Annotated in this window: 46 protein-coding genes (1 of these 46 running past the window's edge); 14 read left to right on the top strand and 32 right to left on the bottom strand. The window is 56.9% G+C overall.

Features of this window, described 5'->3' with window-relative positions; all coding sequences use genetic code 11:
* Nucleotides 1-569, top strand: the 3' portion of a protein-coding gene (locus ACR0NZ_RS15885; protein WP_480520249.1) for a glycosyltransferase family 2 protein. It extends 466 nt beyond the left edge of the window; only the last 569 of its 1035 coding nucleotides appear in the window; its start codon lies off the left edge, out of view; its stop codon occupies nt 567-569.
* A gap of 96 nt (nt 570-665) precedes the next feature.
* Here the strand turns inward: ACR0NZ_RS15885 and ACR0NZ_RS15880 are convergent, their stop codons facing one another.
* The 5 genes from ACR0NZ_RS15880 to ACR0NZ_RS15860 all read right to left on the bottom strand — a co-directional run bounded on the left by ACR0NZ_RS15880 (nt 666) and on the right by ACR0NZ_RS15860 (nt 7157).
* The gene (locus ACR0NZ_RS15880; RefSeq protein WP_480520247.1) at nt 666-2129 is read right to left on the bottom strand and encodes a glycosyltransferase family 39 protein; all 1464 of its coding nucleotides are present in this window, start codon (nt 2127-2129) and stop codon (nt 666-668) included.
* Between the two features lie 416 nt (nt 2130-2545).
* A complete protein-coding gene (locus ACR0NZ_RS15875) occupies nt 2546-2794 on the bottom strand; it encodes an acyl carrier protein (protein ID WP_480520244.1) in 249 nt (82 codons plus the stop codon).
* Nucleotides 2791-4659 carry an HAD-IIIC family phosphatase gene (locus ACR0NZ_RS15870; RefSeq protein WP_480520242.1) on the bottom strand — a complete coding sequence of 623 codons (1869 nt, stop codon included), beginning with the start codon at nt 4657-4659 and terminating at the stop codon, nt 2791-2793. The genes ACR0NZ_RS15875 and ACR0NZ_RS15870 overlap by 4 nt, the downstream gene beginning before the upstream one ends.
* An 86-nt stretch (nt 4660-4745) precedes the next feature.
* Nucleotides 4746-5846 carry a hypothetical protein gene (locus tag ACR0NZ_RS15865; RefSeq protein ID WP_480520240.1) on the bottom strand — a complete coding sequence of 367 codons (1101 nt, stop codon included), beginning with the start codon at nt 5844-5846 and terminating at the stop codon, nt 4746-4748.
* A gap of 108 nt (nt 5847-5954) precedes the next feature.
* Nucleotides 5955-7157 (bottom strand): MBOAT family O-acyltransferase, encoded by a 1203-nt coding sequence (locus tag ACR0NZ_RS15860; RefSeq protein ID WP_480520238.1) that lies wholly within the window; start codon nt 7155-7157, stop codon nt 5955-5957.
* A gap of 401 nt (nt 7158-7558) precedes the next feature.
* On the opposite strand from ACR0NZ_RS15860, the gene ACR0NZ_RS15855 reads away from it, so the two are divergent.
* Nucleotides 7559-8560: a hypothetical protein gene (locus tag ACR0NZ_RS15855; RefSeq protein WP_480520235.1), complete on the top strand. Its 1002-nt coding sequence runs from the start codon at nt 7559-7561 to the stop codon at nt 8558-8560.
* Nucleotides 8561-8646: 86 nt separating this feature from the next.
* Here the strand turns inward: ACR0NZ_RS15855 and ACR0NZ_RS15850 are convergent, their stop codons facing one another.
* From ACR0NZ_RS15850 to ACR0NZ_RS15830, 5 genes are all read right to left on the bottom strand, one after another.
* Nucleotides 8647-9960, bottom strand: a complete 1314-nt coding sequence (locus ACR0NZ_RS15850) for an arylsulfotransferase family protein (RefSeq protein WP_480520234.1) — start codon at nt 9958-9960, stop codon at nt 8647-8649.
* 692 nt (nt 9961-10652) lie between these two features.
* Entirely contained in the window at nt 10653-11708 is a 1056-nt protein-coding gene (locus ACR0NZ_RS15845) for a tyrosine-type recombinase/integrase (RefSeq protein ID WP_480520232.1), read from the bottom strand.
* Nucleotides 11709-11879: 171 nt separating this feature from the next.
* Nucleotides 11880-13373 carry a sulfotransferase gene (locus ACR0NZ_RS15840; RefSeq protein WP_480520230.1) on the bottom strand — a complete coding sequence of 498 codons (1494 nt, stop codon included), beginning with the start codon at nt 13371-13373 and terminating at the stop codon, nt 11880-11882.
* A complete protein-coding gene (locus ACR0NZ_RS15835) occupies nt 13370-13621 on the bottom strand; it encodes a hypothetical protein (protein ID WP_480520228.1) in 252 nt (83 codons plus the stop codon). Before ACR0NZ_RS15835 ends, ACR0NZ_RS15840 begins: the two co-directional genes overlap by 4 nt.
* Before the next feature lie 8 nt (nt 13622-13629).
* On the bottom strand, nt 13630-15171 hold the full coding sequence (locus tag ACR0NZ_RS15830) for an arylsulfotransferase family protein (RefSeq protein WP_480520226.1): 1542 nt from the start codon (nt 15169-15171) through the stop codon (nt 13630-13632).
* Nucleotides 15172-15344: 173 nt separating this feature from the next.
* Here ACR0NZ_RS15830 and ACR0NZ_RS15825 point away from each other — a divergent pair, with 173 nt between their 5' ends.
* The 3 genes from ACR0NZ_RS15825 to ACR0NZ_RS15815 all read left to right on the top strand — a co-directional run bounded on the left by ACR0NZ_RS15825 (nt 15345) and on the right by ACR0NZ_RS15815 (nt 20043).
* Nucleotides 15345-16613, top strand: a complete 1269-nt coding sequence (locus ACR0NZ_RS15825; protein ID WP_480520224.1) for an arylsulfotransferase family protein — start codon at nt 15345-15347, stop codon at nt 16611-16613.
* Between the two features lie 258 nt (nt 16614-16871).
* The gene (locus ACR0NZ_RS15820) at nt 16872-18452 is read left to right on the top strand and encodes a glycosyltransferase family 39 protein (RefSeq protein WP_480520222.1); all 1581 of its coding nucleotides are present in this window, start codon (nt 16872-16874) and stop codon (nt 18450-18452) included.
* A 256-nt stretch (nt 18453-18708) separates the two neighbouring features.
* Nucleotides 18709-20043, top strand: a complete 1335-nt coding sequence (locus ACR0NZ_RS15815; RefSeq protein WP_480520220.1) for a hypothetical protein — start codon at nt 18709-18711, stop codon at nt 20041-20043.
* A 35-nt stretch (nt 20044-20078) separates the two neighbouring features.
* Here ACR0NZ_RS15815 and ACR0NZ_RS15810 read toward each other — a convergent pair whose 3' ends face one another.
* The gene (locus tag ACR0NZ_RS15810) at nt 20079-21092 is read right to left on the bottom strand and encodes a ParB/RepB/Spo0J family partition protein (protein WP_480520218.1); all 1014 of its coding nucleotides are present in this window, start codon (nt 21090-21092) and stop codon (nt 20079-20081) included.
* Between the two features lie 73 nt (nt 21093-21165).
* Complete coding sequence (locus ACR0NZ_RS15805) at nt 21166-22581, bottom strand: AAA family ATPase (RefSeq protein WP_480520216.1); 1416 nt, start codon at nt 22579-22581, stop codon at nt 21166-21168.
* A gap of 401 nt (nt 22582-22982) precedes the next feature.
* Here ACR0NZ_RS15805 and ACR0NZ_RS15800 point away from each other — a divergent pair, with 401 nt between their 5' ends.
* A complete protein-coding gene (locus ACR0NZ_RS15800; RefSeq protein WP_480520214.1) occupies nt 22983-23990 on the top strand; it encodes a replication initiator protein A in 1008 nt (335 codons plus the stop codon).
* 4 nt (nt 23991-23994) lie between these two features.
* Here the strand turns inward: ACR0NZ_RS15800 and ACR0NZ_RS15795 are convergent, their stop codons facing one another.
* From ACR0NZ_RS15795 to ACR0NZ_RS15770, 6 genes are all read right to left on the bottom strand, one after another.
* Complete coding sequence (locus ACR0NZ_RS15795) at nt 23995-24198, bottom strand: hypothetical protein (RefSeq protein WP_480520212.1); 204 nt, start codon at nt 24196-24198, stop codon at nt 23995-23997.
* A gap of 320 nt (nt 24199-24518) precedes the next feature.
* Entirely contained in the window at nt 24519-24875 is a 357-nt protein-coding gene (locus tag ACR0NZ_RS15790; protein ID WP_480520210.1) for a DMT family transporter, read from the bottom strand.
* Between the two features lie 31 nt (nt 24876-24906).
* A complete protein-coding gene (locus tag ACR0NZ_RS15785) occupies nt 24907-26343 on the bottom strand; it encodes a UbiA family prenyltransferase (RefSeq protein ID WP_480520208.1) in 1437 nt (478 codons plus the stop codon).
* Between the two features lie 103 nt (nt 26344-26446).
* Nucleotides 26447-27817: a nucleotide sugar dehydrogenase gene (locus tag ACR0NZ_RS15780; RefSeq protein ID WP_480520206.1), complete on the bottom strand. Its 1371-nt coding sequence runs from the start codon at nt 27815-27817 to the stop codon at nt 26447-26449.
* Between the two features lie 220 nt (nt 27818-28037).
* Nucleotides 28038-29213 carry a glycosyltransferase family 4 protein gene (locus ACR0NZ_RS15775; RefSeq protein ID WP_480520204.1) on the bottom strand — a complete coding sequence of 392 codons (1176 nt, stop codon included), beginning with the start codon at nt 29211-29213 and terminating at the stop codon, nt 28038-28040.
* Between the two features lie 46 nt (nt 29214-29259).
* On the bottom strand, nt 29260-30345 hold the full coding sequence (locus tag ACR0NZ_RS15770; protein WP_480520202.1) for an NAD-dependent epimerase/dehydratase family protein: 1086 nt from the start codon (nt 30343-30345) through the stop codon (nt 29260-29262).
* Nucleotides 30346-30505: 160 nt separating this feature from the next.
* Here ACR0NZ_RS15770 and ACR0NZ_RS15765 point away from each other — a divergent pair, with 160 nt between their 5' ends.
* Nucleotides 30506-31558 (top strand): Gfo/Idh/MocA family protein, encoded by a 1053-nt coding sequence (locus ACR0NZ_RS15765; protein WP_480520200.1) that lies wholly within the window; start codon nt 30506-30508, stop codon nt 31556-31558.
* Nucleotides 31558-32478, top strand: a complete 921-nt coding sequence (locus ACR0NZ_RS15760) for a glycosyltransferase family 2 protein (protein WP_480520198.1) — start codon at nt 31558-31560, stop codon at nt 32476-32478. The genes ACR0NZ_RS15765 and ACR0NZ_RS15760 overlap by 1 nt, the downstream gene beginning before the upstream one ends.
* Nucleotides 32479-32486: 8 nt before the next feature.
* Here the strand turns inward: ACR0NZ_RS15760 and ACR0NZ_RS15755 are convergent, their stop codons facing one another.
* On the bottom strand, nt 32487-33629 hold the full coding sequence (locus tag ACR0NZ_RS15755) for a glycosyltransferase family 4 protein (protein WP_480520196.1): 1143 nt from the start codon (nt 33627-33629) through the stop codon (nt 32487-32489).
* A 218-nt stretch (nt 33630-33847) separates the two neighbouring features.
* On the opposite strand from ACR0NZ_RS15755, the gene ACR0NZ_RS15750 reads away from it, so the two are divergent.
* A complete protein-coding gene (locus tag ACR0NZ_RS15750; RefSeq protein WP_480520194.1) occupies nt 33848-35170 on the top strand; it encodes a glycosyltransferase family 4 protein in 1323 nt (440 codons plus the stop codon).
* 52 nt (nt 35171-35222) lie between these two features.
* Nucleotides 35223-36266 carry a formylglycine-generating enzyme family protein gene (locus ACR0NZ_RS15745; RefSeq protein WP_480520192.1) on the top strand — a complete coding sequence of 348 codons (1044 nt, stop codon included), beginning with the start codon at nt 35223-35225 and terminating at the stop codon, nt 36264-36266.
* Here the strand turns inward: ACR0NZ_RS15745 and ACR0NZ_RS15740 are convergent.
* The 6 genes from ACR0NZ_RS15740 to ACR0NZ_RS15715 are packed head-to-tail and all read right to left on the bottom strand — an operon-like array spanning nt 36263 to nt 42917.
* Nucleotides 36263-37792 (bottom strand): GMC oxidoreductase, encoded by a 1530-nt coding sequence (locus ACR0NZ_RS15740; protein WP_480520190.1) that lies wholly within the window; start codon nt 37790-37792, stop codon nt 36263-36265. The genes ACR0NZ_RS15745 and ACR0NZ_RS15740 overlap by 4 nt on opposite strands.
* A 34-nt stretch (nt 37793-37826) precedes the next feature.
* Complete coding sequence (locus tag ACR0NZ_RS15735; protein ID WP_480520188.1) at nt 37827-38798, bottom strand: NAD-dependent epimerase/dehydratase family protein; 972 nt, start codon at nt 38796-38798, stop codon at nt 37827-37829.
* A gap of 33 nt (nt 38799-38831) precedes the next feature.
* Entirely contained in the window at nt 38832-39575 is a 744-nt protein-coding gene (locus ACR0NZ_RS15730; protein WP_480520186.1) for a polysaccharide deacetylase family protein, read from the bottom strand.
* Nucleotides 39576-39578: 3 nt separating this feature from the next.
* On the bottom strand, nt 39579-41018 hold the full coding sequence (locus ACR0NZ_RS15725; protein ID WP_480520184.1) for a protoporphyrinogen/coproporphyrinogen oxidase: 1440 nt from the start codon (nt 41016-41018) through the stop codon (nt 39579-39581).
* The gene (locus tag ACR0NZ_RS15720; RefSeq protein WP_480520182.1) at nt 41015-41989 is read right to left on the bottom strand and encodes a lysylphosphatidylglycerol synthase transmembrane domain-containing protein; all 975 of its coding nucleotides are present in this window, start codon (nt 41987-41989) and stop codon (nt 41015-41017) included. Before ACR0NZ_RS15720 ends, ACR0NZ_RS15725 begins: the two co-directional genes overlap by 4 nt.
* Before the next feature lies 1 nt (nt 41990).
* The gene (locus ACR0NZ_RS15715; protein ID WP_480520180.1) at nt 41991-42917 is read right to left on the bottom strand and encodes a glycosyltransferase family 2 protein; all 927 of its coding nucleotides are present in this window, start codon (nt 42915-42917) and stop codon (nt 41991-41993) included.
* Nucleotides 42918-43420: 503 nt separating this feature from the next.
* On the opposite strand from ACR0NZ_RS15715, the gene ACR0NZ_RS15710 reads away from it, so the two are divergent.
* Nucleotides 43421-44854 carry a lipopolysaccharide biosynthesis protein gene (locus tag ACR0NZ_RS15710; RefSeq protein WP_480520178.1) on the top strand — a complete coding sequence of 478 codons (1434 nt, stop codon included), beginning with the start codon at nt 43421-43423 and terminating at the stop codon, nt 44852-44854.
* A 2-nt stretch (nt 44855-44856) separates the two neighbouring features.
* Here ACR0NZ_RS15710 and ACR0NZ_RS15705 read toward each other — a convergent pair whose 3' ends face one another.
* Nucleotides 44857-46362, bottom strand: a complete 1506-nt coding sequence (locus ACR0NZ_RS15705; protein ID WP_480520175.1) for a PepSY-associated TM helix domain-containing protein — start codon at nt 46360-46362, stop codon at nt 44857-44859.
* A 256-nt stretch (nt 46363-46618) separates the two neighbouring features.
* On the opposite strand from ACR0NZ_RS15705, the gene ACR0NZ_RS15700 reads away from it, so the two are divergent.
* Both ACR0NZ_RS15700 and ACR0NZ_RS15695 read left to right on the top strand, forming a co-directional pair.
* Entirely contained in the window at nt 46619-47602 is a 984-nt protein-coding gene (locus ACR0NZ_RS15700; RefSeq protein ID WP_480520173.1) for a glycosyltransferase, read from the top strand.
* Nucleotides 47599-49650 (top strand): hypothetical protein, encoded by a 2052-nt coding sequence (locus tag ACR0NZ_RS15695; protein WP_480520171.1) that lies wholly within the window; start codon nt 47599-47601, stop codon nt 49648-49650. The genes ACR0NZ_RS15700 and ACR0NZ_RS15695 overlap by 4 nt, the downstream gene beginning before the upstream one ends.
* Nucleotides 49651-49660: 10 nt before the next feature.
* On the opposite strand, the gene ACR0NZ_RS15690 is transcribed toward ACR0NZ_RS15695, so the two are convergent.
* The 6 genes from ACR0NZ_RS15690 to rfbF form a co-directional block, all read right to left on the bottom strand.
* Nucleotides 49661-51697, bottom strand: coding sequence for a B12-binding domain-containing radical SAM protein (locus tag ACR0NZ_RS15690; protein WP_480520169.1), 2037 nt, complete (start codon nt 51695-51697; stop codon nt 49661-49663).
* A gap of 118 nt (nt 51698-51815) precedes the next feature.
* On the bottom strand, nt 51816-52217 hold the full coding sequence (locus ACR0NZ_RS15685) for a GtrA family protein (protein WP_480520167.1): 402 nt from the start codon (nt 52215-52217) through the stop codon (nt 51816-51818).
* The gene (locus ACR0NZ_RS15680) at nt 52214-53092 is read right to left on the bottom strand and encodes an NAD-dependent epimerase/dehydratase family protein (protein ID WP_480520165.1); all 879 of its coding nucleotides are present in this window, start codon (nt 53090-53092) and stop codon (nt 52214-52216) included. Before ACR0NZ_RS15680 ends, ACR0NZ_RS15685 begins: the two co-directional genes overlap by 4 nt.
* Complete coding sequence (locus tag ACR0NZ_RS15675; RefSeq protein ID WP_480520163.1) at nt 53092-54324, bottom strand: methyltransferase domain-containing protein; 1233 nt, start codon at nt 54322-54324, stop codon at nt 53092-53094. Before ACR0NZ_RS15675 ends, ACR0NZ_RS15680 begins: the two co-directional genes overlap by 1 nt.
* The gene (locus ACR0NZ_RS15670) at nt 54321-55406 is read right to left on the bottom strand and encodes an NAD-dependent epimerase/dehydratase family protein (RefSeq protein ID WP_480520161.1); all 1086 of its coding nucleotides are present in this window, start codon (nt 55404-55406) and stop codon (nt 54321-54323) included. The genes ACR0NZ_RS15675 and ACR0NZ_RS15670 overlap by 4 nt, the downstream gene beginning before the upstream one ends.
* Nucleotides 55388-56161, bottom strand: coding sequence for a glucose-1-phosphate cytidylyltransferase (gene rfbF / locus ACR0NZ_RS15665; RefSeq protein WP_480520159.1), 774 nt, complete (start codon nt 56159-56161; stop codon nt 55388-55390). Before rfbF ends, ACR0NZ_RS15670 begins: the two co-directional genes overlap by 19 nt.
* Before the next feature lie 671 nt (nt 56162-56832).
* Here rfbF and ACR0NZ_RS15660 point away from each other — a divergent pair.
* On the top strand, nt 56833-57671 hold an 839-nt coding region (locus ACR0NZ_RS15660), incomplete at its 3' end, for an NAD(P)-binding protein (RefSeq protein ID WP_480520157.1).

Genomic DNA, 57671 nt, shown 5'->3' with positions numbered 1-57671 from the left:
GTGACACAGATACCGCTTTGAAACGCTGGACAGCGGCTAAATTTTACCAGACAATCAATCGATTATCCGGCGTGAGTATTCCCGCAAACACCGGAGATTTTCGCCTGATGGACAGGCGCGTCGTAGGCGCGGTCGGCCGCTTGCGCGAACGTAACCGTTTCATGAAAGGGCTTTTTTCCTGGGTCGGATTCCGGCATGCCGAAGTCTTTTATGACCGACCCGAACGCATTGCCGGAAAAACCAAGTTCAACTACTGGCGGCTTTGGAACTTCGCACTGGACGGGATCACAGGGTTCAGTACTGTGCCGCTGCGGGTCGCTGGCTATATCGGAATGCTCACTGCAATTGGAGCGATTTTTTACGGCATCTTTCTGATTGTCAGGACAATGATCTATGGCATTGACGTTCCGGGATATGCCTCGCTGATGGTCGCGGTTTTACTGATCGGCGGCCTGCAACTCATCGTATTGGGCGTGATCGGGGAATATCTTGGACGTCTCTACGAGGAGTCGCGAAAACGCCCGCTGTACATCGTAGAAAGCAGCCTGGGTCTGACGCAAGACAAATAGATGTTTTAGGCGGTGTGCGGCAGAAGGGCGGTTTTATTTTAATCGGTTATTTTCGGGCAGATTGTTCACAATCGGAACACTACCAACCCGTCTCGATCATTTGCGCCGATAGACAAGAACCCGCCCGTCCCCAAGGGTTCCGGCGAAAGCGCGTACAAGTTGCAATTGTTCATCAACATCCGCCCCAAGTCTTGGAATGACGCGGAACATCCGGTTTGGAAACAGAACAACCAACGCCACAGGCCCAGGTTGAGCCATCGCCCGGGCGTAAGCATCAGCATCATTGATGGTCGTCCAATCCGCATCGAAATGGCTTTCGAAAACCGGGCCACCGGGATTAACGGCATATACCCGTTCGGACGACCCGCGCATTTCCTCCACAAAAGCGAAGGCCCCGGCCAGGTCCTGTTTCGGGGCTTCATAATTGCGCTGCACCAGCAACACGGACACGATGACCATTGCCAGAACACCTATGGCAAACAGCACCTGCCCGAACTGCGGCCGCCTGAACACTCGCGCCACCAGACCGGCCCCATACCTGCAGCCGACAACGACCAGAACGATGATCGGGCCTATATCGACGAAAAAGAACCTTGGCCAAATCCGCATGTCGAGCGACGTGAGGATGGCCAGCGTCACTGCGATATGCATGGCAATAGCGACAAAAAACAGGGGCTGCGTCGAATGCGCCCCCAATGCGCCAAAGGCAATGGTCATCAGCCCTGCAACGACCACGATCAGCGTCAGTGAACCGGTATTTCCGATTGCGGTTCTCAACCCCTCGACCATGGTCCAGACCGGGTTTTGGTACACCTGCATCTTGTCGACGGCGGATGTCGCTGAAATCTCGCCCATTGTATCCTGAAGGCTGGGCAAAATCGGCAGATAGACCAAAAAGGTCAGAACCAGCGCGATGGCTACGCCAATCAACGGCTGAAGCACCCATTCGCGGCTCAGGGTATCCCGTCCAAACCCAGTCACCAGAGAGACCAGCCACACAAGCCCCAACGCGACAAAGAAAAAGGCGCCGGTCAAATGCGTGAAAACAGCGGCGGCCGCGGTCAATCCAAAGGCGACCCAGGTTCCCATCGCCGGACGACGCACGCCCCGCAGAAAGAGAATGAGGCCAAGCACACTCCAAAAAGCAAGCTCGGTATATCCGCGCGCGTTCTGTGAGAACCAGACCTGGTGGTAGGACAAGGCCACAAGCAGGGCGGAAATATGCGCGATCCTGGTGCTTGTGACCTCTTTGGCCAGCCACCAGATCGCAGCGACCGTGCCAACGCCGAACAATACCGCCGGGAAACGATAGACCCAGGCTTCTTCCCCGAAAATCTGTGAAAACAGCTTGGCCTTCATACTGAAGAAATAATGATGGTTCATCGAATATTCGCGCATCATGTCGCCCCAGGGCAGGCGAACATGCGTGTCGACGGTCCATATCTCATCATACCAAAGCGGTGTGTTCAACCCCGCAGCCCTCAGCACCGCAGCCAGCAGCAGTATGAACAGAAGAATTGCCAGATCATTGCGGCCAATCGTGGAGGATGGCGGAGTCATGTCAGCTTCTCCAATCACACTCGCATCTCCAGGCACCAAATCAATCCTGACCTTTCACGGGCCGGACAGTGCCACCCGTTGAAACTTTTCCAATTATCCCCTGTCCCGGATCACGCGTCGAAACGAATGTGCCGACGCTGGTACATTTTGACGAGAACTGTTTCTTGATTGCAGGCATTTTGAATGGATGATCCGGATTGTTGAAAGGTTGACCTTCTTATTTCAAATAAGCGCATATTCGTGCTTGACGAACTTCTCTGCCAATTGGCGCAACTGTTCCTTTTTGATCCAGTCAGGCTGTCCGGCGACTTCACTCTACCCGCGCTTTGATCACACAGGCGGGCCGGGTACTGCGCATCGACACCGAACGGGATGAAATCCGTTGCAGAATGTATCGCTTCCTCTTTGTGGAAGCGTCAAACTGTAACGCGCTTTGTGATCGCCGACACCAGATCACCCACATCCTGCAGGTTCGCGACCTCTCCAGTACTAAACTCAATCCCGGAAAAAGTTTTCTCAATGGCGATCAGCAACTGGATGTTCGTCAGCGAATCCCAATCCTCGATGTCTTCGGCGGTGGTCTCAGGGCTCAACGTGATCTCGTCATCCTCGAAAACGTCCCGAAAGACCGACGTTAAGCGCTGCCATACCTCATTTTCGGTCACTCAAAATCCTCCACTATATCTATTCTGACAGGAACCGGTTCGAACCCGGCAAGGGGGCGGCTCCATGTTGTCGTGCCATCTTCCGCAACACCGTCCTTTTCAAAATTGAGATCGGCATAGAGGGTTTCGACCAGGCCATTCTTAGCCGTTGGCCGATAGATGCCCCTGACACGCGAGATCCCGCGGCGCGCGGCTTCCTGCATCAGGTAATTCGCCATCGCAAATTCAGCGCCCCGTTTGAACACACGGCAGCTCATCAGCCAAAGATCGATCGTAAGCGTGTCACCTTCCACCGTTCCGGCGGCAACGCTGATAAGACCATTGTCACCAAAGGTATCCTTCAACCTCATATAGGCCGTGAGGGCGGTGTCGCTGGCGGCCAACGCCTCGACCTCGGATCGTGTCATCCTCTGGGTGGTCAGGTTGAACTGGTTGGTCTTGTTGATCAGCTGCGTAATCCGGTCCAGATGCTCGGGCTCAAACGGGCGGATCACGGCTTTCTGGTTCAGCGAACGCAGATAGCTGTCGTAATCCACCGCGCTTTGTGCAAGTTCCGTGCGTGAGCGGTTGGCAGCGTATTGTTCGGATTTCTTGCGGTCCTCGCTGGTAATCTCGATCGTCTCAAGCCAGCCCGACCTGCTGAGAAGGTACGGGTATTCTGAAGGGTCGTCGCCCAGTTCCAGCACGCGCACTTCCGGCAGGCTCTGCCGCACCAAAGCACGTTCCGCCGGGTTGTCATCGACGAAGACAATCGCGTCGAGCCCGATGTTCAGCTCTTTCGCAATGGCGGCGATGCTATCGGGCTTGGGACCCCAGTTCGCCTTGAACGAAACAAAATCGGCGAATTTCAACGCCATATCATCCAGCGTGTCGAACGGCGCGCGCGCGTTGACCTCTTCGTTTTTTGAGGCCACGGCAAGCAGGATGCCCCGCGCCTTGAGCTCCAGCAGGTAATTCTGAAACGCCAGGAACGCCTCGCCTTCCGCATTGCCCTGACCAACTTTTATCCCGTTCACCCCGTCATCCCCAACAACACCGCCCCACAGGGTATTGTCGAGATCAAGCACAATACACTTCGAGGTCTTGCCGTAGATGGCCGCGATGATCCCCGCCATGTCCCGCACAAGCGGGATCATGCAGTCGAACGAGACGGGTTGCTTGGCGTGGTACCAAAAGCGCGGGTCGAACCATTGCTGAACCCCGTGGCGGGCAGAGAGAAGTTCCACGTCCAATATGTGGACAAATTTCGGCGCCTGTTCTGTCAAGAGCTGATTGACCCGGCGCACAAAACTAGTTCGATCCCAAGGCAGGCGACGGCTGAGATGGCCGGTCGAGGATACGGGCGGCAAATGCAGATTGCCGAGAATGATTTCAGCACCGGTTTCCCGGTTGAATGTCGCGCAGATGTTGTTCAACCACAGATCGACAAAGTGATCGGCCAGCATTGCCACGTTTGCTTCTGTGGCACCCACGGCAGGCCATTCCCTAATGTCGGACAGTCCAAGCAGAAGAACTGCGATCTGCGGCGCGAATCCGGCAGTGACGCTGGCAGTATCCAGAAGCTCGGCAACGTGGGTGTTGAAGTCCGGGCGGTGAATACGGGCGCGAAGACCGAGGCTGTCGAGTTCCGCGCGAAGAGGAAGCTCAAGAAAATCTGTCGTCGCGCCACTCAGAAGCGCGACCCGCAATTCCTTGCCCTCATCATCTTCGGTGTTCCGGTCGATTTTGCGCCATCTGCGGCACAAAGAGAGGTATTCTTGGATGGATTCGGTTGCACGCAGCGCGCCCAGAACTTGGGTCCGCGCTGTATCACTGGCAATATCTGCGCTGGGATACTCACGCCCAGCCTTAACGTCTAAAACCACTTACCCCCCCAACAAATCAGGGTAATTGCTCAACCAATATCAGAGATCATATTAGCATCGTCATCACATTCTATTACCTTTATACGTTATGTTAGCAAGGATTGCATCCAAACTATTACGCGGGTCGTCAGACGCCGAGACCCTTCCGGAATGGTGTGCTCGGCGTCGTGAAACTCTTCATCGTGCGAGAAAGTACTCAGATCAAGAAACGGTGCCGTCCCAATACCATCAAGGATCGTGCTCAGATAATCTTCGTAATCGAAAGCAAACCGCGAGCGGGAGTATGACCGTTCCGGCATATTAACGACCGCTAAGCCAATGCCGTGCTCGTCGAGGAAATCCAGAAGCTGGCGCAGACGCAGGGATGCAGCGTCGCCATTCTTATGCACATCCCAGCCGAAGACAGACTCCCACCAGCTGCCGGACATATAGACCGCAAGATCTGTTTCACTCAGACCGGAACTTCTGGAAAATTTGTACGGCGAAATGAGCCTGAGCTGTCTTTCGATTTGCGATTTCCACACACCCAGAAATCCGGCTTTGCGTAAAAGGGTTTCTCCAAGGGGCCATTCTTCGACCGCCCCCCCCAGATATGCCGTCCAGGCATACAATGCGGACCTGAAACGCTCAGGCTGCTTGCCGACGAAGCGCATTTTGGCCAGAGCAGATTCAAACAGAGGCTTCTTGTGCAGCTCAACCCCATTCGGACCAGTTGCCACCGTCCAAGGGCTGTAGGTTTCAACGATTGTTTCAAAAGGCCGGTTGGGTGGCAGATTGGCAAGGAAGCGGGGGCCAAGACCGAGGACGACATAATCCGGCAACGCATCTTCACCGTAGCTCGCTTCGACGAGTTTCAGAGCGATCATCACGTCTTCAGTCGTACCCAGGCTGATTCCACCCTGATAGATGTGATAGTCAGGAAACGCTTCCTGTATCTGCTCCCAGCGCAGATTCTCGCGCACCGTGGAGGGTCCGGTCAACATGATGACGGGCTTATCCTGGGTCGAAAATTGCGATGGCAGAAGAAAGCGATACCAGCTTTCCTGTTTATACGGGAACATGAAAAAACTGCGCTCGGCGCTGATCGCCAGCCATGTCAGCGCAGAAAACACCAGCACAACGACAACCCCAATAGTCCCTAGAGCCGCGATCGAGAGGCGCAGTTTCCTAGAAACCCGTGTAGACAAAATCGACCTCCGTCGCGGAGAAAACAAAAAGAACCCCAATAAGCCCAGCAGTGACGAGAAGCTTCAAGGTCATCCGCAGAGACTGGTTGGGAACAAGGGTCACCCACATCACATAATACCTTTCAAAAGCGCAACAACGCTTGGCGTATCCAGTTGGAAGAACAGGAAAGCGAAAGCAGCCGCGTGAAATGTAATCGCCATTCCCGCAACCCGCCCGGGCCAGCTTGCCCTTATCTTGCGCAGCCGCTTTTTACCAAGACGGGCTGTCAGCACATGGTCCCATATCCGGTAGATGGCGAGCCACGTCCCGTGCACGAGACCAAAGATCAAAAACCCGATTGTCGTGCCATGCCAAAGACCCGAGACAAGCATGGTCAGCATAGCCGCAATGATACCAGCAGCCAGCGGCAGACTGGCGAAAGAACTGGAGCTGAGTGCCTTTTTATACACCGGATTGAAGACGTAATCGGTCAACCAAAGTGTGAGAGATCGGTGTTGGCGAAGCCAGAAATCCGCGATGTTCTGGGCGAAATACGGGTTGTTGAAATTCTCTGGTGGACGAATGCCCATCAGGCTGCCGATGCCGATCACGACGTCGCAGTAGCCCGAGAAGTTCATGTAGAGGAAAAAGTAGAAAGCAGCCAACTGAACCCAGAATTCACTCAGGCTCAGCGCAAGAACATCGGTATTGGGCTGCAGCGCGAAACGAAAGAAAAGCGCTCCGATGACGTAAACTTTGACAAGCCCCCAGAGTATTCTCAATCCGGCGTCAAGATGGGCTTCGTACGTCATCTTGATAGCACGGCTCCGGTCTTGCCATTGGTCGCGAAAGTCCTGGTAGCGTTGGATCGGCCCCATCATAAACGTGGTAAATGCCAGTAAATAGTTCGGATAAATGGCGAGATCGATGCGGTCGATGACGCCCGACCGGGCATCGATCATCACATGCAGGATACGAAACAACAGAAAACTCAGACCGACTGTCTGCAGGAAGGACAAGCGCGCTGCGTCAGGCAGGAACAATCCCAAAAACTCGTAATCCAGCATGTATATGAAAACGAGGATCAGCAGGGTCGCCGACAGAATTGCCCCCCATCTGGATGCCGTCAGATGCACACGCGTCAGCACCCATCCCAAACCGGAAAAGAGCAGGGTTGAGACCAGGCCGATTGGACCGAGAAGCGCAAAAACGAATCCGATATTGGCACTCAGAAAGCCAACTGTCCGCACAATCCCTGTCGAAGACGCAACCAAAATGATGGTAAACGCCGAAAACAGTAGGAACTCCCAAGACAGCAGATCAATGAACATAACGCTCTGGTATCAACCTAAAAAGAAAACTCGCAACCCTTCCCCACGTGCCGGACCCTGAACAAATGAAACCTTAAAACCGGACTGCGGACATGCACATTGCTTGCCAGTTTCTTCGCATTTTGGGGCAAGTCAATTGGAATCCCTGTGTTGTCGTCATTGTTCCCGTCGCGGGCACATAGGTGAAAGACCCGCCGGATCGGGCCATCCCGGACCGCAAAAGCGCCACGCAAGGACCGCTGATCTGCCGCATGACGGACAACGTCATTCCCTTGAATCGGCGTTCCGTGTTATGGACGTAACGTTACTTTGTTAAGGGGTTTACGGTGTTGCGGATTGAGGGTCAGGGCCAGTCGAAGGCTATGAACAATAAAACCGGCTACGGGTTGGATTGAAACCGGATGTGGCGCGTCATCGGTATCAACATCCTGATCCTTGCGGTGCTTCTGGTTGGCCTGGAGGCCACGCTTGCCTGGCTTGTTGCACGGGGCTCTCCGACCGGTATCCGTTCCGTTGACCGGCTGGCCAGGAAAATTTACTGGGCGAATGTCTCGTATGTGCAATACCTCCCGAATTGCGCACGTTACGATCCTGAACTGGGCTATACGTTGCGACCCGGAAGCTGCGTCTTCGAAAATACCGGATTCTCAACCGAGATCGATGTGAATTCGGCTGGCTATCGCGACGACGAAGCCTCTCTTAATGCGCCCGAGATCGTAGTGCTTGGCGATAGCCAGGCGATGGGTTGGGGCGTCGGGCAAAGGAAAACCTTCGCCGACATTATCGAGGCGGAAACCGGACGCAAGACGCTGAATACCGGTGTGTCGTCCTATGGCACCGCCAGAGAGCTTATGACGCTTGACCGACTCGACCGCAGCAACCTTAAGACGGTGATTATCCAGTACAGCGACAATGACGGCCATGAAAACCGCCGCTATCTTTCCGAAGGCACGCTGTCGGCCATGCCGGAAGAAACCTATGCACAACTCGTTGCCAGAAACGAAGAGGCCGGCGGAGGCTTCGGGCACTATCTGCCCGCCCTCTTTCAGGAGGTTCGCGGGCGGTTCGGTGGCAGTGAGACCCAAGACAGCGATCTGCCTATGTCAGACCTGAAAGACCCCGAAGTTCTGATCGAAGTTCTGGCCAACTGGGATTGGGGTGAAACCCCGCCGCAACTGATTGTTTTCGATGTGAACACAGGCGGTCGGGGCGGACGTTTCACAGCAGTGCTTTCGGCATCTCCGAAACTCGACCTCTTGCGCTCAAAGGTATCCGACCTGCAAATTCTCCATACGCCGAAAATACTCGATGCAAGCGACTACCTCTTTCCGGATGGACATTTGTCGGAATCGGGCCACCAGAAACTGGCTAGTGCAGTTGCTGAAGAGATTGTGCGAAACTGAACCTCGCAACTGACGTGATCTCCCATTTTTTAGATAAACGGAAGATTGAACTCACCCCATTTATGGTCCGGATTTGACACCGCTTTTCAACCCCCGCAGTTTTGGCGGTGAGCACTGTAAAACTCAGCGTTGAAATGAATGGGAAGTCGCTGCGCGTCATCAATGATAGCAAGAGTATCTTCGGCAATGACGTTGTTCCACTCCCAAACAACGCGTCCGTCAACCCCGACTTCGACAACACGGCCTTTTGCGGATTCGACGAGCAACAGATTGCCATTTTCCAGCCACTGTTGTTTGCCCATAATGTTAGTGTAGAACGGCTGTTCACCGCTCCCTTTCCATTTGGTGACCACGCTTCCGTCGCGGGCGTCCCAGATTGCGATGCGCGATGCCATTTCAAAGCGGGGATCGCCCGAAGTGTTGTTATCAAAAATTGCCACTCGGTTGCTATCTATAAAATCGGGATCATGCTGCCGCAGAACTCTACCAATTGTATGTGCTCGCAACTCCCAAGTTTTCGGATCAAAGACGAAGACACCATTTATGTTTCGCAGCGATATCATCACATCGCCAGGTTGAAACACCCCTGGCTGCAGGCTGTTGGGAAACACTTCAACGTCATTAAGGTGTAGAGTATCTCCGGTAACCATCGCCTCATGGTTTTCAAGGGTGCCTAGGTTAAGCAACCCATGCAGCCCGTTTTTATTAAATATGTCAAAAATCGAAATATCATCGAGCAGTTCGCCTTGTGCAGAAACTCGGTATATTCTCATTTCTTGCACTGCCGGTCTATGATTTTTGGGAAGCCCCTCTAAGCTGCGGCGCGATATCTCTCCACCTGTCCAAAAATCCCCTTGGTCATCCCTGAAAATTGAGTGATGAGCGCGGTACGGAAGCCGCCACTGAACTTGACCACAGGCGTTCACACGAACCAAGCCAATACTTTCCACGACGAAAACGATCCCTCCGTCTTCCAAGGCTAGAACCCCGTGAATGTGGCTACCGGGACGTTTTTTGGGAACGTCTCTCGGTTCCAGATGCGAAAAATCCGGCCAGATTGAAAAAATGTCAAAGCGCCAATCCGTAACAACCTTACCTGTGGGCTCTATGACCTTGATCCAGAAATCCCCTTCACCAGTAAGTGTGCTGACGAGCGTTAGGCCTGACATCATGCCATCAGTATCGTAAATTTGTATTGGGTTTTGAACGCTCCGCTTGGAAAAATACCAAGGGTCCTCCTGTGTGGAAGCCAACAAATCAAAGGCTTCAACCAGCGGCGTGAACGACCGCAGTTGTTTGTATGGAAACGCGCGTTTCGCGCCAGCGTACATGCCATAAACAAAAAGCGCGACCATGACAGATAGCCAAAATAAAACACGGCTTATCGCGTCCCAGTTCAAAGTGCAGCCTCCAGCCGTCGAACTGAAGGTAGTTTGCAATTCGCGTCCGCAACGCGCTTGAAATTAATCACAAAAACACCCTACTGTCACAATTCACTATTCCGACTGGTCCGGACATTACTGATTACATCACCAAAAAAGGACGGTACTTCGCAGGCACTACATGTCAAGTTGAAGAACTTTCTTTTTGTCGCACTCGTCGCATTCTTGCCAACCTCAAATAGAAATGTGGCCAACTGTGAAAATGTTGTCCAATCGCGTAATGTCCGCCGTCAGAGTTTTTCGGACTTATCGGGCCGTTTTGCAACGGCTGATCTGGTTGCGGCTCTTGGCCCTCAGTGCGGTCACAGCATCCTCCAAACGCTCCAACGCATCCACTGGCAAGCGAATTGAAGAACGGTGGTTTCTTTAGTTCCGCTCTCGCCCAAAAACTACTTTGCCTAAAATCATCCTATGGTTGATTAACTTTGTAACACAACCACCTTATCCTGTCATACTCTCCAAGAAGAATTCGGGGGGTAACATAAGCTATCCGCGTTTCCTCAGATCCTCCTCGGAACAGTTTTCCTCTTGGAGGCAAATTACACTCCGCGAAAAGGGGCCCTCCCATCTTCCAGCCAGCAGGTATGGGGGCGGGTGAGTTGGCAGGAAAGTTGTCAGCTGAACTCGCCACAAAGCGCTGGCCATGCCGTCTACCCCAACAGATCGCTTGCCGGGTTTTCAGCGATATCGACATCGTCATAGTATTTCTGCGCCTGCGCCATGGAGCGGTGCAGGGACAGGCGCATGGCGGCCTGGATCGGGGCGCCGTCCAGGGCGGCTTGGGTCAGGAAGCCTGAACGTAGACCGTGCGGCGAGGCGAAGTCCTCCGGCAACCCTGCCAACTGGAGGCGATGTTTGACGATCTGATAGATCGCATCCGGCGACAAGCGGCGCTTGAGCACCCGGTCCGCTTTGGAGACGGGGCGGAAGAGCGGCCCGTCCCCGATCTTGCTCACCTCGATCCAATGCACCAGTGCCTGCGCGGCGCGTCCCTTCAGCACCAGCCGCGGCGTTTCTCCTTTGGTTGTGGTCTTGGTCTCCAGCAGTGAGATCCAGACCAGGCTTTTCTCTTCGAATTCGTTCAACGAGAGGTCTTCAAACATCAACCCGGTGATCTCCGAGCGCCGTCTACCACCAGAAGCCCAACCCAGCATCAAGATGGCGCGGTCGCGACAATCTCGGCGCGACCCCCGGCAGGTCGCCAGCAGTTGTTCCAGCACATCGCGGGTAATCGGGTGCTGCGATTTCGGGGCAGGGGGCCGGGCGGCGGCGCGGCGGGCTTTGGACCGGGCCTGCTTCACCTGCGGCGCACCGAAAGGGCTGGTCAGGTTCTTCATTCGATGAAAGGCAAGCCAGGAGGCGATGCGCCGGTCCAGCGTCGAAGGGGCAGGGCAGGCGAGGGACTTGCGTAGCCCCTGAGCAATCAGCGCTTCTGCGGTTTCGCGCGCCACATCCGTTTCTGGTGCGTCATTCAGATCGCGGGCGTGATCGAGAATGAAGGCGAGGGCGGTGGCCTCAGATTCCGGCCAATTCAGCGTCGCTGCGAACCGCTCGGACTTCCAGGCGGTGACATAAAGCAGATCCCGTTCATATGCCCGCAGCGTGTTTTCCGGTGTGCCGCGCACATAAAGATCAGTGAGCGCCTCCTGATCCGTGTCCGAGAGGGCAGGGGAGGCGGCGGGGAGGTATGGGGCAGGGGGCTTCATGTACCCATTCTGCGTCAATTTGGGTCAGATTTCAAATAACATGATAAGGGATACTTATCGGGTATTATTTAGCATTTCTACTCGGAAGGAGGTTGTTTGCAAAATACCTGTAAAATGCGCGCAAAACCAAAATTACCATGGCTATACTGCCTGCTGTGCGCTCCTCACCCCTCAAACCACTTTCAGCAGTTGATCCCGGCGGGCGCATTCTTCCAATGCCGCATAGACGTCGCGCGCTTCCTGTAAGTGACCGGAATCAAACCTCTCTGCGTCAGCCACGTCAGGCTTCGAATGAAAATACCGTTCAAAGCTCTGCTCACCGGTCGACAGGCCGAGGGTGTCATACAATCTCTCCATCGTTGTCTGAGGCGACGCGCGCAGATCGTCCTGCAGAAGAAAGATGCACTTGTCTTTGTACACAAGCAGATCCCGAAAGGCGCAGGTCCAGTATTGCAGCCAGTAGTCGGGCGTGTGGGAGTCTTTCTGTCCAAGGTCGAAGCCAGAAAACAGAAAGGGTTTATGCAGATTGCCGAACTCGAAATGGCCGATATCCGCCATGTAGCGGGTTACAAAACTGTCTCGGGACTGCAGCTTGCTGAAGTTGTTATGCTGCCGTAGCAAAGACTCGGCGTGGCTTTCGGGACGCCGCACAGGAACGACAATCCTGCAATCCGGGAAAGATTTGAGCAGATAGGGAATGCGGGCAATGTTGGCGTTGTTCTTCGAGCAATAGCGGGTTTTCTGAACGCTCTGCGACCCGGTCTGCACATTGCGCGCCCGGATGATGCTGCTCATGTGGTGGCGCAGGAAGTGGTCGGCCTCGCCATCAGTGTCCGCAGCCTCCCACAGAGGGATCGAAGCCCCTTTGTACCTGTCCGGCCAGAACATTTTCCAGATGACCTCCTCGAACGCTTCCGCGCTTTCAAGGTCGATCTCCATTCCGTCCCCGTGGGCACGTTGCTGCCGCCGCACGCCCCGTTTCTGGCCACCGGCCAGCTTGTTCCACAGCACAGGAGCCGTCACAAAAGGCATGTCCCGGTAGGTATGCGTCGCCACCTCGGGCGCATCATGCAGTGCGTTGAGAACCGCTGTGGTGCCGCCCCGCGCAAGGGAGGTCACAAAAATGGGTTGCGATACCTTTGGCATCGGAGGGCGCGGTATCAGGCGCGCCTCGATCCGCGCGGCCGCTTTCTGAACCGCCGGGCCGGAAAAGGCCAAGTTGTGAACGAACTGGTCTACAGGCGAGTATTGGGATCCACCATTATCCTGCGGTGTTTCGCTGCGACGCGGACGGCTGACGATTTTGACCACCGCGAACGCCAGGACCGACACGATGACGATGTAATCCAGCCGAAGCATGACATCCAGAACCGCACTTGCGGACACAAGCCCTCCAAAATCAGCCAGCAGGATGGGCAGTCCCGCCGCAGCCAGTGCCAGGGCAATACGCCATGTCAGATTCAGGCCGCCCAGGATCAGTTGCCCCCCTGCCCGCCGCGCTGCGGCTTCCTTCGCATCGTCAGATAACTGGTTGTCAAACAGCGCAGCCACGCCCGCCATGCTTGCGCCAACGATATTGTGGGCAACTCCTGCGATATTCGTCCGCCACAGGGCGAAAATGAACCCCGCGACAGCCAGCAGCGAAACGGCTATAGCCAGCATCATTGCACTGGGTCGGTTTCATTACCTGCGTCAGTCGGGCCTTTCTTGCCACGAAGTAGCCGCTTGAGCGGAAACCAGACCAGCCCGACAATAAGAAAGATACCACCCAGCACCACGGCAATCGTGACCGCAATAGCCCCCAGCCCGGCACCCGGGCCGATATAGGCGTGCGCCGGTCTTGCCAACATCAGAAACGGCACTCCTGCAAACAGCAACAGTGCAACCAGACGTCCCCCCTCCCATGTTTTCATGAACCATTTCATTGCATGCATTCCTTCCAGTCGGTTTCAAAATAACTCAATGGGTAGAGCTTTGCATTGGTGATTTCACCTACAAATTCGTCATCGTATTTATTGACGTATTCCCAAACCACAGTGCCAGCACCATCCACTTCCAGCACTCGCCCGGCATCAAATTCTGTGATCAGAATTCTACCATCGTCGAGAATTTCATGCTGCCCCCGGATGACCGACAGCATCTCTTGACCGGGCTTACTGCCGAAAACAATTTCGGTCTCCCGGCTGACCGGGTCGATGGTCATGATGTTTGTGTCCCGGGGCGCATCCAGCCGTGTTTTATCACTCCGGGTGTAGGACGTCAGATATGCGTTGTTGTTAAAAACCGAGATTTTTCCATCCGGGCGGAACTCGGGGTCGTGCTGCCGTATCCAAGGGCCGGTCTGGTGCCACTTCACTGTTCGCGTGGCGGGGTCCACCACTATAACAAGGTTCAGCCCCCGCATCGAAATAACCCAGTCCCCGGCATTGAACAGCGGGAAACTGTCAGCCAGGTCCGATGGCAACTCGTCAATCTTGTTTGCATGAAGCAACTCTTTCCGCGCCACCTCTGTTGACCTAATCTCCTGACCATTGGCCGTTAGCAATGCGGTCAGGCCATTGTCCATGATCATGTCTGGGATCGATATCCGTTCAAGAATCTGGCCCTGTTCATCAAGCCTTAAAACCACATCTTCCCAGATCAGCTCGTCCGTGGCCGGGGTAGAAAACGGAGGAAAACGATCAACAACATCAGCAGCGGTCCATTCGTTGCGACCCAGCACCAGATATCCACCTTGCTCAGACGCAACCAGCGAATGATGTGACAACTCGTCGAGGGCCCAAAGGAGATTTGAACACTTATCCAGCTTAACCGTTCCACAATATTCGTAGTTGAACACAAGATCACCCTTTGGGGTCAGCAGAGCCCCATGCGTATCTATCAACAAGGGGTTGCCAAGGCCGTCACAGGGTCTGGTTTGATCTTCCGGGTAGTGTTCAAAGTAATTCAACGGCCATTTGCGAATTACACTACCGTCGCGGGTCACAAGCCGCGCTTGGTTCTCTCCGTCAAAGAATCCCATCATCAGGATGACGTCTCCACGACCCGGATCGTCATTGATCATGACACCATCGCCTTGCCCACGTGACGGCTGAAGATGCTTGTGATAGGCTCTCGCCTCCAGCGTCAGCAGTTCATCGACAAACAACACTTTGTATGCTGTTCGAAGCTGCGGAACTGGCGGCCATTTTTTCTTTTGTGCAAACATCCCGTAGAGGATGGATGAACAAATGACGGCGAGTAACGAACATGTCCAGAACAACCGTTCAGGCAGTTTTTTAAAGAAGTCCTTCACACTGTTCGCCCCAAACCCTCTAACACTGAACTTAATACCCGGTAACGTGTCTTCCTTGCGGTCTAAGATTAATCGTCTTGGCCCAAAAATAGAAACATCAGACATCAATATTGCAAGACTTTCGTGACTATGCGGCGAAATCAACCGGATTGTTGCATGATCAGACACCTTTGGAATCGCAACACCCAAAGCGGGAGGCTACTGTCAAATACCCGACAAAAAGCCCTACGTCAGAACTGGTACAGTCCCAAAACAAACGGCTTGCATGGATTTAAGCTTGATCGCGGCCAGTCAAAAATCCAACGTTGCCCCATTGATCTGTAAATTGGGGTTCTGTGGTTATGTCTGATCGCCTACTTGCATTGCTGTCGCTGGCTTGTCTGTTGGCAATTACTTTCCTGGCGGGGCTTGCGTCTGCCTATCTGTATCTGGCCCCTTACAGGATCGCCGTTCAGGCATGGGAAGAAGTCAAAGCCTTTATGAAGGAGCCTGACCGGCTGATGCCAGTGCGATATGACTTTGAGGGTGTTCGTATTCACGACGACGGCGCCATGGCATCCGGGTCTACACTTATCACATCGTATTTCCCGGAATTCGACTGGCATGCGGGTGTCCGGCTAATCGACGCATCCGGCAATGTCCTGCATTCCTGGGCACCCGACCCGAGTGAGATTTTCGGCGGACGGCATAATTATCCGTATATTCATGGCTCGCACCTTTTCCCCAATGGCGACATCCTGTTCAATTTCGAATTCATCGGGATCGCCCGTATGTCGGCCTGTGGCGACGTCTTGTGGACCCTGTCAAAACCTCGGGCGCATCATTCCATCTCTGCGAATGATGACGGCTCGTTCTGGGTGTCCGGCAACCAAGAGCTGCGCTCGCGTGAAGGGCGGGATGAAAAGCTCATGGATATCCTGGCCTTCCCCGTCTACGAAGACTACTTCATGAAAGTCAGCGCTGATGGAGAGGTTCTGAAATCCATCAGCTCGATCGAAGTGTTCGAAAAAAACGACCTGAGCGACGTGTATCTGAGAACGGGCAGGCGCTATCGCGGCGATATCTTTCACCTGAACGACATAGAAGAGCTGTCACCGGAGATGGCCGATGAATATCCGTTGTTCGATGCGGGCGACATCGTCGTATCCCTGCGCGATCTTCATATGGTCATGGTGCTCGACCCCGATACGCTGAAGGTGAAATGGCACACCTATTCAGACACGCTGTTTCAGCACGATCCGGATTTCATCGGCGACGGATGGATCGGCATCTTCGACAATAATTTTGACCGAACCGAGAGCGGTAATCTTCAGGGCGGATCGCGCGTGGTTGCGCTGCGGCCACATACGCAAGAGCGCACCATTCTCTTCCCCACACAGCCCGACCAACCGTTCTACACTAAATGGTCCGGTAAGTGGCAAAACCTGCCCAATGGCAATCTTCTGCTAACTGAATCCCGCGCCGGTCGCGCCCTTGAGGTGAACAGCGCAGGCGAACCCGTCTGGGAATGGGTCATGGATCGGTATGACGCAAATCAGGTGCCCGAGGTTATGGAAGCAACCAGATACCCGATAACCGCTGAAGACGTCAACGCCTGGAGCTGCCCATGACATCAGACAGTGTTTCGCGCGCGAAACAAAAGAAATCACCTTTTTCCACTGACAATCTATAGGGTCGAATTGCGCCAAGTTGATTTACAAGAAACTCCGCTCATGAGCCTCTGCTGCGCGAAGCCTAACCGCAACATCGTTGTTGGCTTACCCGCCACCAACCCAATAGGATGAACCTGTCCGGGTAAAGGAATCCAGATCCCAATCCCGTTTTGTGTTTTATATAGTACAGCCCCTTTGGTTATTCAGGGAACACTCATGACGTCTGATTTTCAAATTCGAATTAGCCAGCTTTTCCTCCCATCTCTTATCTTCCTGACTCTTGTGGGAGCCGTCTTACGAATATATCTAGCTATGAATTCAACCTATTTGTGGGATGAACATAGAGATTGGATTCCCGAAGCTCTTGCAATCTCCTTTGACCCTGCAAACCTGAATTTGCCAATTCGCACCCAGAAACACGGTGCTCTTGTAGCCTATTTTATTAAACTCGGGTCGATTCTATTTCCAGGCGGGCACATAGGGATGCGCTGGACAAGCGTTTTAGCAGGGACACTAACTATCCCGATTATTGGAATTATTGGCAGGAAAATAGCGGGGCCGTTAACCGGAGTTCTTGCTGCGGCCATCCTTGCACTGAACGAGTTTCATATCTCAATGTCAGCCATCGCCATCCAGATGGCATGGTACATGTTTTTCTCGACTCTCTCGATCATGTTCTTTCTACGCTTTCTCGAAGGTGCCCGGCAACAAGATATAGTTTTGACTGCTTTCTGGGCTGGGCTAGCCTTCCTAACCTACGAGATCACCGCGCTGATGATCCTGGCGATGGCCGTTTGGCTTATCATTCACTCGGGCTTTGGGGTTCTGACAAAAAGATCGACCTGGATAGCGCTTCTGGTCGGAGGACTTTTGATCTTTCCGGATATCTACACGAATTTATTCACCGCGTCCCAACAGCGAGATGATTATGGCACTCTGCTAAACAGAGTCGGCAGCCTTGGGTTTACCCCTCAATATTTGGCCTTTTTTATCCGCACCCCTTTGGAAATTCTATATCCGTTGATTCTGGGGCGCGATTTCGTCGACGGAGCTGGCGAATACAAATCAATGAATGCATTTATTGGTCTGCTTATGGGAAGTGCGGTTTTGGTATGGCTTACAGCACTCACAGGTGCCCTGAAGCTATCTCTTCCCCGTCATCTGGGGTTCATGTTGACGCTATTCCTAACCGTGTTTGGAATCTTCACTTTAATTGAGGTGCCGAGATCAGAGGACGTCCCTCTTTGGCTTTGGGTCGCGGTGATCCTTATCCCAGGATCAATTTTGCTGGCAGCCTTAATCGCAGAAACCGGACGGTTTAGCATCCCGCTTACTTTGGCGCTTTTAGTCGGCCTTCTTATATCCCCGGTCGATCTTTGGCGATCCAATTTCAACTATAGTATGCGTCAGGTGCTGGCCTCGCCGGAACTGTTGACAGGTCCCGAAGGCAGCAAAGCGCAAGTCGATGTGTATCTAGATCTTTGCGACCTTTGCGAAACCAATCTTTCGATCGAACTGGTGGATGTGACATATCAACCGGCGGCAAATGCTCCAGCGGTATCGGCACTTGCGACGGGTGAGGCAGAGGTGGTGACCTCAAGCAAAGACACCCCCAGATTCACCGCTCTTGTTCAGTCTGATGAAAACAATGGATTATGGATGGCTCGCATCTATGAGGCCCGCCTAGATCTTTGGCATGAAGGCGAATTCATCGATACAATTTATGCTATCTCTCGTGTGCCTCATAACCGTCAATTGACTTGGCCACCGGTTTTCTGGATTCCCCCAAGACAATAACGGGGAAACTGTTGCAAGCCTTGGATATTGATGTTCGGAATGATCGGCAGGGAGCAACAGGCAGTATTCGGTAAAAACCTCCACAATAATATACAGGCTCAGGCTGACATCAGTTCATGTTTCGCGTGCGAAACATGAACAGGCACCTTTTTCCGGAATAGTTCTCGGGTGTGACGACAAATTAAGGGATAGGATTTCAGATCGATTGATGTCTAACTAAAATTGTTTTGCGTTGTTTTCGGGTTTGAGGTTGCAAATGTTACGACGAGTATTAGGCGAAATTGCCCATGACATTCCCGATGCGCGCCTTAAGCTTTCCAGGAATCAGAGACGTTTCAAGGCTTGGCTTGCCGCCAGCAGGACCGATCTGAGCTTTGCTGCTGTGATCGCCCTTGTGCTTGGAACCGCGTGTTGGTTTCTTGCCTGTCAGATCCCTGCGGCATTGATCGATCCTGCGCGAGATGCCTGGGTCTGGTTCGAGGCAGATCTAATCCGGGTACAAATGATGATGGTGGACCGCCTGGCAGACAATACCCGAACAAATCTTCATCCGCTTCAGGCCATCGTAATGTACCCGCCAACAAAGATGCTGATACTGTTCGGAGTTTCTGAGCGACTTGCAGCAATCAGTGTGCTGTCAGTTACAGCGGGGTTGTGGGGCGCAGCCCTGTTCGGTGGCTTTCGCGGGCTTGGACTGATGCGCATCGATGCGATTGTTTTCACAATTCTAGGCGCAGTCACCGGCTCGACCATCTTTTGGATGCCCATTCCCGAGGTATACGCTTTTGGCGGCCTGACGGTCACAATTGTACTGGCTCTCGGAACACTCATCCAGCGCGGAGTTGTTCCCCCGCTTGTGCAGTCGGTGTCGAGTGTGATTGCCTTCTCGATCACGACAACCAACGTGATGGCCGGTATTTTGACCGTACTTGCCGCCAACTCTTACAAAAGTGCGTTTCGAATTCTGGTGAACGGCTTTGCTATTGCGACGGTGGTGTTTGCTTTTCAAAAGGCCGCCTTTCCGCGTTCCTCGTTCTTCGTCCCCCGCATCGGGCATGAATTGACCTTTGTCCTTCACGAATATGCTGGTGGCCCATGGGACAAGATCCGGGCCTTTTTCGCCTACGCGATTGCGATTCCCAAAGTGCCTTTTCTTGAAAACCCGGTCTTTCCGGAATGGATGAGACTGTCCGTTCAGATGACACCTTTCAGCGCGCTTGCCTGGCAAGGCGTCGTTGGGCTTGTGATGTGGGCAATCGTGCTTGCAGCGGGCCTGACCAACACCATTCGTAGACCTGGCGTCAATGCGCCGATCGCTCAGGCACTGCTACTTTATATTTTGTTCCAGTTTCTTCTGCATATGGCCTATGGCGACGAGACATTTCTGTACTCACTGAATTATGTCCCGGCGATGTTCCTGCTGGCCGGGTTTTCGGTGCTTGGAAAAGGCCGTCCGTTTTTCCTGGCTTCCGCGGTCATTGCTATCCCATTCCTGGCCTATAACAACATTTCCGAGTTTCTGCGTGTTACATCGGATTTGCAGGCCCATGCAGATGCCTTGCTGCACGCCTCCGGCACAGTCAGCGATTAACCCGGACCCGCCTTCATGGTTTCGCGATTCCAAACTTATGCCGTCCGGGATTGAAGCCATTCGCACAGTTCTGCATAAAATTCATCTGACATGCCGCAGCCCGACAATGTAAGCTTAGAAGCATCGCTGCTGAGTTGCAGGCGAATATCCCCGATCTCCTCTGACGTTGGCACGTTAGATTCCGAATTGTTTGGCTTTGGCTGTGCCGCACTGATCGCACGCGTTAGAGCCGAAGTTTCAGCGTCCGAGGTGGGGGCTGCGGCAGCATCCAGAGCCTTGATCAGGTGCCCTACCTGCTTTGGATTATCCTTCAATACCCTCGCAATCGACAATCCCAACCGCTCAGGAATGGCCGAAGCAAACTGCAGGTGATCGTCCAGCGCGTGATAGATCGCGATGAAAGACCCTATCTTGGATCGTTTTGCCCGGCTGGCCGACGCGAACAATCCGCGCAAGGCACTGGCCTCATCCGGGTAAACGCCCTGCTCCGCCGCGCGCGCCACGATCCGGGCGCGCTCATAATAGCTCAGCCCGACGCGGATCTCATTTTCCTCGACCATGGCCACGTAAGCGTCAGATGCGCTCTGTGGTTGCCTGAGAAAGGCACGTACGGTTGCAAAGCGTGCCTCGCCCGTGTTCTGCGCCAAGGCCCGCAGTGCAGTCATCCGACGCCAGCCAGAGATCAGCCCATAACGCCCTTCCGGCAGTTCCACGACCTCAATCGGTGTTTGCTGCCCGCGCGCCTTCAGGCTTTCCTTCAACGCCTCCATATCCGCGTCATCAGCCGCCAGCCGGTCGCGCACCAGATAGGTTTCCTCGATGGAATCCAGCGGCAGGTCCTGCACCAGCCGACCTTCGGCACGGGCGGCACGCAATTCTCCGGACAGCTCCTCCAGTGCCGCCTGAGCCGCTGTGGCTCCGGCCACCTGTGCAACCGGAGGCGCAGCGCGGGGCGTATCCGCAGGGAACATGGGGTTCAACCCGGGGGCAGGGCGGGTGTCTTCCAGATAATCCGGCCGGGCAGGGGTCAACCGTTTGCGTTTTGCCATCACTTTCTCCTTTTCCAGCGCAGATCAGACCCTGTTTCGGGCACCACTGATGTGTTTCGCGCGCGAAACATGATCACCTTAGCGCCAGTTCCGGCGTTCCCGCCGCTTCGGCCTGCTGGGCCAGTTCCTCACCTCGCCAGACACCAATCAGCAGCTTCTTGAACGAGGCATAGGTGGCATCAAAGGTTTCCCGCCCGCGCACATAGGTCTCGCGATTGAAATCACGGTAATCGGCCTCGTAGATGCCGTTGACCTGTTCCCCGGCCTGCCCGATCAGCGCCGTGTAGCCCTGCCAATGTGGCGACAGAGTCCGACCCAGATAGGCCTGCATCAGCCCGGCCAGCTCCGCCTGCTGGCTGCCGTCATAGCGGGTGATGATCGTGCGCACTGCGTCCCACTGAAAGGCCATCTCGGGTCGTCCCAACGCGCGAGCCGCCATGTTCTCACCATCTTCGATGGACTGAAACGTGGAATGCAGCATGTCAAAGAAGCGCCCGGTGGAGTCAAACTCTAGGAACGAGGCCCCCATGGGCACCAGAAGGATATCCGAGGCGGCCAGCCCATTGATCGTCAGATAGCCAAGGGCAGGGGGGGTATCGATGAAGATGATGTCATAGTCGTCCAGCACCCCATCCTCGTCCAGCGTATCGGTCAGCGCGTCCCACAGCTTCCAGCTGCGGCCCTGCATTCGCCAGACGGGGATCTGGAACTCGGCCCAGTACAGGTTCAGCTGCGCGCCGATCAGGTCGATATTCGGCCAATGCGTGGTCTGGATCAGATCGCTGCTGCGGACCTTCAGCGCTTCGGACAAGGTGTCGTCGATCGGATGCGGTGCCTCACCCCGATCAAGCCGTCCCTGATTGTCACGGCGCAGATGGGTGGCGTAGTGACGGGCCAGCAGAGGAAACACCGTCTGCCATTCATCGGTTACCTTGCCGCCAAAGATCGACGTCATCGAACCCTGGCTGTCCAGATCAATGACCAGCACCTTGTAACCATCCAGGGCGGCAGACATGGCGAGATGCGCGCAGGTTGAGGTCTTGCCAACACCCCCCTTGAAATTGGCGACCGAAACGATCTTGGCAGGTAGCCCATTGGGCCGGTAAGGGCGGTACTCTTTGGCTTTGGACCCCTCCGAGGCAAAATGTGCCCGCAGCCGCAGAACCTCATCCAGCGTGAACCACTTGGCCCCGCCTTCGGTTTCGGATTGTCCCTGCGGCAGATCCGGGTTGCCCTTCAGCACACGGCGAAAATGGGCGGGTGCAACAGGGATCAGGTATTTGGTGATTTCCCAAGTTGAAAACAGGCGCAGCTTTTTCTGACCGTTCTCTTCCAGTCCCCGGTTTGCCAGATCGCTGCGACCCCGTGCACAGGCATCCGCGATTTGTGAAAAGTCACCCGTGCCGGTCGGATTACCAAGTTCAGCATAAGCCAGATCCGGATCGATATTGAAATACGGGGGAAGCCCCTCGGAGGTCGCTGCTCGCATTGAAAACCTGCCTATGTGCTATGTTTTGCTCAATATACCACAAAACGAAGCATGCGGAAGCATAATGAGCACAAAACCGGATTTTCTAAGCAATAATAAGAGGTAACTATCGATTGAAACGCTGGTTTTGAGTGTCAGGCAAAAAAATATCTAGTTAGAATCCTGTTATTTTATTAGTTACGGCGAAATCCTGATATTCTTAAGTATAAGAAAAAAATAGGTTTTTTGTATTCTCAAGCACCCATAGTGAATCTGATCCCACGTTCAGGCGACTCTGATCCCACGTTGCAGTGACTCTGATCCCACGTTCAGGCGGCTTTACGCGTCCTGTGGATAACTCTACGGTAGGCGTCAATAAAACCACGAACAAAGATTCGGGCAGGACATATGGGCAGGGCAGTATGAGCGGGTCAGGGGCGTTGTTGCCCGACCGGCACCCAACGGGTGATTTTTTTGTATGCGATATCTTCGATGCGCTGCCCAAGACAGATATGGGCTCGATGGAGCATCCGATGTTTTCGCTCTCGACCCGACCGGATCGCCGGATCCTCAATTACGAGCATAACGGGGTCGAGATCACGGTGACGCCCTCGGTGCGGGGGCTGGCGACGATCCACGACAAGGACATCCTGATCTTTTGCATCAGCCAGCTGATGGCAGCGATCAATGCGGGTCGGACGGTCAGCCGGGTGCTGCATCTGAAGGCGCATGATCTGCTGGTGGCCACCAACCGCGAAACCAGCGGCGATGGCTACAAGCGCCTGCGCGAAGCGTTCGAGCGGCTGGCAGGCACTCGGATCACCACCAACATTGTCACCGGCGAGAAGGAAACCACCACCGGGTTTGGCCTGATCGAAAGCTGGGAAATCGTTCGCCACACCCGGGCGGGCCGGATGGTCAGCGTCAGTGTGAAGCTGTCGGACTGGTTGTTTCGCGCGGTGCTGGCGAAATCCGTTCTGACCCTCAGCCGCGACTACTTTCGCCTGCGCAAACCGCTCGAGCGGCGCATCTATGAGCTGGCCCGCAAGCATTGCGGTCGCCAGCCCGAGTGGCGGATCTCGGTCGAGGTGCTGCTGAAGAAATCGGGCTCGGCCTCGCCCCGGCGGGTGTTCCGCAAAATGATCCGCGACATGATCGCAGCCGATCACCTGCCCGATTACGAGATGATCGAAGAGCCCGGCGACCTGATCCGCTTTTCGCGCCGTGACCAGGTGGTCGAGGGACCGGACAAACCGATCCTGCCGTCACAGGCACTGGAGGAAGCCAGGGCAATGGCACCGGGCCGCGATGTCTATGCGCTGGAAGCGGACTGGCTGGCCTATTGGGCCGCGTCCGGCCGCCCGCAGATCAGAAACCCGCAGCGGGCGTTTCTGGGCTATGTGGCCAAGAGGGTCGCCGGGCGGGACTGACAGATCAGCCTGTGTAGACGTGGCCCTGTTTCTGAGTGCGAGTCTTCAGCGACCGGACGGTGCAGATCGCGAGGACGGCCGCAGCTATAATCAGCCAGCCGGTCAGCGCGTAGAGTCCCAATGCCATCAGGATGGAATAGCCGGAGAACAAAGCCAGCCCACTGGCACCGAGGCCGAAAACGACAGCTAAACCAATAATTCCCAGCATTCTCCCAAGCCCTCCAAGTTATGGCCTTGGCTTTAGCGCGATCCCAAGTGGGCGACAGCCATGCCATGGGCAAGTACCCACTTACAATTCCGGCACGGAATCATGGCAAAACTTTGAACCACTAGGGGTTAAAAGTTGGTTATTGGATATCCGACGAGGAACTGCCCCATTACTCGCTCGAAACTACGTATTAGTGAGGCATCAGAATGCCTGCGGGAATTGTTTCGTAAAATCGTTACACGAGCAATGCGTGATCGAACAGGCCCCCGAAACGTGCAAATCTCCGCCTGTGCACGGTGACGTATGATAAACTTTTCTGATCAGACCTGTTTGACCTGAGACAGGACGAAGACACCGGCGATAACAAGCCCGATGCCCGCTATTTTCTGCAGGTTCAGGGTTTCTGAGAACAGAAAGTAACCAACGATCAGAATACCCACCATCGCAAGGCCCGTGACGGCGGGGTAGGCGATACTCAGCTCAAGGCCGCGGATGGCGACGATGAAGCTGCTCAGCAGCAGTAAACCGCTGAACAGACCGGCCCATGCCCAGGGCGAGGCCACAAGGGCGCGAACGTCGAAAGGTCCAGAAAGCTGTTGCACGGCCAGCTTGAACGAGACGTTGGTGCAAATGTTCGCGCAGACCGCAAACAACAAGGCAGACCAGTATAGCGACATATGTGTTCTCCTTCGTGTGCCGGGCCCTGGATCAAAAGACCAGATACTTGGCAGCCAGAGTGACCAGTACAAAGGCCGTACCGATCATGAGGCTTATTCTGTCGCGCAGGGCGTACAGAACCGGATCGTCCGCAACCCGCCCGCGCCGGGCACCAACCCAGATGCGGTTCCCCCAATAGAGCAGCAGCAGGCATAGCAGCCACAGGATTTCAGGTGTCCGGTAAATCTCTTTCACCTCGGGGCTGTTTATATAAAGCGCCAGAATGACGACAGCTGCGGTGATATTGGCAACGCCCAGGCTGAACATGGTTTCGCTGTCGGCATATGAATAATCCCGGCCATGGACATTGCCGTCTTCTTCCGGCGCTGCCGCCACCTCGATATAGCGCTTCAGATAGCCGAGGCTGACAAAGACGAACATCGAGAACGCCAGAAACCAGGACGACAGGACGATGCCGGTGGCCGCAGACCCGGCAATGACGCGCAGTGTGTAAAGCGAGGCCAGCACCATGACATCCGCTGTTGCGATCTGCTTGAGCCAGAATGAATAGGCCATGGTGGCGATCAGATAGGCGATCAGCACAACCGCAAAGACAGGCGGCAGGAAGGCCAATGTCAGGGCAAAGGCGGTAAAGGGTAGGGCAATGGCTCCGACAACGCCTGCACGCAGGGACAAATCGCCGGATGGCAGCGGGCGGTAGCGTTTGCTGCTGTGCTGGCGGTCAGCGGCCAGATCAACTAGATCGTTCAGGAAATACACTCCCGATGCGCAGAGGCTGAAGCAGATAAAGGCCAGTAACGACGCAAGAACCGATGAGAAAGGCAGATACTGCTGTGAGGTAAAGATAGGCGCGAAAATTAGGGCGTTCTTTGCGTATTGATGCGGCCGCATGGACTTTACAAAGGCCCGCCAAAGCGGCGGACGCGAAGTGATGATTTTCTCGGCCGTGCCCGCAGCCTGGGCCGCCGCCACGTCAGAACTCGGCGCATTGACGAATATGCCCGATGCAGAGGCAGCCCAAATCGGGCTGTCAGCTTTGCTGTCTCCGGCATACGCAAAGGTCTCATTGCCGGCTGCACCGCGTATGGCGGCCAGTTTGTTGGACCCTTTCAGATTATGATTGGCGTCCGTTGCCAGAACAGAGTCGAATATCCCCAGATGCGTGGCTACCTCATCGGCGTATTTCCGATGCGAGGCTGTCGCAAGCACCAATTGCCTGCCATCTGTTTTCTGCTGTTTTAGATATTCAAGAAGTGAGGTCTCAAACGGAAGCGCCTCGGCCTCAAGACTGACTGCTTGCGCGATCCGTTCTTTGGCGTAGGGAATACCTTTGAACAGCCACAGGATGACGGAGAAGATATTCAGCGGATTGCTTTTCAGGAACTGGAGGATCGCCTCGACAAAAAGATCAGTTCTGATCAGCGTCCCGTCCAGATCAACAAAAATTTTCTCGGGCTTTTCACTCATTACTGGAATTCTACTTCCGACAGTTACATCATTAAAAGTAAGTAATTTCTTTAATCTTCTTCTGTTCTGGATATGCTAGATGTGTTGAGCAAGGTTTACATATTCAGAGCTTAACGAGCCTGCCCCCCGTCACTCTGATCCCTGTTTTTTCAAAAACATTGCGCGTATCAAAAACCAGTGCCGCCTCGCGCGCGACCAGACCGTAATCCGGGGCGCTGTGATCGGTGATCACGGCTACCGCCGCATAGCGCTTCAGGTTTTCCGCAGTCAGCGGCTGGGATGTGCGACCCGCAAGCTGCGGGTATTCGCCACCTTCGGGCAGGCGGGGGAAATACGGGTCGTGATAGTCCACTTCGGCCCCCAGATTCTCCAACTCGTCCAGCAGCACCAGCGCCGGGCTGCGGCGGGTGTCTTCAACATCGCGCTTATAGGCGATGCCCATCAGCAGGATGCGCTGACCGGTCAGGGGCTGCCCGGTCTCGGCGATGGCCGAGCCGTTACGCGCCGCCAGTTCGGCGGCCATCCGTGCCGCCAGCATGGAGGGCACGGCGTCGTTGCTGGAGCGGGCCAGATTGATGATCGGCGTATCAGATCCTGCATCCGCGGCGCGCCAGGCCAGATAGGCCGGAGACACCGGGATGCAGGCCCCACCAATTCCGGGACCGGGATAGAAGGGCATGAAGCCAAACGGCTTGGTCGCCGCAGCCTCGATCACTTCCCAGACATCCACGTCCATTGCTTCAAGCGCGGTTTTCAACTCGTTGACCAGCGCGATATTGACGGTGCGAAAGCTGTTTTCGACCAGCTTCACCGCCTCAGCGGTAGCGGCCGAGCTGACCGGGACGGCGCTGGTGACGATGGCGCGGTAGAAATCCTCGACCAGTTGCCGCGACAGCGGATCGTCGGCACCCACCACCTTCGGGATGCTGTGCGTGTTAAACTTGTCATTGCCGGGGTCTTCGCGCTCGGGCGAAAACGCCAGGAAGAAATCACTGCCCGCGCGCAGACCGCCCGCCTCAAGGATCGGCTGAACCAGTGTGGTGGTGGCGCCGGGCCAGACGCTGCTTTCCAGCACCACCATCTGACCGGGGCGCAGATGCTGCGCGATGGTTTCGGCGGCGGCGGCGACAAAGCGCATGTCCGGGTCTTGTGCATCGGTCAGCGGGGTCGGCACGCAGATCAGGATGATATCGGCCTCGGCCAGTGCCGCGGCGTCTTGCGTTGCGCGGAACCTGCCGCTGTCTACCGCTTGTGCGATCCGGTCTGACGCCAGATACGATATGACCTGATCGCCCTGATTGATCCGTGCCACCCGGTCAGGGTTGAGATCAACGCCGGTGGTATCGAACCCCTCATCATAGGCGGTCAGCGCCAGCGGCAGCCCGACATAGCCCAGCCCAACCACAGCAACCCGCGCATCGCGCGCCGCGATAAGCTGCTTGAGGGAAAGATGATGCGAGGTTTCGTAGTTCATAATTTATCCTGATCGTACAAAGTCAGACTGAAATCAATTCGCGGTGCAGCTGCCGGAAACCCAGGCTCCTCCACGGATAGGGCGGAACGGAGGCGAATCCAATATATTTGTCAGCTCGGTCCGAGACTGCAGTACCGTGTTTCCCAAAGCGCCTCAATTTTTGGTCATTTGCGGTATTGTTGAGGGTATTATTTATAAATCCAAGTCAGGAAAATTCTTGTCATTTCGGGCGTAATGCTTGCCGAAACGACGCCTCGGCCAGTTCCGCGCCCTTGTCCCAACTGAACCGTGAAGCCTGCGCCAGCGCCTTTTGCGAAAGATCGTTTCGCAGGCCCGGTTCGGTCAGCAGCCGGACGGCCTGATCTGCCAGCGCTTGACTGGACAGGGGGTCGAAATACAGCCCGCCATTGCCCACCACCTCGGGCAGGCTGCCGCAATCCGAAGATAAAACGGGGGTACCGCAGGACATCGCCTCAAGCGCGGGCAGACCGAACCCCTCCCAAAGCGAGGGGAAGACCAGCGCATCGGCTGTGTTGAGAAGCAATGCAAGCTGCTCGTCGTCGATTTCACCGGTGAAGATGATGCTCTCGGACCGAGCCGCATCGGCGGCAGCGCTGGCCTTGAGGTCTTCGACATTGTCCCAGAACCGCGCGCCGGTGGTGCGCCCGACAATGGCCAGGCGTGCATTTGGCACACGCGCCAGGATTTCAGGCATCGCCTCGATCAGCCGCAACACATTCTTGTGCCGGTTGAAGCCGCCCACATAGACCAGCAGCGGGGCATCAGATGGGATGCCATAGGTTTGCCTGACCTTCGTTAGAGCCGAATTATCGTCAATCGGTCGGAAAATGGCTTCGGCCCCTTCGGTAATCGTGTCGATCCGGTTACGGGGAATGTTCAGGATACGCGTCAGGTCGTTTGCCGAGGCCTCCGAGATCGTCATCACCCGCGTTGCCTGCATCTTGGCCAGCCAGCATTTGGCCTGCCACAGCCGGAAATTCAGGCGTTTGGGAAAGATCAGATCGGGAAACCGTTCGGGGATTGTGTCGTGATAACACACCACCATTGGGCGCCGGGCGGGCAGGGGAAAATAGGAATATACCGCCGGGTAAAAGAAGACATCGCAATTGATGCGCCGGGCCGCCTTGGCCATTGTTAGCAGATCGGCCCCGCCTCGGGCTTTGGCGCCCGAAGAGGCCTCGGACATTGAGAGATCAGATCCCGCAACAAGGGTTTCGACCCCGTCCGGTACTGGCCGCGTCGGCTCCTGATCGAACAGAAGCGTATAATGGAAACCGGTATCGCGGGCGGCCAGCGCGGCGATCAGATTGCGGGTGAACCGGCCAAAGCCGCGTTCATTTTCCCATGGCGTTGCGTCAACGGCTATATTAATCAAATGTCGTCGTCCCTGAAATTATTGGATAATTTTGTTTTTGGCCTCGCTATTTTCCATAGCGGGCTTGCAAATAAGCGCGGGTGGCGGCCAACCCGGCCTGCAGGTCGTGGGTGGGGGAATAGCCCAGCCGGTCGCGGGCGCGGTCGATCCGGCAGCGCCCTTTGGTGGCAAACAGCTCGAGCATATAGCGGTCGGGATGCATCTCGTTTTGCTTGGGCAGCAAGTGCTTTATTTTATGTACCAGCTTTTCGAACCTTTCCCGACCAATCCAGGTTCGTGCGGCAGCACTGATCCGCGCGGCAAGCGGAGGCGTGTCGGGCATCTCACTAGGTTCTTCAGGTGGCAGCCCGTCTTTGAGTGATGCAAGGGGCATATGACGCACGCTGCCTCGACCGATGACACCAGCATAACCAATCAGCAAATCCGACCAGGAAAAGGGATCTGCGCCCGATATGATGAACCGCTCACGCTCCAGGTTTTCCAGCACGGCGGCGCGCAACATGGCCTGAACCAGATCGTCTACAAACACCGCGTTGCACAGCCCTTCGGGTTTCGGCAGCACCGCACTGCCAGCGGCCATCCAGTCGGCCAGCCGATCCGTCCACAGCATGCTTCCGGGGCCATAAACCAGCGTCGGCTGCAGGATCGCCACCGGGCACTTTCCCTGTATCAGAGCCTGCTCCATCGCCATTTTAGCCTGCCGGTATGGTGTGCCCCCGGCCTGAGTTAGCGGGCTGTCCTCGGTCAGGTCCTCCTGCGGCCAGCCGTCATAGACGACGATCGAGCTGATATGGATGATCCGCCCGATCCCGGCGGTCTCAGCTGCTTGTCTGAGGGCATCGAATGCGGCGAGATTGTCAGCCGCGGGTGCGCGCATGTCATAGGCCAGATGAAACAGCACGTCCTGATCGCGCAGGGCAGTTTCCATGGCACCCCTGTCGCCAAGCGACCCGGTCACGACATGCGCCCCCATCGCCTCAAGCGTGCGCGCGCCGTGGTGGCTGCGCAGCAGAACGGTGACCCTGGCGCCTGTATCCAGCAGGGCCGGAACAAGCCGTTTGCCAACGAAACCGGTTGCTCCGGTCACGAAGACGGTCTTGCCATTCAGGTGTTCCGATCCGGCGACGTCCACGGTTTTGGGTTCCCCTTCGATTCCGCTGTTTCGGCAAGTGCTGTCTTTCAGAAACCTAGCGTGGAGGCAGAGCCTATGCTACTCCGCTTGAAGGTGAATTGTTGTTAGAGATGCCGGGTGTAACTCAATTGCGCACCCGCGATTGTTAATGAGGAATTGAATGAAGATCGGTGTGATCGGAGCGGCCGGTAAGATCGGCCAGATGCGAGTTCAGAACATTCACGAGTCTCCTGACGCCAAATTGGCGGCGGTTCTGGATCTGGAGTTTCACCGGGCCGTGGCCGTGGCTGATGGGGCACCGGCCTTTACCGATCTCGACCGGTTCTTTGAGACGCCGATGGATGCGGTGGTGATATCGACCCCCGCGCATGTGCGCGAACCCTTATGCCTGCGCGCCTTTGAAAAAGGGCTGCATGTGCTGACCGAAAAGCCACTGACCCCGACCGTGGAAGGCGCAAGGCGGATCGTTGAGGCGGCGAAAAAGGCGGGCAAGGCCCTGGGGGCCGGGTTCAACATGCGCTACTACCCCTCATTCGCTCATGTGAAAGAGGTCGCAACCTCGGGCGAGATCGGAGAGATCGACCATGTCCGCGTCTATGGGGGGCATGACGGGCTGGGTCACTTCACCCATGATTGGGAATATCAGGCCGAGTTTTCCGGCGGCGGCGCCTTATGGGATGTGGGCATCCACATGACCGACATGGCGCGCTTCATTCTGGGCGAGATCACCAGCGTTTATGGCGTGGCCACCAACTCCGTTTGGAACGTGCCGGGGTCCGAGGATAACGCAGTGGCAATCTTCAAGAACCCTGACGGCATTCCGGCGATCTATCAGGCCTGCTGGAACGATTGGAAAGGCTATAATAGTGTGATCGAGGTTTACGGATCGCGCGGTATGGTGCGCGGGGCCTATGCGCCGATGCAGAACCTTGTCATCACCATGGACAAGCCCGGTGGTGCGCCCAAGAAGGTGCGTAAATTCTACCCGGAAATCATGGTGCGCGAGAAATTGAAATCCTGGAAATCGACCGCAATCCAATCCTTTGGCGAAGAACTGGCCGATTTCATCCGGCTGACCCGTGGTGAAACCGGTCTGAACTGCGCCGACGGCCATGCGGGCCTACGCGCGGTCGAGGTTGCGGCGGCGGTGCCGGAAAGCATGCGCAGCGGTCAGCCGGTCATTCTGGAAAATCTTGGGGACATGAAAATCTGATGAGCAGCGATCCGACCCTTTCCATCGTTTTGACCATCGTGCAAGGCGGCAGCTATGTGCGGGATTTCCTTGAGGCGGTGCGTAGTTTCGATGATCCGCCGCCACTGGACGTGATCATTCCCTATGACGCCAGTGTCGCGGATGTGGCGCAATATGCCGATGACTACCCCGAGGTTCGGTTTCTGGACCTTGGCGTAATCGACCCGATCCGCCCGATCACCTCGGAGGCGGGCAAGCACGAGCTTTACGATCGCCGCCGCTCGGCCGGGCTGGCCGCGGCCACGGGCGACATCATCGGTATTCTCGAAGACCGTGGCCTGCCGCAATCCGACTGGGCGCGCACCATCGTACGGCTGTATGCGGAAACCGGAAAGAACGTGATTGGCGGCGCGATCGAATGCATGGAGCCGGTCAGCCCGCTGAACTGGGCCTTTTATGTTACCGATTTCGGCCGCTACGGGCGACCTTTCGAGACCGGGCCGGCGGATTGGGTCTCGGATGTGAACCTGACCTACAGCCGCAAGGCGCTGGATGAGACCCAGCACCTGTGGAAGGACCGCTATCACGAGCCGATCGTGCACTGGCACCTGATTGAACAGGGCGAGGAGTTGTGGCTGTCGAACGAGGTGATCGTACACCATCACCGGCCCAAGGCAACCTTTCGGGAATTGCTGCCCGAACGGTTCGACTGGGGCCGCCTGTTCGGTGAGATCCGGGTGCGCAATCAAAGCAATGCAAAGCGGCTGATGCTGATCCTGGCTGGCCCGCTGATCCCGCCGCTGCTCTGGGTACGCCATTACAAACTGCAAGCCAGCAAGGGGCGGGGGATGCGGTACCTCAAGACGTTGCCCTATGTCATGCTGCTATCGACGGCATGGACGCTGGGCGAGGTCTGGGGCTACATCACCAAGCGTCCCTGACGCGGGCATCACCTTTGGCGGCCCGCCAAATCGTAATATGTCTTTTCGAACTGGCAGTGCACCCAATCCGGGTCGAACCGGTCCTCGCGGCTGCGTTTCAGGGCGTTCTCGGCCAAGGTTTGGCGACGTCCTTCGTCTGACAGGACATCCGCCACGGCTGCGCAGATCGCCTCGATGTCGCCGATGGGCACCACCGCGCCAACGCTGTCGTCGATCAGTTCCACCACGCCGGAACAGGCGGTGGCCACGGCGGGGGTTCCAGCCTGGAACGCTTCGGCGATGGTGAAGGGCAGGGCCTCCCACCGCGAGGTCAGCAGGAACAGGTCCGCCGCGCGCAACAGCCGGATCGGCTTGTCGGTGCGACCAATGAACTGCAGGTGCTTCCCAAGCCCCTTGTCCCGCGTCAGCGCGTGCAATTGTGCCTCATCAGGCCCGTCTCCGGCGACCACGAAGCGATAGCCGGGGTGGGTTTCTTTCATCCGCGCGACGCAGTCGATCAGGATGTCGATCCCTTTCTGCGGCAACAGGCGGGCCAGCGTGACGATCAGCCGGTCGCCATCCCCAAGCAGTTTGGCCCGCAATTCGGCGATGTCCTCCGCGCTGTCGTCAGGAGGTAGGGAGACGCCCAAACCGATCACTTTCAGTTTGCCTCGCGGCACATTCCCGGTCGTTGCAAGATCCTCGGCGGAACGATGGCTGGGCGTGATCACCAGATCGCATTTTGCAGCAATCCGGCCGAATGCAGCGATCCGTTCAGGTTCGGACCCGTGATAGGTGACGGCAACCGGAATCCGCCGCCCGGTTCGGGCCAGGCTGGCAACCAGCGCAGGGGCGGATTCATGGCAATGGATCAGATCGACCGTATTGTCCGCCAGCCAGCGCCGCAACCGCCAGGCCGCGACTGCTGTATGGCGCAGCCGGTTGGCGATGCTGCCGCCATCGCCTGCGACATAGCGGGTGGGCAGGTCCAGAAATCCCGATTGCCGGTCAGGACCCGCCCAGATATCTGCGGTGCCCGCAAGGGTGATACGATGGTTTCGGGCCTGCAACCAATCGCTCAGCCCGAGGATATGCCGGGTGATGCCGCCCATGCCAAACTGGGTGCCTATTTCGACTACATGAAGGGGGTCTTTTGGGGGGACAGTCTGCATCTGAAGTGGGTTTGGCCAAATTTCTGAATTATTTCCCAACCATATCATCTGCATTGCGTTTGCCCATGTCACGGTCGACTCGTGCCGCAGCCTATGAATTTTTGCAGCAAGCCCGCAACACCGGGCGCGAACCGGGCAACTGCGTGGCTTGTGTCTTTCGATTGTGACGAGGATCGTGTTTGATACCGGAAAGTTATTGGTAATCTGGTACAATTCGCATGCAGTCTTTGCGCATTCTGATGTTCACCACATTTTACCCGCCATACTCCTTCGGCGGCGATGCCGTGGGTATTCAGCGCATGGCCCGGGCGCTGGTGGCGCGGGGGCATGACGTGACGGTGGTGCATGATGAGGACAGCTATCTGATCCTTGGCGGCAAACCACAGCCCGAGGGCGACCCGGACGGGGTCCGGCGGATCGGGTTGCGCAGTCGCAATGGCATGATGTCGAACCTGCTGACCCAGCAGCTTGGCCGCCCGGTTGTCCATGCCGCCCGCATCCGCGAGATACTGGCCGAGCGGAAACCGGATATCATCTGGCACAACAACACCTCGCTGATCGGTGGGCCCGGCCTGTTGCCAATGGGCGAGGGGCTGAAGATCTATGAGGCGCATGAGCACTGGCTGGTCTGCCCCACGCATGTGCTGTGGCGGCACGGGCGCGAGCTGTGCGATGACCGCCAGTGCCTGCGCTGCGTGCTGAACTACAAACGCCCGCCTCAGCTGTGGCGCTATACCGGTGCGCTGGACCGGGCATTGGATCACATGGACCTGATCATCGCCAAAAGCGAATTCAGCCGGGCCAAACATCGCGAGTTCGGCCTGCGGCAGGAGATGCAGGTGCTGCCCTATTTCCTGCCCGATCTGGACCAGGACGCTTTGCCGGAGCCGGCGGCGCATGACCGCCCCTATTTCCTGTTTGTCGGGCGGCTGGAAAAGATCAAAGGGTTGCAGGATGTGTTCCCGGCCTTTGATCGTTACCCGGATGCCGATCTGCTGATCCTCGGCGATGGCGATTACGCGGATGAGCTGAAGGCACAGGCCGCAGGCAATGACCGGATCAGATTCCTGGGCCGCAAGGCGCCTGACGAGTTGAACGCCTATTACCGCGGCGCGCTGGGGCTGATCGTACCGTCGGTCTGTTATGAGACCTTCGGCATCATCCTGATCGAAAGCTTCCGGTTGGGCACGCCGGTGATCGCCCGGCGGCTGGGCCCGTTCCCCGAGATCGTTGAGCGGGCCGGGGGCGGGTCGCTGTTCGAGACCGAGGATGATCTGATTGCAGCGATGCGCGATCTGCAACACCAACCCGACCGACGCGCAGGGCAGGGGACCGCTGCGCGCAAGGCGTTTGTGGATATCTGGCACGAAACCCGGGTGCTTGAGGCGTATGGAGCGGCATTGGCCCGCGCGGCGTGTGAGAAAGGCGACCGCGCATTGACCAAGGCACTGGAGGCCGGGGCGTTTGAGCATGGGTCCACGAACCAAATGCCCAGCGGGATTCAGGGCAAGCAAGAGGGAATTTCAGATGGTGTTCGGTAGAACTTCGACCAGACCAGAAAAGGGCTCCCTTGTCGGAAGAATGCTCCGATGGGTGCTACGACTGTTTTGGATCATGTTGTCGGGGGTGTTGGTAGTCTTCGTGTTGTTGATCGTGTTCCTTTTATTGTTCGTGAAAGCGAACACGGCGCTGCGGGATCTTGAGTTCACCATGCGCGCGACGGAAGAGCATGAACAACTGCCTGAACCCGAATTGTCACGCCTGCAGCACGCTGCGCTTTTTGTAGTGGCCCAGTTTCTGCCACTGCGTCAGCCCGGATATCATCTGGTTACGCCCGGCCGTGTTTTCCGGGATTGTGCGGAATGCCCGGAACTGGTCGAGATTCCGCCAGGCTACTTTCTGCTCGGTTCTCCGATTTTTGAAAAGGGGCGATACGCGCATCTGTTTATTTACAAACCTCTTCGGAACCAGCTGAAACATGCCAATCGGGAAGGTCCAAGACGTCTGGTTCGAATTCCGCGATCATTGGCGTTTTCTCGCTATGAAATCACGTTTGGACAATGGAAACAGGCACAGGAAGATCCCGACTGGTTCGCGATCACCGGGCGCGCGCCGTATTTTCCTGAACCAGAGGCAGGCTATCGCGAGGACCAACCCATGACGCCGACTGAATGGAGCGATGCAAAAGCTTACGCCGAATATCTGAGCGCCAAGACAGGGCACATCTACCGTTTGCCAACAGATGCGGAGTGGGAATACGCCGCCAGGGCCGGATCCGTGACGCGGTTTCCATGGGGTGACGAGGTGGGGAAGAACAATGCTGTTTGCATCAATTGCTCTTCCATATGGCCCGAGCGCACGATGGCGCCAGTGGGCCTGCATCCGCCCAATGATTTCGGGCTTTATGACATGCACGGCAACGGCTTCGAATGGGTCGAGGATTGTTATGAATCTCATCATGACCCGGTGAAAATCGATGGCTCTGCATATGTGCAGGACGAATGTGAATTCCGGGCAATGCGTGGTGGAGGTTCGTATTCACAAGATTGGCAGAGCCGATCTGGGTTTCGCGTCGGACCACATCACTACAATCGTGGATATGGACATGCCTTTCGTCTTGTTCGAGAGATGGATTAAGGGGCCAGCATTCCGATCCGGTGGGCGTTGGCCATGACCGAGAAAGTGATGGTTGTGGCCGGGATGCTTGGCAGGCATGAGGCATCGACCAGATGTACCCGTGACAGCCCTTTCGGCCGCCCCAAAATATCCGACTGCCCCGCACCAGGCGTTTTAGTCATGGGAACCGAGCCGCCCACGTGAAAGCTGGATCCCACATCGCCGGGGCGACGGGCGAAACTTAGCGGCACAAGCCCTGCTAGCTTCAGGACCTGCCCTATGCGTGCCGTGGCGCGCGCCATGACCTGTTCGGTTTCGTCATTACCTTGCACGGTCGGGGTCAGCAGCCCGTCTGCGGCCATCGTCAGATCGATCCGGGCGGAGTGAGCAGAATGCAGAAACGCCTGCGCCACGACCAACCGTTGCGCCAGCAGCCTCCATACCGGGGCCGATCCGGGCAGTTTCGAGCCATAAGTATTGATCAGATCATGGGCATAGAACTCGTTCCAGGTATAGACCTGTGCGTGGACCAGATGCGGTGAGACTGCGGGGTCATCCAGTTCAATGAAAATCTGCGGCAAGGTGTGATAGGGCCTTCGGTCCGGGCGACGCGGCGCGCGCCAGTGGTGCAGGCTGGGCAGAAAGAAATGCTGACTGTCCTGTAGTTGCAAGCGGGCTGCGGAGTCCGGAGATGACGCCAGCATCAGACGCGCGGTTTCCAGAACCCCGGCGGCGACAAAGATACGGTCGGCTTGCAGGGTTTCGCCGTCCTCCAGCGTTACCGTGACATGACCCGGGCGTTCATCAAACTGGCGAACAAGACCGGTGCGATAGCGGAAATCCGGATTGTGACGCAGGACGTCAAGCGTTTGCCCGGACGCATAAATCAGACCCCAAGGACAGCCATGCAGGCACTGGCCGCAATATTGGCAACCGGGTTCAACGGCCAGCCGTGCAGCCCCGGCATGGGCCCCCAGTTTCGCAAGCCTCGCTGCTTGGCGATCCAGATGCGTCAGCATCCGTTCGGCTTGCGGCGATGGGGTCAGAGGGGCGCGATCCTGCATGGAAAGGGTGGGGAACAGAGTCTGCAATGCGTCCACCCGACCGCTGATGGGAAGGAATTCCGCAACCGCGCGGTAATGCGGTGACAGATCGTCAATTCCGATCGGCCAGTCGGCGATATCTTCGGCGCGGTTGGGCAAAACGGCCGAGCCCCAGAGATTGGACAGCCCACCTATGGCGTGTGAGGCGCGCAATCCGATCCGGTCAGGCGATACCAGCGTTTCCGCTCCCGGCACCATGGCAAAATCCGATCCGAACCGGCGCACCTGTCCGGGCGGCGTGTCGAACTGAGGAGTTTGCCAGGCTTTTACATCATCGGCGGACCAGCTTTCGGGACCCGTCGCGGCCAGCCTGTCACGGCGGGACTGTGCCGAGTCTTCCAGTCTGCGCCCTCCATCCAGCATCAAAACCTGTCGCCCCCGCGCCAATAGGGCCTTGGCCACGGACACCCCCGATGGCCCCGATCCGATGACCAGATCGGTCACGAGGTTGGGCCCGTCTGTGCCGGGGCAGGCGGCCTCATGCGGGAACCGGGCGCTTCATCTCGGCGACGATGTCATCGATGATCTGCTGCAGCGTTCGCATCGGGCGGAACCCGGTGGCACGCTGCAGTTTCGAAACATCGGGCAGGCGGCGCTGCATATCTTCGAAGCCTTCGGGATAGACCGTGTCGTAAGGAACACATTGAATTTCCGAGGCAGAGCCGGTCGTTCGGATGACCTGTTCGGCCAGCTCGCGGATCGTGACCTCCTGATCGGTGCCGACATTGAAGACGTCGCCGCGCGCCTCGGGCAGGGTCATCAGACGGCACATGGCCTCGACCACATCGGCGACATGGCCGAAACAGCGTGATTGTTCACCAGTGCCGTGGACCATCAGCGGCGCGCCTTCCAGTGCCGACTTGACGAAATTCGGTAGCACCATCCCATAGCGCCCGGTCTGACGCGGACCGGTGGTGTTGAAGAACCGCAGCACCGTGACCGGCAGGTCGGATTCACGCGCGTGGGCCAGTGCCAGAAACTCGTCCAGTGTCTTGGCGCAGGCATAGGACCAGCGCAAATTGCGGGTGGCGCCGATGGTCAGATCGCCTTCTTCCTGAAAGGGGAAATTGGTGCTTTTGCCATAAACCTCGGAGCTGGAGGCGATGAACGTATGCGTCTTGTTCACCAGCGCGGCATCCAGCACGTTCTCTGTCCCCGCCACATTGGTCAGGATCGACCGGCTGGGTTCGTCCATGATCAGCTTGACCCCGACGGCCGCCGCCAGGTGGAACACCACATCCGCCGGATCGACCAGTTCGGCGACCAGCCTCCGGTCAAGAATACTGCCTTTGACAAAAGTGAAGCCCGGATGATCCGCGACAGAAGCCAGATTGGACATCAGCCCGGTCGACAGATCGTCAAGGATCGTGACCCGATGCCCTTCACCGATCAGCCGTTCCGTTAAATGGGAGCCTATAAACCCGGCGCCGCCGGTAATCAGAATATGCATTTGTTTGTACCAGTCACTGTGTAAGAACCAACTTTACCACGATTTTCCCCGCACCATCGCACGGATGCCGCGCATCATTTTGCGGGCCGTCAGATAGGGCCCGCCGCGCCCGGCAAGATGTGCCTTCCAGCGGGCGATGTTGTTGAAATAGAACATCTCGAGCCGGGGCAGGTCGTGCATATCATCCCCCGCTTTGGCCACGCCCAGCCTTGTGCCGACCGAGGTGTCGTAATGCTGCGCGACCTGTCTGAGAACGCTAGAGTTCGACGCGCCATATGGCGGCGCGAAATGTCGGATGGGCTGGCCAAGCCGGGCGGCAATGTCCTGCCCTGATCCGCTGACTTCCTCTTCCAGCATGAGTGCATCCAGCGTGGTGAGATCGGGATGAGTGACACTATGCGCGCCAAAACAGACCCCTTCAGCTGCCAGCGCCTCGACCCTGTCCCAGCCCATCAGCGGGCGGGCAGGGATATTGCCTCCGGCCCAGCTGTCGCTGCCGCCCATCAGCCCCGAGGGCAGATAGACGATCGGGCAGAAGCCGTGATCGCGCAGGATCGGCCAGGCGGTATCGGCGAAATCTTCAAACCCGTCATCGAAACTGATGATGACCACGCGGCGGGCAGGCGGGTTGGCCAGCGCGTCCGGTGTGACCACCGGCAAGCCGGACGCGGCCAGCGCCTGCATCTGTGCCGCAAAGATGTCGGGCGCGATCGAGGTTGGCCCCGGCGCATCCGAGATCGAATGATACATCAGGATATCGGCCTGCCAGGCGGACATGGGTCAGTCTTCCACCACATGGGTGGCAAAGACCTCGCGATATTTGTTCCATTTCGCGCGGTCGACATGGCCCTTGTCGTCGATGCAATCCGCCGCGCCGTAAGCCATGGCAAAGGCGTGATGGGTATTATCGTGGGCGAACAAGCCCTGTCGTCCAAATACGAGCAATCCGTCCAAATCAGAGAGCCACTGATCCACCGTATCGAACCGCTCTTCATAGCCCATATCGTAAACCGGATAGGCGTGGCTTAGCCGCCGGGTTTCGCAGCGGCGCACCGGCACGGTGACGGGCAGGCCCAGCTGACCCAGCCATTTAGTGAATTCCTGCCCCAGTTCCTCGTCGGACATGGACCACCATTTCTCATCCGGGTCGCAGGGCAGTTCGGCGCACAGCACGGTGACACCTTTCGGCGCGCCACTGGCGTTATAGTTCTTGGGCTCTGACATCCGGCTGATCGGGATCGACAGTTCCGGGAAGTAATGTGCATCGAACTCGGTGAACTGGTCTGTCTCCAGCACCAGGTACAGCAGGATCATGCTGCGGAATCGGATCGCGCGAGCCGCCTCGACCACCTCGGGCGGCGGCGCGCCGATCAGGCGGGTCAGCCCGGTCAGCGGGATGGTCGACAGGATCAGATCGCCGGTCAGGCGCCGTTCACCCTCGCCCTCGCGGATCGTCAGGCCGGTGATGTGGTTGCCGTCCCGCTCGATAGCAGTGATTTCGGTGTTGAACAGGAAAGTTGCCCCGTTGCTTTCCGCGCTGTTCCGCATCGCGTCCGAGATTTGCCCGAACCCCTTGCGCGGATAAAAGAACCGCCCGGCGGTTTCACTGCGCAGCCCCGGCAGCAGGCGCAGCATCTTCATCAGGATCTTGCCGACCGATCCGCTGCCGACCCGGCGCTCGGCCAGTTTCACGGCCAGCTTGTCCGGGTTCAGCCCCCACAGTTTGCGTACATAGGGGAAATAGAAATTGTCCGAAATCGTCGGCCCCAGCCCGTCATACAGCACGGTCGAGAATGTCTCGGGCCCGGTGCTTTTATTGCGGAACGGCTTCAGCACCATGTCCCCGATCAGTGACAGGGCAAAAGGCTTGGGCAGGCGCATCAGCGCGTCAGTCAGTTTCAGCGGGAAGTGGATCCATTTCCCACCCAGCCGGATGCGCCCGTGGCGCGGGCGCAGCAGCAGATCGTCCCCCAGCAGGGCTTTCACATCGGCCAGAACCTCGGGCTCTGCCGCCGGGTGAAACCGGTGCGAGCCATAATCGCAGATCACGCCCTCAATCGGGAAGGAAGCTGAATTGCCGCCCGCGATAGCGGCGCGTTCGATTACCGTTACGCGGGCCTGCCCGGTTAACGCATGGGCCGCGGCCAGCCCGGCCGGTCCGGCACCCAGTATGATGATCTCGGGCCTGTCGTTGCTGTCGGGTCGGGAAACATCCGTCACTTGCACTCTTCCTTTTGGGAATTTGCCGGGGTGCTGAACCGCATCCCGGACAGGGTCAGAACCAGCGCGCCAAGCCCGCCTGCCGTAAACAACACAACCTGCCAGACCAGCCCGGCGGCCACGACCGCAGGCGCGCTGGCGCCAAATGGGGTCAGAAACCCGGCTAGCGTGGCCTCGCGCAGGCCGAGCCCGTTCAGCGAGACCGGCAGAACCGCAATGATCTTGGCCAGCGGCCAGGCGAAAACCCACGGCCCGGCTGCCACATCGACACCCGCTGCGATGGCCAGCCACCAGGCCAGCAGGACCAGCACCAGCTGGGTCAGAACCGATGCGACAAAGGCAATGGCCAGCGTGCCGGGTTTGCGGCCCATCCCGGCCAGCGCATCGGCCAGGCGATGGGCAAACCCTTTGCCGGGCAGGGACGGGATATAGCGCCAGGGCAGAGGCAGCAGGCGCGGCATCGCGACCATCCCCGCCAGTGCGGCCAGCAGGATCAGGGCAACCGGCCAGATCATATGCCCGCCGGCAGCGCTTTCCCATGTCAGCACCAGACCCAGACAGGACAGGGTCAGCAGCGCGACCATGTCGATCAGCCGGTCAACGGTCGCGCCCGCGACGACCTGCGCACCGTCTTTCATCGCGGCCTGCGCCAGACCGGCCCGCACCGTATCACCTCCAATTGCGCCGGGCAGGCACAGATTGGCGGCCAGCCCGGCAAAATGGGCCCGGATGGCCAGCAGGGGAGGAAGCCCTCGGTTCAGCAGCAGCCACCATTTCAGCGCGGCCCCCACATGGGCCAGCAGGAACAGGGCCAGCACGCATAGAAAGACCCAGATCGGGATCGACTTCAGTGCCGTCACGATGGCCTCAGCGGGAAGCAACCAGAACAGGATCGCCAGCACCACGACCGACCCGGCCACCCGGATCAGCCAACGCCGTTGACTTGGGTCGGAAAGCAGCCTGCCGCTCATGTCACGGTCTGAGGTGCAGCCGCGAGATCATGTCGGCGATCAGCCCCAGTGACCAGATCATGATCGCTGCCAGGAATGAGAACACTGCAGTTTCGCTGAGGTTCCAGTAGAACATGTCGATAATGAACTTCACCGTGCCCAGCGTGAAAAATGCCAGACCTAAAGGGATAAACACCCGTAGCGGGTTGAACAAAGTGCTGATGCGCAGGATCAGGATGATGAAGTTCAGGAAGTCAATCGGACGGATTTTCGATTTGCCCACCCGTTTGCCGTATTCGATGGGCGTATAGATCATCCTTTTACCATTCGAGGTCATGCACAGCGTGATCGTGGTGGTGAACGAAAAGTTCTGCGGCAGCAGCGGCAGGAATGGGATCAGCTCGGATTTGCGGAACACGCGCAGGCCCGAGTTCAGATCGTTGATCTTGCGCTCGGCCAGAAATGAAGCGAAGGCGAACAGGAATTTCTTGGCCGGCCGCCGCAGCAGCGGCACGTTTTTCATCGCAGCACCCCGATCGCCCACCACCATGTCCTGATCGCGGCACATGGCCAGCATGCTTGGCAGATAGCGCGCAGGGTATGTGCTGTCGGCATCCAGAATGGCCACATATTCATGCTGCGCCATCCGAACGCCGCGCTTGAGGCTGGCGCCATAGCCGGAATTGACATCGTTGAAGGTGACGGTGGCACCACTGGCCTCGGCCTCGGCGCGGGTATTGTCCTGGCTTGCGTCATCCACCACGATAATTTCGTAAGGGATATTCAGCGGCTCGAGATGGGCACGCACATCCTCGACGGTGTGACGCACGGCATTTTCCTCGTTATAGGCGGGGATGACCACGCTCAGGCTCATGCCGGCGGTTTCCGATGCGATCAGCTCTTCAGATGTGGTGCTGCTCGTCACCATCGGCTCTGCGACTTTGTTCATGAAAATGAAAACCTTTTATTCACTTAATATATATTCTGTCTGTCCTCGCCCGCATGGCATGTGTGATCGTTTCCGGCGCAACGGGCCTAATTTCCTCTGCCGCCCATAGTATTCAAACACAGACAAGCTGAACATAGACAATACTTTTGACTAAATTCGATCTTTCTGGCGTCATGTTATACACACCGCTGACAGCCTGTAATGCCACGTTGTATATCAATTCTTTGGGCCGTCTCGGTACATGTGCGGCGGTATAACAACAGGTTTGCTAGGATGTTCGGGCATCCGAGGCCCTATATGCCGCAGAGATAATGTTTCCAAATTGGCTCTTATTGAGCCTAAATTTCCACTTTATCCCGAATTCATCGCATTGCACTGACTTGCGGCGCGGTCGCGCGAGGGATGTTGGCAAGCGTCTCGACAGTGTTGTCTCTAAACCGATACGCTACATATTCAGAATGTCGACGGTTTCGTATGGCAGTAGGGCAGTGGGAAGGGTTTTGATGTCACGGGAGCGGCGTTTCACCAGCGGCGTTGCTTGGATGTCCGTTGGCGTCTGGGCCGAACAGGCGTTCAATTTCATTATCATTGCTGTTCTTGCCCGATTGCTTGGGGCCGAGGCCTTTGGCCTGGTGGCAATGGCCGCCGCCTTTGTCCTGTTTTCCGAGTTTTTGGTCCGCGAAACTATATCCGAGATTTTGCTGACCCAAGATGCGCTGACGCCCGATCGGCTAAACTCGGTCTTTTGGCTGCTGGCATTTCTGGGGGCTGGCCTAACCGCGCTGATTATTCTGGGCGCGGGGCCAGTCTCGGCCTTTTATGACGAAGCGGTAGCCGGACAATTGCTGATCGGTTTGTCGCCAACGGTGCTGATGATCTCACTCACAGCGGTGCCGGTGGCGCTGTTGCGGCGCGAGATGCGGTTTCGCGTTCTCGCCTTGCGCGCGGTGCTTGGGGCAATCATTGGCGGGGTTGCCGGGATCGGAATGGCCCTTGCGGGATACGGGGTCTGGAGCCTGGTCGGTCAGCGGGTAGCAATGACCGCTACGAATATCGTGATGGCTTGGGGTGCCGTATCGTGGCGACCCACTTTCCACGTGTCGGGGTCCCAGATGCGGCAGGTTCTGCATTTCAGCCACCGGATCATCGGGCTACGCGCGGCTGAACTGGTGGCTGTGCAATCGCCTGCAGTTCTGATCGGCGCGATGCTGGGTCCGGTCTCAGCCGGGTATTATGCGATTGCCTGGCGGATTGTGGAAACGGCCTCGTTCCTGACCATCACGCCATTGCGCATGGTTTCACAACCCGCTTTTGCGGCGGTCACGCGCGGGGGCGGCAAGGCGTCTGAGATGCTTTTGGATGTCATGCGCCTGACCGGGCTTGTGACCTTTCCGGCCTTTGCCGGATTGGCAGTTCTGTCAGAGCCGGTGTTGGTCCTGCTGTTTGGCCAGAAGTGGATCCCGGCAGCGCCGATTCTGAGCCTGATGTCCGTTTTCGGAATGTATCTTTGCACCGAGAGGGTGCAGCAGACATTCTGCCTTGCGTCAGGTCATCCTGGCAGACTGGCGGTGCTATCGTGGGTCGAGGTGATGCTTGCCGCCATCGCAGTTACGGTTGCCGCCCCATACGGCGTGTCGGTTGTAACGGCGGCTTTTATCGCTGTTTTCTTGGTGATGTGGCCGTTCAAATTCGCCAATCTGGCGGCGATCTCGGGGCAGCCTGTTTTCAGGCTGGCGTCGTTGCATATCCTGCCCCTTATCTCGGCGGGGATCATGGCGGCGGGTGTTGTGGGATGTCTGGCGCTTTTGGGCGATCAGACAAGCATCGTGCGTCTGGCTGCGGGTATCACGACGGGTGTGCTGATTTACACCTGCCTCGCATTTGCGACGATGCGGGACAGGTTTGCTGTGCTTAAGGCTCTGGCCGCTCGGGTGTGATCTCACCAGATGGGGCTGCCCATTCGGAACGTGATTTTCTGTTCATCACCATCCTGCTTTTTCAGATAGGCAATGACCTCGTTGTCCGCCTCGCGCGGATCAAATCCGAAACGGCCCAAAGCTATGTCTCCGTTCCGAACCAAATCAATTGGCTGGGCTGCCGCACCGTTGACTTCGACCAAGGCCACGTCGACATCGGCTACGCCAATCTGCAGTTCGATCTCGATCGGGGTATCGCGCCTTAGCGGCTCATGCAGGATTAACTGCGCCACTGCGCCTTTTGCATCAATCGGGGTCACGCGGGACGTGACATAGGAACTTGGGTTCGTGCGCCAATACACGCCAATAAGAATCCCCATTAGCAACAGTAAATAAATCCAGCGTAGAAACCCCATCCCGCGCCAGATACCTATAAAAGATGCACCCGATGAGGTCGCAGGAGCCAGACGGGCGGCATAGATTAGAGACCCTGTAAAGGCGAGGCTAGTGGCGAAAATCCCCAGAACAATCCAGAGAACTCTTGAAAACAGACCACCCCAGACCCCAAAATGCAGCAGCTCCATCATCGCATCCAAGCGAGTGAGGCCGCTGAAGTCATCAGGCGTGTAGATGTTCAGAATCTCAAGCGTCACAGGATCTACGGTTACGGTGCTCTCTCCGCTAAAACGTGAAAACTCTGGATGTCTCCCATTGAATTTCAAACTGCTTGCTTTGTTTCCGGGAATGACTAGAGCGGCCGGCTCGAATCCTGGCAGGGCGTCGCGGGCCCGTGCTTCGGCTTCATCGATAACAGTTCCGTCAAAGCCCGTTGGTAAGGCGGCTTCGCGTGGGGCGGGGGATTGAAATTTTAGCCTGCCTCCTTCTATTCCCAGGCCACCCAGCAGGAAAAAGAAACTGCTTATTGCAATTATAAAGACCAACGGCGTAGACCAGAGAGCTACCAGCCTATGGGCTCCACCCGCCCATGACCTAGCCCCCCCCGAGTTGCTAGGCCATCTAAAAAAACCCTTCCAGAATCGCCGATAGGTGATCAGCCCGCTGACCATCTGGAAAAGCAACGGGATCGACATCGCACTAATAAGAATGAATACGCTCCTCTTGTCGATAAGAAACGTATCGTGAAGGCCAGCAAGAATACCGTTAAAACTCGGATTCCCTGTCACATGGACGACCTCACCAGTAGTGGGATCTGTCCAATAACTCACGCGCTCTCCCCATCCCGTGCGTCCGTGTGTACGGTCCACAAACCAAGGGGCGGGTCGCTTGAGGATTACAAATGCATTGCCTTCAGGGTGGGTGGTTTTGATGCTGTCGTAGATTTCGCCGAAACTTGCGGTGCGTTCTTCTTCTGTCAGAGAAGTCCAGATTACGGGTCGATTCATGGACTCAAGTTCGAACCCGACTACAAGCAGCGTGCCTGTCAGAAACATGAAAGTGAAAAAGACCGACAGATATAGACCGAACCAGGTATGGAGCCTGAATAATTGATTGCGAATTTTGCGAGTCATGTGAACACAATTAGCCAACAGTTTCGGATTACAGTAACGTAGAAATTTGGGTCGAAAAGAAGGAAGTGAGAGCTTTCGGTGTATTCAGCGACGCACCCAGGGAAATAGGCCGGGGCTGTGGTGGCAAGTACACTGCATCTTAAAACATTCCCACAGATTGGCTGTTGCGCGAATCTGCAAGGGTGCGGGATGCTATAAGCGTGACCGAGCCGGCGGCGGGTAACCGGCATCTGTAGACGTTAAACAAAGATATGATATGAAAACCATTTCTATTGTCTCACCGTGCTTCAATGAAGAAGACAACGTGGCACATTGCTATGAAATCGTGAAAGCGATTTTCGACAAAGAGCTGGCGGGCTACAGGCGCGAACATATCTTTGTTGATAATGCCTCGACCGACCGGACCGTCGAAATCCTCCGAGAAATTGCGGAAGATGATATGGATGTGAAGGTGGTTGTCAACGCCCGTAACTTCGGTGTGTTCCGGTCTGCCTTCAACGGGTTGCGCTATGTTGAGGGGGACGCGGTCATCGTTATTTTACCTGTCGACTTGCAGGACCCACCGGAAATGATTCCGGAATTCGTGGAGCTTTGGGAAAGCGGCTATGACGTGGTGGCAGGTGCGCGCAGCACCCGAGAAGAAGGGTTTCTGATGCGCGGTGCGCGCAGTATTTTCTACTCAATAGTCAATGGGCTATCAGATGTATGGCTGGAACCTTCGGTGGGAGAGTTTCAGTTGATCGACCGCAAGGTTCTGAAGGCGGTGCTGTCTCATAACGATCACTATCCCTATATCCGGGGCATCATCGCAAGCTGTGGCTTTCGTCGGGTCATCGTTCCTTATGTCTGGCGGGCCCGGAAAAGAGGTTTGTCTAAACACAGCCTGATGGCGCTGACCGACCAGGCGCTGAATGCGATCTTTTCCTTCACGCGGGCACCGATGCGGTTCTGCACGCTCAGCGGGCTGGTAATCGCGACAAGCTGCATTCTGTTTTCCCTGTTTGCAGTGCTGGTGTATTTCCTCGACCCCAATCAGGCACCACGGGGGACTACGACCATCATCGTAGCGCTGTTTTTCCTTTCAGGGATTCAGATGCTGTTTATTGGTATGCTGGGGGAATATATCACTTCGATCCACAATCAGGTCCGAGGCGGCCCGATTGTCACCGAGCAGGAACGTATCAACATCGAAGGTCCCGCCCGGGATCCAGCACTGATCAAAGACGAGCATCTGGCATGAGAATATGTCCGGTCCCATTGCGGTGGTGTGGTGCTGCGCTGGCCCTTTGGGCATGTGGCGGGCCAGTCTGGGCTGCGGATGCTGCGGTCACGAATGCCACACTGGCCGAGATGCGTATCTGGTTTGCAGCGATTGCCGCGACATCAGTGCTTTTGCTGGCTGTGTTTTGGTCTCGTGGTCAATTGCTTTTTGGTCTTTTGGGGGCGGTGGTGCTTTTGGGCAGTGCGGCCAGGTTGTGGCTGACACAACCACTTTGGTTTCCAAGGCTCGAAATTTCTACAGACCCACCTGAAAACCTGATCATGCTGGCAGTGCTGGCCGCGCAGGCGGGGCTGACGTTTTTCATCCTGATACGGCCTGCCGGGAGGGCGGCTATACGTGGCCTGTTCGCGCAGGCAGGGGGGGTGCGGCTAGCTCTGTTGGGGGTGCTGATCGCGGCGTTCAGTGTTTCGGCCACGCCTTACATCAACTATGGCTACTACACCGCCTTTGGGCTGCAGATCGGTGTCGGGGGCGTTTTGTCCCTTGTGCAGATCGCCACGCTGATTGCGGTTTTCACCGTCTCTGGCCCCGATCAGGCCCCACGCCTTCCGGTGTCTGGACTAGCCTTCTTTGCCACTCTGGCCAGTGCCGTGCTCGCTTGGACGGCCTTTGATCGTGTGCCGCATGTGGAAGACGAGCTGTGTTATCTTTTCCAAGCTCGCATCTTCGCCAGCGGCGTCCTGTGGAGCCCGGCACCACCCGAGGCCGCCCAACCTGCATTGGAATACTTTCTGCTCGATATTCGGGATGATCGGTGGCTTTCGGTCTTTGCGCCGGGCTGGTCTGCGATCCTGTCCATCGGTGTAATTGTTGGGGCACCTTGGCTGATCAACCCGCTGCTCACCGGGGCTTCGGTCTGGCTGACCCATGACATCCTGTGGCGCACCGTCAGCCAGGAACGTGCCGATCTGGTCGCCCTGCTGATGGCGACCTCACCGTGGGTTCTGGCTGTTGGCGCGTCCTTGATGGCACATTCGGCGACAGTCTTCATGGTTCTTGTCGGCCTGTGGTGTCTGCTTCGCGCGGGTTCGGGATCGACGCTGAGTGACATTGCACTGGCATTTGTCGCCGGGCTGGCTCTGGGTTGGGTTTTTGTGATCAGGCCGCTTGATGGGGTGATCGTGGGCGGATTGACGGGTTTGTGGCTGCTCCGCCGTATTCCCGCCGGGATCGGGCAGGTCGCGACCTATTCTGTGGGCGGGGTTCTGTCTGGGTCGGCTTTCTTGCTGTTCAACTACGCCTTCACCGGGCAGATTTTACTGACGCCGCAGGCGGATTACTTTGTCCGCATCTGGGGGGAAACTGGCAATGCCTTTGGGTTCGGTCCAACTGTCGGGCCGCCCGCGAAAGACTTTGGCGCGCTCGACATGTGGCCCGGTCACAGCCCGCTGGAAGGGCTGGTGAACATGCTGCACGGGTTTGCGGCGCTCAATATGGAGCTTTTGGGCTGGGTTTTTGGGTCTCTTATACCAATCTGGGTTGCCTTGCTCTGGCGTAACAGCCTGACAAAGTTCGACTGGGCGATGCTTCTGGTTTTCGTGATCATTATCGGCGGGCTGTTCTTTTATTGGTTTATCGGCGGGTTCTATATCGGTCCGCGATACTGGTATACAGCAGCCCTACCTGCGCTGGTTCTGGCTGGGGCCGGAATCGAAGAGGTTCGCCGGCGTCTGCCGGAAAGATATCGCAGCCGCCTGAACAACGTTACTTTGTTGTTATGCGCAGTCTCGGTCGTCAGCTTCACTACGTGGCGGGGTGTTTCGAAATACCAAAACTACGGCAACTATTCTGGCGACATAAGGCGGATGGCGCAGATTGAAGATATTGGAAACGCGCTGGTGTTTGTGTCCGCGCAGCACAACATCGGATCCGCGCTATATCTTAACGACCCTTTCCTGTCGTCGGACAAGCCGATCTTCCTGCGCGATCTCGGGGCTGAGCAAAACGCAGCCGTGATCGCGGCCTTCCCGGGGCGCGCGGTTATCTATCTTGGGGATACCGGCTAGGGCCAGAATCCTATTCGGCAGCGTGCTGGTTTTCGGCATTCACAAAGTTGCGCCTGAAGTCATTGGCAAACATCGTCCGTGTAAACCGCCCCAGCCCCGAGGCATGTTCACCAAAGGTTTCGATCCGCGACAGCAGGGTGGTTTTCACCCTTTGATCGACCTGGGTCTGGAACTCGCGGGGCGCATCGAACTGGTAATCCTGCAGCACGCCTTCATATCCCGAATTCCGCCAGGCCTCGAGATCGAAGGACGAGCTCCAGGTCGGTTCATGTTCCAGGGTTTCCGAGAAAGGCACATGCAGCATCACGGCGCTGTAGTAATTGATGATCGTGTCGAGCATCGTGTGCGCTTCGTGGTCATCCTTATCCAGAAGATCACTGATGGTCCGTTTCAGGAAATCGAGCGCTTCGTCCAGCACGATGAACCGACCAATCATCGAGTACTTGCTGAGCAGGTTGCCCCCGAGTTCACCGCTGATCAGATCATCATAATTTTCCTGCGCCCAAGCGACGCAATCGGAGCGGGTTTCAAACAGCTCCTGCTGGTTTTCCTCCAGATAACCGGCCACCGCATCCCGGAAGGGCTGGGGGGCCTGATCAAGAATTTCTTGCATATGCTTGACGATCAGGAAGGGCCGGATGCCACGGGACCGCGCCAGCCGGAAGGCTTCTTCGAAATTGTCTTCATAATAGAAGATCGTCAGCAGCAGATGGAAAACACGGGTGTCCAGGTAATCCTGGAACGAGAAATTCTCGGACTGGACCACCATTTCCTCGGTCTCGACCACGGTTGGACCGTTATATTTGCCCAGGCATCGGGCAACGACCCGGTGCAGGGTTTTGAACCCAAATTCTTTGCGGCTGTCGGGATTGGCCAGTGGCGCGCCATGCAACAGCATCAGCTGGTGTGCCGCCACCCGGCTGACACCGGTTTCGATCAGCTTGTCGACCGCATCCATAAAGGATTCCTTGGTTTCACCCGGCATGCACAGGATCAGCTCGCCATAGGATTGCATGCCCTTTGAATGAAGCTCCTGTTGCACCTCGGTATAAGTATCCAGGCTGATGTTGTCGCGTTTGATGTTCTTCAGAACTACCGGATTCAGGGACTGAACCGATGAGGTCATTGGCAACCGGCCCTTGGCCTTACGCATCACCTTGATGATCCGGTCGCCGCGGTTTTTTCCGGTGGTTGTTCGGATGTATTTGGGCCAGTCGTATTTATCCATCAGATGGCCCAGATAGTCGGCCACTTCTTCGTCCTGCACATACATGCCGAAATTATCGTCAGCAAAACACAAGGGGCTGGCATGGTTGATGCGGGCCACGATGTAATCCAGATCGGCCTTGGTACGCTCGAACGAATGGCGGAAAACTTTCGAGTTCGATTTGACCGCCGAGTTGCAGAATGCGCAGGTGAACGGACAACCGCGGGCCAGCTGCATCAGTGCAAACAGGCCGGTATCAAAGAACTTGTCCATCAGCCCGGCAAGATAGGGTGACGGGATTTCGTCCAGATCGCGGATGCGGGGCGGCTCGCTCCCGCGCAGGATCTCTCCGGTTTTCGGGTGCACGTAAAGCGCGCCATCGACGGCCTCTTCCCACATGCCTTCGCGGCGGGCGCCAACATCGATGAACCGTTGCAGCGTGCTGAGGAAGGCGCGCTCGCCCTCATAGGTGGGGCCGCGTACATGCATGTCGATCTGTGGCATGGTCCGGATCCAGCTGTCCTGTTCTTCTTCGGTCAACGGAAAGTTGGGGCCACCCATCAGGGTCAGGCTGTTGGGGTTTACCGCCTTGACGTAGTCAGCAAAGGACAGGGCCAGATGGTGGTTCCAGGAATAACTGGAAAAGCCGACCATATCGGGCGGAGCTGTGTCGACGGCCGCTTTGAATTCCTGAGGGTCGCGGAAGATTGCAACTTCCAACGGTGTCGGGCTTTTTGCATGAGCCTGGGCATAGGTCGCAAGATTTCCAACGCCCAATGGGTAGGTGTCCGACGTGGCAGTAACGAGGTTATGTCCAAGATCAGCAAGATAAAGACGCATTGACGATTATCCTTCCAGCACTGGTACCAAATACATTTAACAGTCCATATCCTACTATATATCAGATGGACCGGTTACGGATCGAAAGTGTTTATGTCTGTGGTTTTTAGGCATTATATCAGACCTCCTGCTGCCACGGGAAGCGATCGGTCAGCGCCCGGGAAACAAGGATGAATGCCAGAACGGCCGCCGGCAGAACCAGCAGGCCCTGTGCAAGGATCGGATGCAGTCCCGTGCTCAGAAGAGCTTCGAGCGAAAAGGCGTTGAAAACGTAAACTATGACATATGCCAGCAGGTAGAAGGGCAATTTCCTGAACCCTTTGGTTTCGAACACAATACGGGCGTGGGTCATGAAATTCCACAACACGCCGATGACGAACGAGATCGCAAGAGCCGCCTGTGCGGGCAACCCCGACAGGCTCAGAACCGAGAAAACCGCATACCCGAAGGCCGTATTCACAATGCCGACCAGAGCAAAAAGCATGAAGGACTGTTTCCGCAGAAAGAACGAAGATTTCATACAGCTTCCTCGTTTGTCAAAAGACACCGGGCGACTCCGGAAGCAATGTCATATTGTGGCATAAAACCGGTCTCGTCCCGCAACCGGGTCACGTCCGCCGCCAGCCGGGGCGGATCGTCCGCCGCGCGGGCGATGGTGCCTAGGCGGATCAGATCGGGCTGGTGCATCTGGTTTGCCACCTCTGCAATCAGGTCCCGCACTGGGGTCGCTGTACCGCTGGCGACATTGACCGGGCCGGTCAGATCGCTTTCCAGTACGCGCAACAAGGCGCGGGCAAGATCATCGACATGCAGGAAATCCCGCTCCTGCCGTCCATCGGTGCAATCGACCGGCCGTCCCGCCCCGAGGTTTGACATCAGATCGCCGAACAGACGTCCCGGCGGTTCATCCGGCCCGTAGACAAAAAAGATGCGGGCCCATGCTAGGGACAGACCAAGCGTCTGCTGGCCCGCGCACAGTGCCAGACCGGCCCCGGCCTTGGCCGCCCCATAAAGGGTGCGGGGGCGCAGGGGGCTGGTTTCGATCAGCTCCGGTACCGACCAGTCATATTCAGCGCAGCTTCCGGCGCAGACGGCACGCCAGCCGCCTGTGCGCGCGAATTCCCGCACCAGATGCAATGTGGCGGCCATCCAGTCCAGATTGGCCCCAGAATTCCAGCGGTCGCGCGCGCCGTCATGCCAGGCCAGATGCACCAGATGGCTGGCGCGGGCGGCGTCGAGGGCTGTCGTGGTGGCGCCGGGGTCCAGCAGATCGCAGGTGATGTCGCTTGCCGGGTTGCGGCCCAGCGTCACCACCTCGTGGCCCGCCTCTGTCAGAGCCGTGGCTGTCGCGCACCCGATCAATCCGGTTGCGCCCGTCAGCAGAACCCGTGCCATCAGCTGATCCTGATCTCGGGCACGGCGGTCACGAAGCGGGTGCCATGTGCCTTCAGGTCTGACAGTTGATCCGTGACCTCGTCCCGGATGTTCCAGGGCAGGATCAGCACGTAATCCGGCGGCGTCTCGCGCAGGGCTTCGACCCCGTGCACGGGGATATGGCTGCCGGGCAGCAGCGTGTTCTGCTTGGCCGGGTTGCGATCAACGCAGTAAGAGATCAGGTCGGGGCCGATCCCGGCATAGTTCAGCAGCGTGTTGCCCTTGGCGGCGGCACCATAGGCGGCAATGGTGTCGCCCCTGGTATTTGCTTCGCGCAGAAAGGCGAGCAATCCGTCGCGCAGCGCTTCGACCTGAATGGTGAAATTCATGTAGCCTTCAGGCCGGTCGAACTGCGCCGCAGCCTCATCCGCGCGGACCTTGGCCAGACCGGGCCCTTCGCGGTGGCTGGCACCCTCAAGGCAGGCGAACACCCGCAGCGAACCGCCATGGGTGGGCAGTTCCTCGACGTCGAAGACACGCAGGCCCGCCTTGGCAAAAATCTTTTCCACCGCCAGCAGCGACAGATAGGAGTAATGTTCGTGATAGATCGTGTCGAACTGCACTTCCCTGATCAGGTTCAGAAGATGCGGGAATTCGACCGTATAGACCGCATCACCGGTCAGAAGCGTGGCGATCCCGGCGACGAAATCGTTGATGTCAGGCACATGCGCCAGCACATTGGCCGAGGCAATCAGGGCCGGGGGTTTCTCGACCGCAGCAACCTTTCGGGCCAGCGCCTCGCCGAAATAATCGACCAGCGAGCGCACGCCTTTTTCTTCGGCTGCCGCCGCCACGCTGCCCGAAGGTTCGATCCCTAGAACGGGGATGCCTTTCTCGACGAAATACTGCAACAGATACCCGTCATTCGAGGCAATCTCGATCACCAGATCATCCGGTCCCAGATCAAGCCGGTCGACCATCTGTTCGACATAGGCCCTGGCATGGGCCAGCCAGCTGTCCGAATAGCTCGAGAAATAGGCGTAGTCGGCATTGAAGATCTCATCCGCCGGTACGGCGTCTTCGACCTGTACCAGATAGCAGTCGTTGCAGACCCAGGCATGCAGCGGGTAGCGCGGACAGGCCGTGCCCGCGCGCTCGGGCGGGACATAGGAATTGGCCAGCGGCGAAAGCCCCAGATCGACCAGCGTCTGGGTCAGGGCTGCGCCACAGCTCCGGCAAGCGGGGTGTGTCATTGCGGCATTCTCCAGCGCAGATCCTCGCTCAGTGTGCCTGTGCGGATATGCTCTTCAAGCGCTTTCAGCCGCATCAGCGGAGATGACCTGAAATCGGCATCGCCAAAGTTGATATCGTTCAGCAATTGCAACAAGTCCCGGATGGTGCCTTCAAGCGTCTGCACCGGCTGATGTTCGGGTGCCAGTTGTTTGTAGAGCGAAAAGTCGACCTTGTAAGACCGGTTGTCGGGCGAGGCATCGGGATTGATCGAGTAGCTGGCCCCGGGGACCGCTTCGGCCACGGCCTGCGCCAGATCGCGGATCTGATAGTTCCACACATCCGATCCAGCGTTGACCGCAAGCCACTGCCCCCCGGCATCTTGGGTCCGGGTGATGGCCCAGTCGATGGCTCGGGCCATGTCGCGCACGTCGATCAGCGGCCGCCACGGGCTGCCGTCGCTCAGCACCGTGATCTTGCCAGCGGTGACCGCACAGGCGGCAAAATCGTTCAGCACCAGATCCAGCCGCAGCCGGGGCGACGGCCCGCAGGCGGTGGCGAAACGCAGCGCTGTACGCAGCATCCCCGGCGTGTCCATGGCCGCTAGCGCACGCTCGGTCCCGATCTTGCTGTGGGCATAGGCGGTCAGCGGGTTCAGGGGCGCGTCCTCGGATCGCGCATCGCCTTCTGCGAAGCCATAGACCGAACAGCTGGAGGCAAACACGAAGCGCGACACCCCGGCTTCGGCGGCCAGATGAGCGGCCTGCACGATGGCATCCTGATTGATTTCCGTGGTGACTGTTTCGAACCGGGCACCCATCGGGTCGTTCGAGATGGCCGCCAGTGCAACAACCGCATCCGCCCCCTGGAACAGTGACGCATCGATATCGCGAATATCCGCGATGATCTGCTGGTTCAGAACCCGCTCGGGCCACGCATCATGCGTGGTCAGCCGGTCCGAGAAAAACCCGGGATCAAGGCCGATCAGATTGGCGTTGGGATAGGATTTCCGCAATGCCGCCGCCACGACCGGACCAATATAGCCCAGATTGCCAAGCAGGATGATTTTCGGAGCGGAACCCAGCATCATTCCCAGACCTTCCATGGAGCATTGCCTTCCTGCCAGCGCGCTTCGAGCTGACGGCGGTCGCGGAGCGTATCCATCGGTTGCCAGAATCCCTTGTGGCGAAACGCCATCAGATCGCCTTCTGCGGCCAGCGTTTCAAGCGGAGCGCGTTCCCAGATTGCGCCATCCCCGTCCAGCAGATCACCAACCGAAGGATGCAGTACGAAGAACCCGCCATTGATAAAACCACCGTCACCGCCCGGTTTTTCGGCAAAACGTTCGATCTGATCGCTGGCCAGCTCCAACGCGCCGAAACGCCCCGGTGGCACGACTGCGGTGAGCGTGGCACGTTTGCCGTGGCTTTTGTGGAACGCGACCAGCGCGCTGATATCGACATTCCCGACCCCGTCGCCATAGGTCATGCAAAAGGCCTCTTCATCCTTGAGCAGATGCATGACACGGCGCAGCCGCCCCCCGGTCTGGCTGTCCTCTCCGGTATCGACCAGCGTCACGCGCCACGGTTCCGATTTGCTGTTTGCAATCTCAAGCCCGCCATTGGCCAGATCGATCGTGACGTCCGAGCTGTGCAGAAAGAAATTCGCGAAGTATTCTTTGATCACGTAACCCTTGTAGCCGAGGCAGACGATGAAATCCGTGATGCCGTGTGCCGCGTAGATTTTCATGATATGCCAGATGATCGGTTTGCCGCCGATCTCGACCATGGGTTTTGGAATCTTGACGGTTTCTTCGCTGAGCCGGGTGCCTAAGCCGCCGGCCAGAATAACGCACTTCATAAAATCGCTCCCTCGTTAACAACGAAGTCAGTCACTAATTGACAAGCCCTTAATCTGGGTTTGACGCGGCCTTGTTTCTTCAAACATTCACAAGCAGTAGGATGGGAGCGTTGAACCCCTGTCAAGATTCACAAAGCCTCAAGATGCGATGCAACTGATTTCCCGACGCTCGGGCATTGATGAATACACAATATGCTTGAATGTATAAGATTGTTGAATTGTCCGAGTTGCCCGGTGGGAGTCCTGGGACATATCCTTAATTGGGTTGAAGGCAGAGGCTGCGAAAGGCCAAGCTGGGGACATCAATCGCAAGAGTAACTGAGGACTGTTGTTTTTTGCCCGCGACATTTCCGACAGTTCAGGCGGCTTTGAACTAATATTGTTTTTCAACGTGTTGAATATAAATTCCTACCTTTACTCAAGGGCGCGCGATTAGGGTTTGACCAGACACCGAACGGGCCCTGTACACTCAGAGGTCGATCCGTACATATCTGTGCGTAGAGTATTGAACCGGAGTTACTGGTCGATGGTTCTGCAATCCTTGGTTGGTCCGAAAGGATAGATTACAGCGCGCAGAGTTTCCTATGGCGTGGGCCAACATGATTTTGTTGTGAATCTCAGGCAACCTCCTGTAGCCTGACGACAGTGGTTTTAGTGTGGATGTTAGTCATTTGAAAAAAGATATTGTTCCCGTTGTAGTCATTGGTGGCGGTCCTGCAGGGCTGACAGCAGCCTATGAACTTCAGAAACTGAGCGGCACACATGTTCCCCGGGTCTTTGAAGCCTCGGATATGGTGGGCGGCATTTCCCGAACTGAAACGCATAAAGGGTATCGCTTTGACATAGGCGGGCACCGGTTTTTCACCAAGGTGCGTGAGGTCGAGGACATGTGGCATGAGGTGATGGGGGATGATTTCATCACCGTGCAACGCCTGAGCCGCATCTTCTACCGCAACAAGTTCTATGACTATCCGCTGCGGATCTTCAACGCCCTTGGCAATATCGGCCCTTACGAGACCTACAAGATCATCGGCAGCTTCATCAAATGGAAGCTGCGGCCTAAACCGCAGGAAGACACGTTCGAAGAATGGGTGATCAACCGCTTTGGTGGACGGCTCTACATGCATTTCTTCCACAGCTACACCAAGAAGGTCTGGGGTATTCCACCGTCGGAAATCCGGGCCGACTGGGCCGCGCAGCGGATCAAGAACCTGTCCCTGCCCAAGGCGGTCTGGAACGCGATTTCGGGTGCCAATGATACGGCCAGCCTGATCGAGGAATTCCAGTATCCCCGCCTGGGCCCTGGCATGATGTGGGAAAAGACCCGCGATCTGATCCAGGAAAAGGGCGGTTCGGTCGAAACCCGTTCCGAAGTGGTGAAGGTGAACCGCGATGGCAACCGCGTCACGTCGATTGATGTGCGTCATTGGGACGAAAGCGGTGACAAAACAACCGAACGGGTCGAGGGTGAGGAATTCATCAATTCGATGGCCGTGCGCGATCTGATCCA

Source organism: Ruegeria sp. AE3, assembly GCF_056542225.1.
Note: the sequence above shows the minus strand (reverse complement) of the source record. Positions and strands in the feature narration are given on the sequence as shown.

What these genes read in the sequence shown, in the direction of transcription:
- ACR0NZ_RS15880 (WP_480520247.1), bottom strand. Translation starts at nt 2,129, where the DNA reads ATGACTCCGCCATCCTCCACGATTGGCCGCAATGATCTGGCAATTCTT.
- ACR0NZ_RS15860 (WP_480520238.1), bottom strand. Translation starts at nt 7,157, where the DNA reads ATGTTCATTGATCTGCTGTCTTGGGAGTTCCTACTGTTTTCGGCGTTT.
- ACR0NZ_RS15855 (WP_480520235.1), top strand. Translation starts at nt 7,559, where the DNA reads ATGTGGCGCGTCATCGGTATCAACATCCTGATCCTTGCGGTGCTTCTG.
- ACR0NZ_RS15845 (WP_480520232.1), bottom strand. Translation starts at nt 11,708, where the DNA reads ATGAAGCCCCCTGCCCCATACCTCCCCGCCGCCTCCCCTGCCCTCTCG.
- ACR0NZ_RS15840 (WP_480520230.1), bottom strand. Translation starts at nt 13,373, where the DNA reads ATGATGCTGGCTATAGCCGTTTCGCTGCTGGCTGTCGCGGGGTTCATT.
- ACR0NZ_RS15835 (WP_480520228.1), bottom strand. Translation starts at nt 13,621, where the DNA reads ATGAAAACATGGGAGGGGGGACGTCTGGTTGCACTGTTGCTGTTTGCA.
- ACR0NZ_RS15825 (WP_480520224.1), top strand. Translation starts at nt 15,345, where the DNA reads ATGTCTGATCGCCTACTTGCATTGCTGTCGCTGGCTTGTCTGTTGGCA.
- ACR0NZ_RS15820 (WP_480520222.1), top strand. Translation starts at nt 16,872, where the DNA reads ATGACGTCTGATTTTCAAATTCGAATTAGCCAGCTTTTCCTCCCATCT.
- ACR0NZ_RS15815 (WP_480520220.1), top strand. Translation starts at nt 18,709, where the DNA reads ATGTTACGACGAGTATTAGGCGAAATTGCCCATGACATTCCCGATGCG.
- ACR0NZ_RS15810 (WP_480520218.1), bottom strand. Translation starts at nt 21,092, where the DNA reads ATGGCAAAACGCAAACGGTTGACCCCTGCCCGGCCGGATTATCTGGAA.
- ACR0NZ_RS15805 (WP_480520216.1), bottom strand. Translation starts at nt 22,581, where the DNA reads ATGCGAGCAGCGACCTCCGAGGGGCTTCCCCCGTATTTCAATATCGAT.
- ACR0NZ_RS15800 (WP_480520214.1), top strand. Translation starts at nt 22,983, where the DNA reads ATGAGCGGGTCAGGGGCGTTGTTGCCCGACCGGCACCCAACGGGTGAT.
- ACR0NZ_RS15795 (WP_480520212.1), bottom strand. Translation starts at nt 24,198, where the DNA reads ATGCTGGGAATTATTGGTTTAGCTGTCGTTTTCGGCCTCGGTGCCAGT.
- ACR0NZ_RS15790 (WP_480520210.1), bottom strand. Translation starts at nt 24,875, where the DNA reads ATGTCGCTATACTGGTCTGCCTTGTTGTTTGCGGTCTGCGCGAACATT.
- ACR0NZ_RS15785 (WP_480520208.1), bottom strand. Translation starts at nt 26,343, where the DNA reads ATGAGTGAAAAGCCCGAGAAAATTTTTGTTGATCTGGACGGGACGCTG.
- ACR0NZ_RS15780 (WP_480520206.1), bottom strand. Translation starts at nt 27,817, where the DNA reads ATGAACTACGAAACCTCGCATCATCTTTCCCTCAAGCAGCTTATCGCG.
- ACR0NZ_RS15765 (WP_480520200.1), top strand. Translation starts at nt 30,506, where the DNA reads ATGAAGATCGGTGTGATCGGAGCGGCCGGTAAGATCGGCCAGATGCGA.
- ACR0NZ_RS15760 (WP_480520198.1), top strand. Translation starts at nt 31,558, where the DNA reads ATGAGCAGCGATCCGACCCTTTCCATCGTTTTGACCATCGTGCAAGGC.
- ACR0NZ_RS15755 (WP_480520196.1), bottom strand. Translation starts at nt 33,629, where the DNA reads ATGCAGACTGTCCCCCCAAAAGACCCCCTTCATGTAGTCGAAATAGGC.
- ACR0NZ_RS15750 (WP_480520194.1), top strand. Translation starts at nt 33,848, where the DNA reads ATGCAGTCTTTGCGCATTCTGATGTTCACCACATTTTACCCGCCATAC.
- ACR0NZ_RS15735 (WP_480520188.1), bottom strand. Translation starts at nt 38,798, where the DNA reads ATGCATATTCTGATTACCGGCGGCGCCGGGTTTATAGGCTCCCATTTA.
- ACR0NZ_RS15730 (WP_480520186.1), bottom strand. Translation starts at nt 39,575, where the DNA reads ATGTCCGCCTGGCAGGCCGATATCCTGATGTATCATTCGATCTCGGAT.
- ACR0NZ_RS15720 (WP_480520182.1), bottom strand. Translation starts at nt 41,989, where the DNA reads ATGAGCGGCAGGCTGCTTTCCGACCCAAGTCAACGGCGTTGGCTGATC.
- ACR0NZ_RS15715 (WP_480520180.1), bottom strand. Translation starts at nt 42,917, where the DNA reads ATGAACAAAGTCGCAGAGCCGATGGTGACGAGCAGCACCACATCTGAA.
- ACR0NZ_RS15710 (WP_480520178.1), top strand. Translation starts at nt 43,421, where the DNA reads ATGTCACGGGAGCGGCGTTTCACCAGCGGCGTTGCTTGGATGTCCGTT.
- ACR0NZ_RS15705 (WP_480520175.1), bottom strand. Translation starts at nt 46,362, where the DNA reads ATGACTCGCAAAATTCGCAATCAATTATTCAGGCTCCATACCTGGTTC.
- ACR0NZ_RS15700 (WP_480520173.1), top strand. Translation starts at nt 46,619, where the DNA reads ATGAAAACCATTTCTATTGTCTCACCGTGCTTCAATGAAGAAGACAAC.
- ACR0NZ_RS15695 (WP_480520171.1), top strand. Translation starts at nt 47,599, where the DNA reads ATGAGAATATGTCCGGTCCCATTGCGGTGGTGTGGTGCTGCGCTGGCC.
- ACR0NZ_RS15690 (WP_480520169.1), bottom strand. Translation starts at nt 51,697, where the DNA reads ATGCGTCTTTATCTTGCTGATCTTGGACATAACCTCGTTACTGCCACG.
- ACR0NZ_RS15685 (WP_480520167.1), bottom strand. Translation starts at nt 52,217, where the DNA reads ATGAAATCTTCGTTCTTTCTGCGGAAACAGTCCTTCATGCTTTTTGCT.
- ACR0NZ_RS15680 (WP_480520165.1), bottom strand. Translation starts at nt 53,092, where the DNA reads ATGGCACGGGTTCTGCTGACGGGCGCAACCGGATTGATCGGGTGCGCG.
- ACR0NZ_RS15675 (WP_480520163.1), bottom strand. Translation starts at nt 54,324, where the DNA reads ATGACACACCCCGCTTGCCGGAGCTGTGGCGCAGCCCTGACCCAGACG.
- ACR0NZ_RS15670 (WP_480520161.1), bottom strand. Translation starts at nt 55,406, where the DNA reads ATGGAAGGTCTGGGAATGATGCTGGGTTCCGCTCCGAAAATCATCCTG.
- rfbF (WP_480520159.1), bottom strand. Translation starts at nt 56,161, where the DNA reads ATGAAGTGCGTTATTCTGGCCGGCGGCTTAGGCACCCGGCTCAGCGAA.